21 protein-coding genes and 2 pseudogenes (1 of these 23 cut by a window edge) are annotated in these 42,331 nt (G+C 62.7%); 6 read left to right on the top strand and 17 right to left on the bottom strand.

The features are described 5' to 3' along the window. Both JFU58_RS18205 and JFU58_RS18200 read right to left on the bottom strand, forming a co-directional pair. A partial coding sequence (locus JFU58_RS18205; protein ID WP_201141490.1) for a non-ribosomal peptide synthetase occupies positions 1-11,050 on the bottom strand: 11,050 nt, incomplete at its 3' end. Positions 11,051-12,100: 1,050 nt separating this feature from the next. Beyond that, a pseudogene (locus JFU58_RS18200) lies at positions 12,101-18,372 on the bottom strand (amino acid adenylation domain-containing protein). 501 nt (positions 18,373-18,873) lie between these two features. Between JFU58_RS18200 and JFU58_RS18195 the strand changes: the two are divergent. Together JFU58_RS18195 and JFU58_RS18190 are read left to right on the top strand one after the other, a co-directional pair. Next, positions 18,874-19,668 (top strand): helix-turn-helix transcriptional regulator, encoded by a 795-nt coding sequence (locus tag JFU58_RS18195; protein WP_201141488.1) that lies wholly within the window; start codon positions 18,874-18,876, stop codon positions 19,666-19,668. After that, positions 19,668-21,096, top strand: a pseudogene (locus JFU58_RS18190) (efflux transporter outer membrane subunit). The gene JFU58_RS18195 and the pseudogene JFU58_RS18190 overlap by 1 nt, the downstream one beginning before the upstream one ends. Positions 21,097-21,927: 831 nt before the next feature. Here the strand turns inward: JFU58_RS18190 and JFU58_RS18185 are convergent. The 6 genes from JFU58_RS18185 to JFU58_RS18160 form a co-directional block, all read right to left on the bottom strand. After that, positions 21,928-23,268, bottom strand: coding sequence for a PQQ-dependent sugar dehydrogenase (locus tag JFU58_RS18185; protein ID WP_201141486.1), 1,341 nt, complete (start codon positions 23,266-23,268; stop codon positions 21,928-21,930). A 135-nt stretch (positions 23,269-23,403) separates the two neighbouring features. Next, complete coding sequence (locus JFU58_RS18180; protein ID WP_201141484.1) at positions 23,404-24,369, bottom strand: pyridoxamine 5'-phosphate oxidase family protein; 966 nt, start codon at positions 24,367-24,369, stop codon at positions 23,404-23,406. Positions 24,370-24,371: 2 nt separating this feature from the next. Then, positions 24,372-25,271, bottom strand: a complete 900-nt coding sequence (locus tag JFU58_RS18175) for a LysR family transcriptional regulator (RefSeq protein ID WP_201141482.1) — start codon at positions 25,269-25,271, stop codon at positions 24,372-24,374. Continuing rightward, positions 25,271-26,191, bottom strand: a complete 921-nt coding sequence (locus JFU58_RS18170; protein ID WP_201141480.1) for a LysR family transcriptional regulator — start codon at positions 26,189-26,191, stop codon at positions 25,271-25,273. The genes JFU58_RS18175 and JFU58_RS18170 overlap by 1 nt, the downstream gene beginning before the upstream one ends. An 86-nt stretch (positions 26,192-26,277) precedes the next feature. Beyond that, positions 26,278-26,898, bottom strand: a complete 621-nt coding sequence (locus JFU58_RS18165) for a glutathione S-transferase family protein (protein WP_093208178.1) — start codon at positions 26,896-26,898, stop codon at positions 26,278-26,280. Between the two features lie 125 nt (positions 26,899-27,023). After that, entirely contained in the window at positions 27,024-27,896 is an 873-nt protein-coding gene (locus tag JFU58_RS18160; RefSeq protein WP_063028785.1) for a LysR family transcriptional regulator, read from the bottom strand. Between the two features lie 190 nt (positions 27,897-28,086). Here JFU58_RS18160 and JFU58_RS18155 point away from each other — a divergent pair, with 190 nt between their 5' ends. Both JFU58_RS18155 and JFU58_RS18150 read left to right on the top strand, forming a co-directional pair. Continuing rightward, positions 28,087-28,860, top strand: coding sequence for a glucose 1-dehydrogenase (locus tag JFU58_RS18155; protein WP_201141478.1), 774 nt, complete (start codon positions 28,087-28,089; stop codon positions 28,858-28,860). Between the two features lie 13 nt (positions 28,861-28,873). Then, on the top strand, positions 28,874-29,920 hold the full coding sequence (locus tag JFU58_RS18150) for an L-idonate 5-dehydrogenase (protein ID WP_201141476.1): 1,047 nt from the start codon (positions 28,874-28,876) through the stop codon (positions 29,918-29,920). Between the two features lie 836 nt (positions 29,921-30,756). On the opposite strand, the gene JFU58_RS18145 is transcribed toward JFU58_RS18150, so the two are convergent. The 3 genes from JFU58_RS18145 to JFU58_RS18135 form a co-directional block, all read right to left on the bottom strand. Further along, positions 30,757-31,551 (bottom strand): ABC transporter permease, encoded by a 795-nt coding sequence (locus JFU58_RS18145; protein WP_201141474.1) that lies wholly within the window; start codon positions 31,549-31,551, stop codon positions 30,757-30,759. Continuing rightward, on the bottom strand, positions 31,548-32,225 hold the full coding sequence (locus JFU58_RS18140) for an ABC transporter ATP-binding protein (protein ID WP_201141472.1): 678 nt from the start codon (positions 32,223-32,225) through the stop codon (positions 31,548-31,550). The genes JFU58_RS18145 and JFU58_RS18140 overlap by 4 nt, the downstream gene beginning before the upstream one ends. A gap of 111 nt (positions 32,226-32,336) precedes the next feature. Then, positions 32,337-32,801: a metallophosphoesterase family protein gene (locus tag JFU58_RS18135; protein WP_093208161.1), complete on the bottom strand. Its 465-nt coding sequence runs from the start codon at positions 32,799-32,801 to the stop codon at positions 32,337-32,339. 192 nt (positions 32,802-32,993) lie between these two features. On the opposite strand from JFU58_RS18135, the gene JFU58_RS18130 reads away from it, so the two are divergent. Both JFU58_RS18130 and JFU58_RS18125 read left to right on the top strand, forming a co-directional pair. Beyond that, entirely contained in the window at positions 32,994-34,208 is a 1,215-nt protein-coding gene (locus JFU58_RS18130) for a DUF1835 domain-containing protein (RefSeq protein WP_201141470.1), read from the top strand. Between the two features lie 164 nt (positions 34,209-34,372). After that, positions 34,373-37,843, top strand: coding sequence for a hypothetical protein (locus tag JFU58_RS18125; protein ID WP_201141468.1), 3,471 nt, complete (start codon positions 34,373-34,375; stop codon positions 37,841-37,843). Between the two features lie 72 nt (positions 37,844-37,915). Here JFU58_RS18125 and JFU58_RS18120 read toward each other — a convergent pair whose 3' ends face one another. The 6 genes from JFU58_RS18120 to sctQ all read right to left on the bottom strand — a co-directional run. Next, positions 37,916-38,668 (bottom strand): hypothetical protein, encoded by a 753-nt coding sequence (locus JFU58_RS18120; protein WP_093208152.1) that lies wholly within the window; start codon positions 38,666-38,668, stop codon positions 37,916-37,918. 121 nt (positions 38,669-38,789) lie between these two features. Then, the gene (locus JFU58_RS18115) at positions 38,790-39,836 is read right to left on the bottom strand and encodes an EscU/YscU/HrcU family type III secretion system export apparatus switch protein (protein ID WP_177026131.1); all 1,047 of its coding nucleotides are present in this window, start codon (positions 39,834-39,836) and stop codon (positions 38,790-38,792) included. Positions 39,837-39,839: 3 nt separating this feature from the next. Beyond that, positions 39,840-40,652 carry a type III secretion system export apparatus subunit SctT gene (sctT, locus tag JFU58_RS18110; RefSeq protein ID WP_003208312.1) on the bottom strand — a complete coding sequence of 271 codons (813 nt, stop codon included), beginning with the start codon at positions 40,650-40,652 and terminating at the stop codon, positions 39,840-39,842. Between the two features lie 6 nt (positions 40,653-40,658). Next, positions 40,659-40,928, bottom strand: coding sequence for a type III secretion system export apparatus subunit SctS (sctS, locus tag JFU58_RS18105; protein WP_003208314.1), 270 nt, complete (start codon positions 40,926-40,928; stop codon positions 40,659-40,661). Between the two features lie 10 nt (positions 40,929-40,938). Next, positions 40,939-41,592, bottom strand: a complete 654-nt coding sequence (sctR, locus tag JFU58_RS18100; protein WP_003208316.1) for a type III secretion system export apparatus subunit SctR — start codon at positions 41,590-41,592, stop codon at positions 40,939-40,941. Further along, on the bottom strand, positions 41,589-42,331 hold the 3' portion of the coding sequence (gene sctQ / locus JFU58_RS18095; RefSeq protein ID WP_093208147.1) for a type III secretion system cytoplasmic ring protein SctQ. The gene runs 259 nt beyond the window's last position; the window shows 743 of its 1,002 coding nt (coding positions 260-1,002); its start codon lies beyond the right edge, outside the window; it ends in the stop codon at positions 41,589-41,591. The genes sctR and sctQ overlap by 4 nt, the downstream gene beginning before the upstream one ends.

The following is a 42,331-nucleotide window of genomic DNA, read 5'->3' as shown; positions in this document are numbered from 1 at the left end:
GCATGTAACCGCAAATACGCTGCGCGCCAATCTGCGCGGGGGTCATCGCGGTCAACCGGAATCCGTCGCCCTGGTCATCCACGTTCAAGGTCAGCGGGTAGTTGGTGCGCTCCTCGCTGGCCAGGGTTTCGATCCCCTGCCAGGCCGGGGACACCGCCGCTTGCTGGCTGTCGCTGTGGCGATAGTTGAGCATGGCGCTGAACAACGGCAACGGCGCCGCCACTCCACTGCAACGCTGGGCCAGCGCCAGCGAGGCATGCTCATGCCCCAACAGTGCCGTCAGCCGGGCATGGGTCGCCTTTACCGCCGCACGCGCACCGATGCCGACGACATCCACCCGCAACGGCAAGGTATTGATGAACATCCCCAACGCCCGGTCGCTGCCCTTGCCGCCCTGCATACGGCCCAGCAACACGGTGCCAAACACCACGGTGTCCTGGCTCGAGGTGCAGGCCAACACCTGCGCCCAGGCAAGGTGGAACATGCTGGCAGCGCTGACGCCCAGCAACCGCGCCTGAGTGCGCAGGCGCTGGGTCAAGGCCGGTGATAACGCTTCACAGGCTTCTTCGATGGCACTGCCATCGCCCTGCACATCCTGAAGGCCGAACGGCAGCGTAGGCTCATGAATATCCCCCAGCATCTCGCGGAAGAACGCTTCGTGCTCCTGCTCACTCACCCCCAGTCGGGCCTGGGCCACGTAATTGCGGTACGGCGTGGCTTCGTCGGTGATTTCGGGCAGGCCCAGCAAGCTGGCTTGCATCTCGTGACGCACGCCGTCCAGCGCCGTGTGGTCAAGGGCGATATGGTGGAACAGCAGAATCGCTACCACCCGTTGCTGGCGCGGATCTTCGGCATATACCAGGCGCACCAGCGGGGCCAGGGACATCGGCACACGGTAGTGACGAGGATCAAACTGGCGATGCAGCTGCGCCAGCACATCACCGGTGCCCACCTGCACCGCCTGCACCGACAGCTCAGCCTGGCGCCATACCACTTGCAGTGGCTGTTGCAAGCCTTCCCAGACCACGCCGGTGCGCAAGATATCGTGGCGGTTGATCACCGACTGCAACGCCCGGGCAAACGCCTGCAAACGCTCGACGCTGTCAAACGCCAGGTGCGATTGCAGCAGATACGGATCGCCCTGCTGCGCACTGATGTGGTGGTAGAAAATCCCTTCCTGCAACGGCGCCAGCGGATAAATGTCCTGCACATTGGCGGCGCCGCCCGGCACGCTGGCGACGATCTGGTCGATGGTCGTCTGATCCAGCTCCACCAGCGACAGCATCGAAGGCGTGATGCGCTGGCAATCGGCAGCAATGCCATTGACCGGCACCACCACTTCCCGGCCACTGCCCACCGCCGCCGCCAATGCGGCCAATGTCGGCTGACTGAACAGCACCCGCACATCGGCGCTCAGGCCGACCTGGCGCATGCGCTCGATCAGACTCACCGCCAGCAATGAATGGCCACCCAGCTCAAAGAAATGGTCATGGCGGCCCACTTGCTCCACCTGCAACACCTCGGCCCAGATCCGCGCCAGGGTGGTTTCGACCTCGCCTTGCGGCGCTTCGTATTCACGGCTGAGCATGGCGGCCTGATCCGGCGCCGGCAGGGCCTTGCGGTCGAGCTTGCCGTTGGCGGTCAGGGGCCAGCTGTCGAGCTTCACGTAGGCCACCGGCACCATGGCCTCGGGCAGTTGGCTGTGCAGCTCGGCGCGCAGGGTTTCGATATCCAGCGGTTTTTGTTCGGTGAACCAGGCGACCAAGCGGCCGTCGCGCACCAGCACCACGGCTTCCTTGACGCCATCGACGGCGGCCAGGCGGGTTTCGATTTCCCCCAGCTCGATGCGCACACCCCGGACTTTTACCTGGTCGTCGTTGCGGCCCAAATACTCAACATTGCCGTCCGGCAGCCAGCGCGCCAGGTCGCCGGTGCGGTACATGCGACCTGGGTTGAACGGGTCATCAAGGAAGCGTTCGGCAGTCAGGTCCGGACGATTCAAATACCCGCGGGCCACGCCGCTGCCGCCCACATACAGCTCGCCTGCCACACCCACCGGCACCGGACGCTGTTGGTCATCAAGCAGGTACACCGTGGCATTGGCCATCGGCTTGCCGATATGCAGCGGCTGACCGATGTGCACGCGGCCAGAAGTGGCGACCACCGTGGCTTCGGTCGGGCCATAGTTGTTGATCACCGCGAAACGGCGCTCCTGATTGAACTGGCGCAGGCGATCACCGCCGATCAACAGGGTGCGCAGGCTTGGGTGTTCAAGCTCCTGGCTGAAGGCGTACTCGGCCACGGGCGTCGGCAGGAAGCTCACCTCCAGCGGTTGCGCCAGCCACCAGGCTAGCAGTTCGTCGATGTTTTCATTGCCCACCTGGGCCGGTGGCAGGTGCAGGGTCGCCCCTACGCACAACGCCGGCCAGACTTCCCAGGCCATGGCATCAAAGCCGAACCCGGCCACGCTGCTGGTGTGGCTGTGGGCGTGCAGGTCAAAGGCTTCGCAGTGCCAGTGCACCAGGTTTTCCACAGTGCGGCGTTCCACCATCACCCCTTTGGGCTGGCCGGTGGAGCCGGAGGTGTAGATCACGTAGGCGAGGTTCGTCGGGGTCAGGCTGGCGATCTGGGGATTGCTCTCACCGGAATACGCGCCATGCAGGTCGACGATGGCCACCTCGCCGAGCACGCCACGGGTGCTTTCCTCGGCCAGTACCGCGACCGGGGCACTGTCTTGCAGCAGGTAAGCGATGCGCTCGGCCGGATAAGCCGGGTCTACCGGGACGTAGGCCGCACCCGACTTGAGAATCGCCAGCAGGCCCACCAGCATCTGCGGCCCGCGTCGGCAGCAGATCGCCACGCGGTCGTCGGGCTGCACGCCCAACGCCAGCAGGTGATGAGCCAGCTGATTGGCACGTTGGTTGAGCTGTTGGTACGTCAGGTGCTGGCCGTCCTGGCTCACCGCAATCGCCTGCGGCAGGCGCTCGGCCTGAGCTTCGAAGGCAGCGTGCAGGGTGTGTCCTTGTGGGTAATCGCGGGCGGTGGCGTTGAAGGTACGCAGGAGTTTTTCCCGCTCGGCAGCAGGCAGTACCGGCAACTGATTCAGCGGCGTTTCCGGTGTTTTTTCAAGGGCCTGCACCAGTTGCTCCAACGCACTGTGCATGTAGTCGCACAGGCGCTGCGCACCGATGGACTCCAGGGCCAGCACCGTCAGGCCGAAGCCTGTGCCCAGGTCGTCCACGCTCAAGGTCAGCGGGTAATTGCTGCGCTCTTCCCCGCCCAGCAACTGCACGCCCTCCCAGATGCCATGCCCGTCGCGGGCCATTTCGCCCGGGGTGCTGTGGCGGTAGTTGAGCAAGGCACTGAACAACGGCATCGAGGCCGGCACGCCACTGCAACGCTGGGCCAGCGCCAGGGATGCATGCTCATGGCCCAGCAAGGCACTGAGACGGGCGTGAGTCGCCTTGACCCCGGTGCGTACTGTACTGGCGCCCACCTCGACCCGCAGTGGCAAGGTGTTGATGAACATACCCAGCGCCCGGTCGGCGCCTTCGCCGGCTTGCATGCGGCCCATCAACACGGTGCCGAATACCACGTCCTGACGGCCGGACGCGAGGCCGAGTACCTGGCCCCAGGCCAAGTGCATCAGGCTCGCAGCGCTGACCCCCAGTTGCCGCGCCTGTTCACGAGTCCGCAGCGCCAACCCTGCATCGACGGGCAACTCGGCCTCTTCGATATCCCGGCCATCGCCCTGCACATCCTGCACGCCAAAGGGCAGCGTGGGCTCGTCGATGTCGGCGAGCATTTCACGGAAGAACTGCTCGTGCTCCTGGGCGCTGACACCCATGCAGGCCTGGGCCACGTAGTTACGGAACGGTGCCGCAACCGGCAAGTCATCGGCCTGGTTGAACAGGAACGCACGCATTTCCTGGCCAACCACTTCCATAGCGGTGTGGTCCAGCGCCAGGTGATGGAACAGCAGGATCGCCGCGACCCGTTGGTTGGTCGGGTCCTGCGCATACACCATGCGCAACAGCGGCGCCTGGGTGATGTCCAGGCGATAGTGGCGGGCATCGAAGCGTGCGTGCAGCTGTTCAATCACGTCGCCATCGGCCGGGTCCAGCGGGATGTGCTGTACGACCAACTCGGCATGACGCCACACCACTTGCACCGGGCTGTCCAAGCCTTCCCACACCACGCCGGTGCGCAGGATATCGTGGCGCGCCACGACCTTTTGCAGCGCGCCCATGAAGGCCTGCAACCGCTCGACGCTGTCAAACGCCATGCGCGATTGCAGCAGGTACGGGTCGCCCTGTTCGGCGCTGATGTGGTGATAGAGGATGCCTTCCTGCAACGGGGCCAGTGGGTAGATGTCCTGCACGTTGGCCGCACCGCCGGGCACCGTGGCCACAATACGGTCGGTGGCCGCTTGATCCAGCGTGACCAGGGTCAGCATCGACGGCGTGATGCGCTGGCAATCCTGCGCAATGCCGTTGGCCGGAACCACGATTTCCCGGCCACTGCCCACCGCGGCCGCCAGCGCCGCCAGGCTTGGCTGATTGAACAGCACCCGTACATCGGCGCTCAGGCCAGCCTGGCGCATGCGTTCGATCAGGCTTACCGCCAGCAATGAATGGCCGCCCAGTTCAAAGAAGTGATCGAAGCGTCCGACCCGTTCGACCTTCAATACGTCCTGCCAGATCTGCGCCATCAGGGTTTCCACCTCGCCCTCGGGGGCTTCGAAACCACGGCTGAGCAGCGACGCCTGATCCGGCGCCGGCAGGCCCTTGCGGTCCAGCTTGCCATTCGCGGTCAGCGGCAACAGTTCCAGCCAGACATAGGCCGACGGCACCATGTAGTCCGGCAGCCGGCTTTGCAGGTGCGCGCGCAACGCTTCAATGCTCAGCGGCGCCTGGGCGGTGTAGTAAGCCACCAGGCGCTTGTCGCCGGGTTCATCTTCACGGGCCAGCACCACCGTGTCTTTCACGCCGGAATAGCTGGCCAGGCAGCTTTCGATTTCACCGGGCTCGATACGGAAACCCCGTATTTTCAGCTGATGGTCGTTGCGGCCCTGGTACAGCAAGGTGCCGTCCGCCTGCCAACTCGCCAGGTCGCCGGTGCGGTACAGCAGGCCGTCGCCGAACGGATCGACGATAAACTTTTCGGCGGTCAGTTGCGGCTGGTTCAGATAACCCTTGGCCACGCCCGCGCCACCGATGTACAGCTCGCCGACGACGCCCAGCGGCACTGGTTGCTGCCGCGCATCCAGCACGTAGGCACGGCTGTTGCCAATGGGTCGGCCAATCGGAATACCGCCCTCACCCACTGACGTGATCTCGAAGGTGGTGGAAAACGTGGTGGCTTCGGTGGGGCCGTAGCCATTCAGCAGATGCTGCGGCGCGCCGTGCTCAAGCACCCGGCCGATCACCTGCGGGTCGAGCACATCGCCGCCGACGATCAGGTAGCGCAGCTGGCGGAACATCGGCATCAACCCATCGGCGTATTGGTGGAACAACCCGGCCGTCATCCACAACACGCTGACGGATTGCTCCTGCAACAGGGCGGCGAAAGCGGCCTGGGACAGCAAAGTGGCGTGTTCGACCACCACCACACAGCCGCCATTGAGCAGCGGCGCCCACACGTCGAGGGTGCTGGCGTCGAACGCCGGGTTCGAGGCGAAGGCCACCCGGTCACGGTGATTGAAGTCGGCGTAGCCGTTGTTGATCACCAATCGGGAGATGGCGCGATGGGGAACCTGTACCCCCTTGGGCGCCCCGGTGGAGCCGGAGGTGTACATGATGTACGCCACGCTTTCCGCCGACTGGGCGAGGTTCGGGTTATGCGCAGGCTGCGTCGCAAGGTTCAGCGCAGCGAGGTCATTCAGCACGTGTTTGGCATGGCTGTCCTGCACCATGAACGCCTGGCGCTCTTCAGGCGCGTTGACGTCCAGCGGCACATAGACCGCCGCACACTTGAGGATCGCCAACTGGCTGACCAACAGGTCGATGGAGCGTGGCAGCGCGATGACCACGCTGTCCCCCGGCTTTACGCCTTGATCGATCAAATAGTGGGCCAGGCGATTGGCCCGCAGGTTGAGATCGCGGTAACTCAGCGACGCATGGCCGTGCACCACCGCCACGGCTTCCGGGCTGGCCAGGGCCTGGGCTTCGAAGAGAGCGTGAACGGTTTTCCCGGCCGGGTAGTCGCGGGCGGTGGCGTTGAAACCCACCAACACTTGATGCCGCTCGGCAGGTGGCAGGATCGACACTTGATGCAGCGGCGTAGTCGGCGCCTGTTGCAGCGCCGTCACCAGGTTGCGCAAGGCACTGAGCATATAGTCGCCGACACGCTGCACATCCACTTCGGCTACGCCTTGCACCGTCAGCGCAAAGCCCACACCAAGATCGTCGACGTTCAGCACCAGCGGGTAGTTGCTGCGTTCCTCGGAGCTGAGGATTTCGATCCCGGCGTCGGCGAACGGGCTGGCGCCTGGCGCTTCGCCCGGGGCACTGTGGCGGTAGTTGAGCAAGGTGCTGAACAACGGCAGCGCACCGGACACGCCACTGCAACGCTGGGCCAGGGACAAGGACGCATGTTCATGCCCCAGCAACTGTGCGAGCCGCGCATGGGTGGCGCGCACGCCGCCCTGCACACTCACCGCGCCGACGCTGACCCGCAGCGGCAAGGTATTGATGAACATCCCCAGCGCCCGGTCGGCGCCCTCGCCGCCTTGCATACGGCCCAGCAATACCGTGCCGAATACCACCTCGTCCTGGCCCGATACCTGGCCGAGGACTTGCGCCCATGCCAGGTGCACCAGGCTGGCGGCGCTGACGCCGAGCTGCCGGGCTTGCTCCCGCAGACCGAGGCTGAGGGCCGGATCCACGGGCAAGTGCGCTTCCCGCACACCGCTGCCGTCGCGATTCACATCGTGCAAACCGAAGGCCAGGGTCGGCTCGTCGATATCGCCGAGCATCTCGCTGAAGAACGCTTCATGCTGCGCAGCGCTCACACCGAGGCGCGCCTGGGCCACGTAATTGCGGTATTGCACGGCGTCCGGCAGCAGGCCGGTTTCGCCTGCGAGGCTGGCGCTCATTTCTTCCACCAGCACCTGCAACGCGGTGTGATCCAGCAGGATGTGGTGCAGCAGCAGGATGCCGACATGACGGCCCTGATCCTCGGCGTAGGCAAAGCGCATCAGCGAGGCACGGGACAGGTCGAGACGATAGTGGCGTGGGTCGAAGCGTGCTTGCAGTTGTGCCAGAACGTCGCTGTGTGGATCCACGTCGACCTGCTCAACCACCAGCAGCGCCTGGCGCAAGACCACTTGCACCGGCTCGTCCAGGCCTTCCCACATGATGCCGGTGCGCAGGATATCGTTGCGCTCGATCACGCTTTGCAGCGCACGGATAAACGCCTCGACCGGCTCATGGCCGCTGAAGCTGAACTGCACCTGCAACACGTAGGGATCGCCTTCGGTGGTCGCCAGGTGGTGATAGAGGATGCCGGCCTGCAACGGGGCCAGGCCGTAGATGTCCTGCACGTTACCGATACCGCCGGGCACGCTGGCGACGATATGGTCGATGGCCTGCTGGTCGAGGTCTACCAGCGGCAGCATGTCGGGGGTGATGTGCCGGGTCGCTTCGCGGATCAGGTTGGCCGGAACCTGCACTTCCTGCTGGCCGCCCACCGCAGCGGCCAGCGCAGCCAACGTCGGCTGGCCGAACAGCACCCGCACATCGGCGCTCAGCTCCAGCTGGCGCATGCGCTCGATCAGCTTGACCGCCAGCAAGGAATGGCCACCCAGCTCGAAGAAGTTGTCCTGGCGCCCGACCCGGTCGATCTTCAGCAGGTCTTGCCAAAGGCTGGCAATCGCGGTTTCCACCGCGCCTTGGGGCGCTTCATAACCACGACGGGCCAGGGCGTCGGCATCGGGTGCCGGCAAGGCCTTGCGGTCGAGCTTGCCGTTGGTGGTGAGCGGAAACGAGTCCAGCAGTACAAAGGCGCTGGGCACCATGTATTCGGCCAGGGACAGCAGCAGGTGGTCCCGCAGCTCGGCGGCGGTGGGCACGTGGTCCGGCTGGGCAATCACGTAGGCCACCAGACGCTTGTCGCCCGGCTCGTCTTCGCGGGCCATCACCACGGCCTCACGCACGCCTTCACAGGTAGCCAGGCGTGCTTCGATTTCCCCCAGTTCGATACGAAAACCGCGAATCTTCACCTGGTCGTCGTTGCGCCCCAGGTACTCGACACTGCCGTCGGCCAGCAACCGGCCGAGGTCACCGGTCTTGTACAGGCGCAGGCCGGTGACGGGGTCCGCCAGAAAGCGTTCGGCGGTCAACTCATCACGGTTGAGATAACCCCGCGCCACGCCGGCGCCGCCGACGTACAACTCGCCGACCACACCGCTCGGCACCGGTTCGCGGCGGGCGTCCAGCACATACAGCTGCAAGTCGGGAATGCGCACGCCAATCGGGCTCACGCCCACCAGCTGCGCGTCCGCCGCCTCCAGGGCACGATAGGTCACGTGCACGGTGGTTTCGGTGATGCCGTACATGTTGACCAGCCGCGTACCCGAGTTGGTCACCCGGGCGTACCACGGTTTGAGAATGCCCGGCTCCAGGGCTTCACCGCCAAAGATCACTTGGCGCAGGGAATGCAGTTGCTGGCTGCGGCCCTGTGCCGCGATCAATTGGCGGAACGCGCTCGGCGTCTGGTTGAGGATGCTCACACCGGCTTCACACAACAGTGCATAACACTCGTCCGGTGAACGGCTGACCAGTTGTGGCACCACCAACAACTGCCCGCCGTGCATCAGCGCGCCCCAGATTTCCCACACGGAGAAGTCAAAGGCAAACGAGTGGAACAGCGCCCAGGTGTCATTGGCGTTGAACTTGAACCAGTGCTCGGTGGCACTGAACAACCGCGCGACGTTGCGGTGTTCGATCATCACCCCCTTGGGCAAGCCAGTGGAGCCGGAGGTGTAGATCACATAGGCGAGGCTGGACGGGCTGATCGCAACGTTGGGGTTAACGATGGGCTCGTGTTGCAGGCTGTTGAGGTCGATCGACGTGACATCGCCCACCAGATGACGGGTGTTGCCCTGCACCAGCACTGCCAGCGGCGCGCTGTCTTGCAGGGTGTAGGCGATGCGGTCCAGCGGGTAGGCCGGATCAATCGGCACATAGCCCGCCCCGGACTTGAGAATGCCCAGCAGGCCGATGATCATTTCCAGGCCGCGCTCCACGCAGATCGCCACCCGGTCGTCGGGGCGAATGCCATGCTTGAGCAGGCCGTGCGCGACCTGGTTGGCGCGTTCGTTCAGCTCGCGGTAGCTCAGATGTTGGTGTTCAAAGCGCAGCGCGATGGCCTCGGGATGGCTGGCGGCATGGGCTTCGACTTGCTGGTGGATCAGGGCTGAATCGGCGTAGTGCTGGGTGCTGGCGTTAAGGCCGTGCAGCAGATGTTGGCGTTCGGCGGCAGGCAGGATGCCCAGACTGTGCAACGGTGCATCTGGCGTTTGTTCCAGGGCCAGCACCAGGTTTTCCAGCGCGGTATGCAGGTAATCGGCAATGCGCGCCGCGCCGATGGAGGCGTCCACCATCACGGTAAAGGCAAAGCCCTCGCCCAGGTCATCAACGTTGACCGTCAGCGGGTAGTTGGTGCGCTCTTCGGCGCCCAGCACCTGGATGCCTTCGGCGATGTCGATCACCGCCTGGGTGTCCGAGGCATCGCTGTGACGGTAGTTGAGGATCGCACTGAACAACGGCGTGGGTGCGGCCACACCGCTGCAACGCTGGGCCAGGGCCAGGGAGGCGTGTTCGTGGTTGAGCAATTCGGTCAGGCGTTTGTGGGTGGTTTGCACCCCGTCGCGCACGCTTTGCTCGCCTACGTCCACCCGCAGTGGCAGGGTGTTGATGAACATGCCCAAGGCCTGGTCGGAGCCCTCGCCGGCCCCCATGCGGCCGAGCATCACGCTGCCAAATACCACGGATTCGCGGGCGGAGACCTTGCCCAGCACCTGGGCCAGTGCGAGGTGCATCACGCTGGCGGGGCTGACACCCAATGGTCTGGCCTGGGCCCTCAGGCGACGGCTCAAATCGTTGTCGACTGCGATCCGGGCTTCATCGATGCCATGGCCGTCACCCTGCACATCCTGGAGGCCGAACGGCAGGGTGGGTTCATCGATGTCGGCGAGCATTTCGCGGAAGAACGCTTCGTGAGCCTGTTCGCTGACGCCGTGGCGGACCTGGGCGATGTAGTTGCGAAACGGTACCGGAGCGCCGGCCTGTTCGGTCTGGCCGGCGAGGTGCAGCTGGATCTCACGGCGCACTACGTCGAGGGCGGTGTGGTCGAGGATGGTGTGGTGGAACAGCAGCATGGCGACCACGCGCTGATTGCGCGGGTCTTCGGCAAACACCAGGCGCAGCAGCGGTGCCTGGCCGAGGTCCATGCGGTAGTTGCGCGCATCGTAGAGGGCTTGCAGTTGGGTCATTGCATCGCCATCGAGGCGGGCTTCTTCGCAGACCAGGGAGGCTTTGCGCCAGACCACTTGCAGGGGTTCGTCGAGGCGTTCCCAGGCCATCGAGGTGCGCAGGATGTCGTGGCGGTCGATGACCCATTGCAGGGCCTGGGCGAACGTTTCAAGACGGGCGCGGCTGTCGAACACGAACTGGGCGTGCAGCACATAGGGGTCGCCCTGGTGGGCTGACAGGTGGTGGTAGAGCATGCCTTCCTGGAGTGGCGCCAGGGGGTAGATGTCTTGCACATTCGCCGCCCCGCCGGGGATGCTGGCGACGATGCGGTCGATGGCGGGTTGGTCGAGGTTGACCAGGGGCAGCATGTCCGGAGTGATGCGATAGGCCGGGCTGAGCCAGTCGCCGCCGTGTTGGGCGACGAGGTCGAGCAGTTGGGGTTTGTGGGCGATCAGTTGGTCCCATAGGGCGTCATCCAGCGCGTCGTCGTCACCCAGGATGATCAGGTCGCCTTCGTCCATTTGCAGGCGGATCGGGTGGGTGGAAAGAGCTGCCAGTAGTTTGCTGAACTGCATGGGGTAACCTGCTTTTTTGAGTCGGATACGGTTGAGGAGAAAGTCCGTTTTCAGCTGTCGCGTAAGTGCCTGGGAGGCCCGGGTTAAAGCGCGGGCGCGATCGAGGATCGGGTGGCTTCCCGCAGGGTTGGGAAATTAGAGGATTCGGGGGTGGGGGGTGACATGGGAAGCGGGGACAAAGCGGCTGGCGTGGGGGAACTTTCGTATTTGTTGGAGGGGGCATATCCGTTATTTGGGTGATGGCTTGTATTGGTTCCGCTCTTACAGCGGCTCACTTTTGAAAAGCGCAAAAGTAAGCAAAACGCTCTTGCCCCACCACTCGGCACCTCGCCTAGGCTCGGTGTGCCCTCACTCCGGCTTTGGACCGTGGGCCGCCGTCATGGGCCATCCTTGGCCCAGGACGGCTAACCCGGCGTCCTGCCGGGTTACCCACGCTCCAAAGCCTGCGTTCGGCCAGCGTGGTTTAACGGGGCGCCTAAGATCAAGATCAAGATCAAAAGCAAGGGCACAGCGGCCTACCGGCCGGCTTGAGTGTTGAAGAGCAAAAGCAAAAGCCAAATCAAAAGCGGGCACGGTCAAATGTGGGAGCTGGCTTGCCTGCGATGGCATCACCTCGGTGTGTCTGAAAAACCGAGTTGTCTGCGTCGCAGGCAAGCCAGCTCCCACAGAAAAGCAGAGTTGCATCAGCTTCAGATTTGGCTTTCGCTCTGGATCTCGCCTTTGCTTTTAACACTCAAGCCGGCCGGTAGGCCGCTGTGCTCTTGCTTTTGATTTTGATCTGACTGCCCCAATAAGCCCGAGGCCGAACGCAGGTATTGCGGAGCGGGTAAACCGGCAGGACGCCGGTTTAGCCGCGCCGGGCCATGGATGGCCCGTCGCGGCGGCCCGCGGAGCAATGCCGGAGTGAGGGAACGCCGAGCCCCAGCGAGGCGCCGACAGGCGGGGCAGAGCCCTTTGCTTACTTTGGGGCTTTTCCAAAGTGAGTCGCTGTAAGAGCGAAACCATAAGCCGCCGTTACCGAAGAAACGGATATGCACACCACACCACCACTCAAATCCTGCGTCTACGCCCCAACTGCGGAATCCCCAAAGCAGGCACCACCTCCACCCGCTCCACCCGCCTCCCAACCACCCCCGCCAACCCCACCACCGTCGGCTGACTGAACAACGAGCGGGCATCCACCTCCAACCCCGCCTTACGCATCCGCGCCACCACCCCCACGGCCAACAACGAATGCCCCCCCAACTCAAAAAAGTGATCCTGGCGCCCTACGCGGTCCAACTTCAACACCTCCGCCCAAACCCCCGCAATCACGGTCTCCACCTCCCCCGAGGCGGTTCATAGGCACGACTCAAAACCGCTTCCACCCCAGGCTCCGGCAACCCCTTGCGGTCCAGTTTCCCCGCCGGATTAAGCGGCCACGCCTCCATGTGCACAAACGCCGAAGGCACCATGTACTCAGGCAACCCCTCCACCATGTAACTGCGCAACGCCTCAAGCCCCGGCACCGCATCACGCACGGTGAAATACGCCACCAACCGCTCATCCCGGATCAACACCGCCACCTCCCGCAATGCAGGATGCGCCGCCAACCGCGCCTCAACCTCCCCCAGCTCCAGCCGCACCCCACGCAGCTTCACCTGAAAGTCATTACGCCCCAGAAACTCCAGATTCCCATCCGGCAAATACCGCACCAGATCCCCGGTGCGATACAACCGATCCCCCGCCACAAACGGACTATCGATAAACCGCTCCGCCGTCATCTGCGCCAACCCCAGATACCCGCGAGCCACGCCCACCCCACCGATATGCAACTGCCCACTGCACCCCAGCGGCACCGGCCGGTCATGCTCGTCCAGCACATACAACCGGGTATTGCTGATCGCCCGCCCAATCGACAACTGCAACGCAGGCACCGGCGCGCCCGGCTCCAGGGTCCAGGCGCTGCTGTCCACCGTCGCCTCGGTCGGCCCATAAACGTTGTGCAAACGCACCCCGGGCAACCGCGCCTGAACCCCACGAGCCAAGGCCTCGGTCAACTCGCCGCCGCCGCATAAGACGTCGGTAAGGCTGGTGCAGTAAGCGGACTCCTCCAGCTCCAGAAACTGCTGCAACATCGCCGGCACAAACTTGATCACGCTGATCTGTTGCTCACGAATCACCTGCGCCAGGTACGCCGGTTCACGGTGCCCATCGGGACGCGCCAGGACCAGGCGCATGCCATTGGTCAACGGCCAGAACAGCTCCCACACCGAACCGTCAAAACTGAACGGCGCCCGCTGCAACAACGCGCCACCCTCGGCATTCGGGCACAGTTGCGAACCCCAGTGCATCAAGTTACCCAGGCCGCGATGTTCGATCATCACGCCCTTGGGCGTGCCCGTGGAGCCGGAGGTGTACATCACGTACGCCAGGTTGCCGACGCTCAACCCCGGCACCAGCGGATTGCCTTCGGGCGCGTGCTGCCAGGCGCAGTGGTCGAAGTCGATCACCGGTATCGACACTTCACCCGGCAAATCGCGGGTCGCGCCGTGTACCAGCAACGCCACCGGCGCGCTGTCTTGCAGCATGTAGGCGAGACGCTCGCGGGGGTAGCCCGGGTCCAGCGGCACATAGGCGCCGCCTGCCTTGAGGATCGCCAACAAGCCCACCACCAGGTCCAACCCGCGCTCGACACACAGCGCCACCCGCGAATCCGGCTGCACCCCGCGCTCGCGCAGGTGATAGGCCAGACGGTTGGCGCGTTCGTTGAGCTGGCGATAGGTCAGTTGGTGCTCACCGGCCTGCACCGCCACTGCATGGGGGATGTGCCGGGCATGGGCTTCGAACAGGGCGTGGACGGTCTGGCCCGCGGGGTAGTCGGTTTCGCTGGCGTTGAAGTCCACCAGTTGCTGTTGCAGTTCGGTCGCGGGCAGCACCTGCACATCGAACAGCGGCGCTTCGGGCGTCTCCACCAATCCCGCGAGCACCGTGCCGAGGTAGTCCAACAGGCGCTGGGCACCGACCTTGCGGGGCGCCTTGGCCTTGAGCCGGAAACCGCTGGGCAGGTCGTCCACCGTGAGCATCAGCGGGTAGCTGAGGATGTCTTCGCTGCTGAGCAATTCGATGCCGGGCTGCAGCGCCTGGAGTTCCTCGGCCGAGACATGTCGGTAATTCAGCAGGCTGTTGAACAACGGCGTGACGCCGCTGCAACGCTGGGCCAACGCCAGCGAGGCTTGCTCATGGGCGAGCAAGGCGCTGAGTTGCTGCTGCGTGTCCTTGATCGCCTCACTCACCGTCAACCCGGCCAGGCGTACCCGCAGCGGCAAGGTGTTGATGAACATGCCCAGGGCACGGTCGGCGCCCTCACCGGCCTGCAAACGTCCCAGCAGCACCGTACCGAAGACCACATCGTCACGGCCCGAGACGCGCCCCAGCACCTGGGCCCACGCCAAGTGAAACAGGCTCGCCGCACTGACACCCAAGGTGCGCGCCTGCTCACGCAGCAACTGGCCGAGCGCGTCGGGGAGCAGCACACCGGCCTCCTCGGTCGCATGGCGATCCGCCTGGCGCTCCTGTAAACCGAAGGCCAGGGTCGGCTCATCGACATCCGCCAGCCGCTCGCGGAAGAACGCTTCGTGTGCGGCCTGACGCTGCGGTGAACGGGTCTGGGCGACCACATTGCGATAAGGCACCGGCTCCGGCAGTTGCTGTTGCTGTTGCTGGCCGAGCAGATGTGCCTGGATTTCCGCCATCAGTACCTGAGTTGATGTGGCGTCGTTGACCAGGTGATGGAAACGCAACATGCCCACCCAACGGCGGTTCTGCGGGTCTTCGGCGTAATCCAGGGCCATCAGCGGCGCCTTGCGCAAGTCCAGTGGGCGCTGGCGTTCGCGCAGCTGTTCGAGGATTGAACCTCCCTGAAGGGCCACCGGTTCCACGTCCAGAAGCGCCTTGCGCCACACCACCTGCATCGGTTGCTCGATGGCATCCCACGCCAGGCTGGTGCGCAGGATGTCATGGCGGTCGATCACCTGTTGCAGTGCCCGGGCGAAGGCATCCAGCTGTTCACGGCAAGCAAAGCTGAACATCGCGTGTTGCTGGTACGGATCGCGCTCGTCAGTGATGTGGTGATAGAGCAGGCCTTCCTGCAACGGCGCCAGCGGATAGATCTCCTGCACATTGGCGGCGCCGCCGGGGATGGCGGCGACAATGCGCTCGATCGTTGGCGGGTCCAGCTCGGCCAGTACCAGCAGGTCCGGGGTAATCAACGTGCAATCTGCAGGAACGCGGTTGGCCGGCACCTCAAGCTCGGTGCCCTGGCCGACCGCTGCCGCCAGCGCGGCCAATGTCGGTTGACCGAACAGCACCTGCACATCCGCCTGCAACCCGGCCTGACGCATGCGCTGTACCAGTTGCACCGCCAATAACGAATGGCCACCCAACTCAAAGAAGTGATCATGCCGCCCCACCTGCTCGACATGCAGCACCTCGGCCCAGATCTGCGCCAGAGTAATTTCCGTGGCGCCTTGGGGAGCTTCGTAGACGCGGCTGACAAACGCATCGGCACCGGGTGCCGGCAAGGCCTTGCGGTCGAGCTTGCCGTTGGCGGTCAGGGGCAACGCGTCGAGTTTTACGTAGGCCTGCGGCACCATGTAATCCGGCAAGCGTGATCTGAGATGGGCACGAAGCTGTTCAATCGCTACCGGCGCGTGCTCGGTGAACCAGGCCAATAACTGCCCCTCACGCACCAGGACCACCGCTTCAGTGACACCGTCATAACCCGCCAGGGCGGATTCGATTTCGCCGAGTTCGATACGCACGCCACGGATTTTTACCTGGTCATCGTTGCGCCCCAGGTATTCGAGATTGCCGTCCGGCAGCCAGCGCGCCAGGTCGCCGGTGCGGTACATGCGGCCCGGGTTGAAGGGATCATCAAGGAAACGCTCGGCAGTCATTTCCGGACGGTTCAAATAGCCGCGCGCCACACCTTTACCGCCGACGTACAACTCGCCCGCGATGCCGATGGGTACCGGCCGCTGCTGCTCATCCAGCAGGTAGACCGTGGCGTTCGCGATGGGCTTGCCGATGTGAAGCGGCTGCCCGACCTCAACCAGGCCAGAGGTGGCAACTACGGTGGCTTCAGTGGGACCGTAGTTGTTGATCACCGCGAAACTGCGCGCCATGTTGAACTGGCGCAGGCGGTCGCCACCAATCAGCAAGGTGCGCAAGGTCGGGTGTTCGAGGTTCTGGCTGAAGGCGTATTCGGCCACCGGCGTGGGCAGGAAGCACACGTCCAGTGGCTGTGTGCGCCACCACTCAAGCAGCGCGTCGATGTCTTCGGCACCGTCGTGGGCCGGCGGCAGGTGCAAGGTCGCCCCCACGCACAGCGCCGGCCAGACTTCCCAGGCCATGGCGTCAAACCCGAATCCGGCAACGCTGGCGGTATGGCTGCCCGCGTGCAAGTCGAAGGCCTGGCAATGCCAGTCCACCAGATTGGCCACGGTGTGGTGTTCCACCATCACGCCCTTGGGCAAGCCGGTGGAGCCCGAGGTGTAGATCACATAGGCGAGATTGGCGGGCGTCATCGCTACTTGTGGGTTGCTCGCCAACTGCGCCGTGGCGTGGTCTAGATTGATCACCGGCACGCTCAATATCGGCAAGCGCCCGAGCAAATCCGTCTGCGTCAGCACCGCCACCGGCGCGCTGTCATCGAGCAGGTAGTTCAGGCGCTCGGCAGGATGCGCCGGATCCACCGGCACATAACAAGCGCCGGACTTGAGAACCCCCAGCAACCCCACCAACGTCTCCAGGCCACGCCGGGCGACGATCGCCACACGGTCGTCAGGCTTTATCCCCAGCACCAACAGCTGATGCGCCAGGGCATTGGCCCGTTGATTCAACTCGGCGTAAGTCAGTCGCTGGCCCTGGTACACCGCAGCCACCGCATGCGGGGCCAACGCGGCCTGGGTTTCGATGCGCCCGTGCAGGGTTTGCGCGGCCGGGTACGCTTGGGCGGTGGCGTTCCAGCGTTGCAACTGCGCGGTTTCCTCAGGCGTTATCAATGAGAAATCAGCCAGGGGCCGCGCCGGACTTTCCAGACCTTGCTCCAGCAGATACACCAGGCGTTCGGCCAGGGCCTGCACCTCGTGCTGCTGGAAATACGCCTCGTTGTAGACGCAGTGCAAGCACGCCGTGTCGTGGTAGCGATTGCTGCGCAGGTGAATCGCAAGCGGCAATGGCTCATGGTGATTGGAGACTTTGATCGCCCGGGCCGATGCCTGGCCGTAGCGAAATTCATGGTCGTCCTGTTCATAGGACACCGACAGGTCGAACAGCTGGCCACGGTTGGCGCTCAGCAAACCCAACTCGCGATTCATCTCGCTCAGGGGGAAACGCTGATGCCGGAAATCCTGCTTGAGCTGATCCCGTACGCCACGCACTAACGCACTGAACGGCAGGTCGTCGCTGAACTGCAAGCGCACGGCACTGACCTGGGTAAACAGTCCCAGGGTCGAACGAAAGCGCGCATTGGAACGGTTGAGAATCGGCAGCCCAAGCACACACTCCTGACGCTGGGCGGTACGGCTGAAGTACAGGTAGATCGCGGCCAATAACACATGGAACGCCGACGCCTGGTAATGGTTCGCCACCCGCGCCATGCGGTTGAGCAACGTTGCCGGAAACGGTGCTACGCAGGTGTTGCTCGGTGCCTGGCCCTTGGCGTGGTAACGGGGCGTCAACAGCGGCTCGGGCAACGCCTGGTATTTGTCCAGCCAGTAGCTGCGGTCCCGGGCGTAACGGGCCGACTCGCGATAGCGTTCATCGTTGTCGATGAAGTCGACATAGGACGGCGCCGACAGGTCCGGTTGCCGGCCTTGCTCCAGGGCGCTGTAGATACCCGCGAGGGATTGCAGCATCTGGCCGAAGCCCCAGCCATCGAGAATCAGATGATGGGCCTGGGTGCCGAGGCGGTAATGCTGCTCATCGAGCTTGACCAGGAAAAAACGGAACAACGGCTCGTCGAGCAGCGCGTAGGCCCGGGCCATTTGCGCCTGCAGCAAAGCCTCGGCCGCCGCCTCGGGGTCCGGCTGCCGAGAGACGTCATGCTGCGGCACCGATACCACCATCGCCTCGGCAAATGCCTGCCGGGGCAAGCCATCGGCGGCCACCTGCAACACCGTACGAAACGCGTCGTGCTTGGCCACCAGTTGCTCAATGGCCCGCTGGATCAATGCGGGATTCATCGGGCCAGTAAGGTCGACATAGCCGCCGATGTTGTACAGCGGCGAGTCGCCGAGGCGCAGTTGGTCCAGCCAGATATCCCGCTGGGCGGCGGTCAGGGGAAAAACGTCATAAGATCCTTCTCATGTGAGGTGTCGATAAGGCGCACAACGCCCCATTGAGGTGAAATCAACGGGATTTAAGCATCGCCCCGGCGGACCGTATGTCACCCGAAACCCGGACAGCCAGCTACCGCGCCGGGGTTGGCTGATGGTTCAGTGCTGAATCGATTAAATGGGTGTAGGAAATTGGCTATCCCTGGCCGCTGCCTGACAGCTAAGCATTTTCATATAAATCAATAAAAACGTTTTATATCAACTAGTTAACAAACTCTAAAACACCCTTCCTGTGCGGCCCCACCTTATTTGTCCGTCAGAAATGACGAAATAATGGCGCGTTTTTTATGGCAGGTTGTGTCCCTCGTTTCCGCTACATACGTAGGACAAATCCCCGTGGCTAAATGAAGCCTCGAGCACCGACCCAGGTTCAAGGAGAACGGGAGGCCTGCAAACGGACGGGGGCAACCGTCGACGGTTTTCGACATCAAGGATGAGATGGCTATGAGTCTGACCAGCAGTATTCGAAATATGGAAAGTCCGCATTTTTATTTCGAGTTGGGGGAATTGATTTCCAGCACAGGCACTGAACACTTCGCAGCAAACATGCTGCAACTGGTCAACAAGCTGGTACCGGTTCACCTGGTGGACCTCAGTGAATGGACCCTCGACGAGCACCAGGCCTGCGTGCTCGATATCAAGTTACTCGGCAGCGATGGGTTGAAGCAGGACTTGCCTCCACCGCGCACCCTGCATCACCGCGACGACCATCCGTTGCTGAAAAAAATGCTCGGCATGAACGACCCGCTGTTGATCCAGATGAATGCCAAGGCCAACAGCACCCATGCCCGGGGCACGTCCCATCAGTGCAACCTGGTCTCGCGCCAGGCGAATCGGCGGTGCGTGATTTCGTTTTATCGGCCCCACACCCAACGCGCCTTCTCCCTGGCGGAGTTGTCGTTTCTCAAGAGCCTTTCGGAAACCTTGCTGCCGTTGATCGAGCGCCATGCGCAGATCAATCGACAGGTAGCGGTGGTGGCGCCCGAGCCCTCTAAAACCCTGTTGGAGCAGTCGCAATTGCAGCGCGAATTCTATAAACGCCTGTCACTCAGTGACATCACCTTATCGGCGCGGGAACAGGAAGTGTGCCTGGGATTGTTGACCGGCGGAACCGTGCCGCAGATGGCCGAGAAACTCAGCGTAAAAAACAGCTCCATCGAAACTTACCTCAAGCGCGCGGCGGCCAAACTGGGCGTGAGTGGCCGCCATGGCCTGGCCAAATGGATGGTTGGCGCGTGATGAAAAAACTGATGCTCGGCGTGGCGTGTGTGCTTGGCGGGTGTTCGCTGATCCCGGACTATCAGCGCCCCGAGGCGCCAACGCCGGCACAATACCCGGTGTACAACGCGGACAAGGTAGGCCCCTCGGCCGCCGGGCCTGACTGGCAACAGTTGTTCCGCGACCCGGTGATGCGGCAGTTGATTGGCCAGGCACTGGTGAATAACCGTGACCTGCGGGTAGCGGCGCTGAATGTCGAAGCGTTCCAGGCGCAATACCGCATCCAGCGCGCGGACCTGTTCCCGGCGGTGTCTGCCACGGGTGCCGAAAACCGGCAGAAAGTCTCACGGCGCGCCACGGGCACCGGCAAATCGGCGATCACCTCCACCTACTCCGCAACGCTGGGCGTGAGTGCCTATGAGCTGGATTTTTTTGGCCGCGTGCGCAGCCTCAGCGAACAGGCAATGCTGCAATACCTGGCCACCGAAGAAGCCCGGCGCAGTGCACAACTGAGCCTGGTGGCCAACGTGGCCAACGCCTACCTGACCTGGCGCGCCGATCAGGAACTGTTGGCCCTGGCTCAGCAGACTCTGGCTTCGGACGAACACAGCCTGCGCCTGACCTCCCGCAGCAAAACGGCGGGCAAGGCATCCTCGATCGATGTGATCCAGGCCCAGACCAGCGTCGAGAGCACGCGAGCAAGCATTGCCCGCTACCAGCGCCAGGTGGCCCAGGACCTCAACAGCCTGGCGTTGCTGGTGGGTGGCCCGGTGCCGGATTCTCTGCCGGCACAGCCGCTGTCCGCCGACCTGGTGGCGCGCGTGCCGGCCGGGTTGCCCTCGGACCTGCTGCAACGGCGGCCGGATATTGTTCAGGCCGAATATCAGTTGCAGGCGGCCAACGCCAATATTGGCGCGGCGCGGGCGGCGTTTTTTCCTTCGGTTACGCTGACGGCCAATGCGGGGACCTCCAGCAAGGATCTGTCGGGATTGTTCCAGGGGGTCGGGGAGTTGGGCGTTTCAGCCGCAGATCAATCTGCCGATCTTTAATGCGGGGAGTCTGAGGGCGAGTCTGGATTACGCGAAGATTCAGAAGAACATCTTTGTCGCGCAGTATGAGAAGTCGATTCAGACGGCGTTTCAGGAGGTCTCGAATGGGCTGGCGGCGCGCCAGACGTATAACGAGCAACTGGCGGCGCAGCGGGATTTTGTGCGGGCCAACCAGAAGTATTACGACTTGGCGCAGCACCGGTATCGCAGTGGGGTGGACAGTAATCTGGTGTTCCTGGATGCGCAGCGGTCGTTGTTCACTTCGCAGCAGGCGTTGATTGTGGATCGGTTGGCGCAGTTGGTGGCGGAGGTGAATTTGTATACGGCGTTGGGTGGGGGTGGGACTTGGGTTCCGCGGGGGTTGAGGTTGGGGTTGGGGGCATATCCGTTTCTTCGGTAACGGCCGCCTATGGTTCCGCTCTTACAGCGGGTCACTTTTGGCAAACGCCCCAAAAGTAACCAAAAGGTCTTTGCCCCACCACTCGGTGCCTCGCCTAGGCTCGGCATGCCCGCACTCCGGCACGCCTCCGCGGGTCGCCGCGATGGGCCATCCCTGGCCCAGCGCGGCTAAACCGGCGTCCTGCCGGTTTACCCGCTCCACCGTGCCTACTTGCGGCCATCGTGGTTAACGGGGCCCGCAGATCAAAATCAAAAGCAGATCAAAAGCCAGAGCACAGCGGCCTACCGGCCGGCTTGAGTGTTAAAAACCAGATCAAAAGCCAGAGAGAAAGCCAAATCTGAAGCTGATGCAGCTCTGCTTTTCTGTGGGAGCTGGCTTGCCTGCGATGCAGACACCTCGGTGCATCAGGTACACCCAGTTGATGCCATCGCAGGCAAGCCAGCTCCCACATTTGGACCGTGCCCGCTTTAGCTTTTGATTTTGCTGTTGCTTCACCACACTCAAGCCGGCCGGGAGGCCGCTGTGCCCTTGATCTGCTTTTGATCTTGATCTTAGGCGCCCCGTTAAACCACGCTGGCCGAACGCAGGCTTTGGAGCGTGGGTAACCCGGCAGGACGCCGGGTTAGCCGTCCTGGGCCAGGGATGGCCCATGACGGCGGCCCACGGTCCAAAGCCGGAGTGAGGGCACACCGAGCCTAGGCGAGGTGCCGAGTGGTGGGGCAAGAGCGTTTTGCTTACTTTTGCGCTTTTCAAAAGTGAGCCGCTGTAAGAGCGGAACCAATACAAGCCATCACCCAAATAACGGATATGCCCCCAACATCAGCAACCCCCTTAAGGCCTCACCCGCGCCACGCGCCACACCTTGTTCCCCACATCATCCGCCACCAGCAACGCCCCCTGCCCGTCCAGCGTCACACCCACCGGCCTACCCTGAGCCTCCCCATCGCCGTTCAAAAACCCAGTCAGAAAGTCAACAGGCTGACCCGAAGGCTTACCATCCCGGAACGGAACAAACACCACCTTGTACCCCGCCTGCGGATTACGATTCCAGGACCCATGCTCCCCCACAAACACCCCATCGGCGAACCCCGCCGGCATCCCCCGCGCATCAGAAAAGGTCAACCCCAACGGCGCCACATGAGTCCCCAGCGCGTAGTCTGGCGCAATAGCTTGGGCAACCTTGTCAGGACGCAACGGCTGCACCCGCGTATCAACATGAGCCCCGTAATAACTCCACGGCCAACCGTAAAATGCACCCTCCCGCACCGAAGTCAGGTAATCCGGCACCAGGTCACTGCCAATCTCATCGCGCTCATTAACCACCGTCCACAGTTGCGAGGAACCAGGCTTCCACGCCAGCCCATTGGGATTGCGCAACCCACTGGCAAACAGACGCTTCTGCCCACTGGCAAGATCCAACTCCCAGATCGCCGCACGCCCGTCCTCGGCTGCAAGCCCGTTCTCACCCACATTGCTGTTGGACCCGACCGTCACGTAAAGCTTGGTGCCCTCAGGATTGGCCAGAACGTTCTTGGTCCAGTGATGATTGATCCCGGCCGGCAGATCGGTGACCTTCACCGGCGTGGCATCGATGTGAGTCTGGCCCGGAACATAAGGCACCTTGACCACCGCATCGGCATTGCCGATATACAAGGCATCACCCACCAGAGCCATGCCAAACGGCGACGTCAGCCCACTGAGAAACACGCTCTTCACCTCGGCATGCCCATCACCATCGGCGTCCCGCAGCAGGGTAATACGGTCCGCGCTCGGCGTGTCGGCACCCACCCGCCCCATCACAAACCCCATCGCCGTACGACGCGCCCAGGCAAGCAAGCCGGTGCCGCCGTCCGTGGCGCCTTCGGGCATGGGCGGATGGTTACTCTCGGCGACCAGAACGTCGCCATTGGGCAAGGTGTACACCCAGCGTGGATGATCAAGGTTCTCGGCCAACGCCGTCACCGCAAACCCTTCCGGAGCCGTCGGTTGGGCATAGCCTGGCCAACCGACAGCCTTGGACACCTTGAGTGTCGGGATCAGCGAGGCCGTAGGTTCGGGCAGTTGCGGGCTCGGCCCAACACCGGCCTGAAACGGCAATTTGGAGGATTCACCACAGGCGCTCAGGGCAGCAGTGGCGGTGATCAGCAGCGCAAGGCGGCTTGGTGCATTCATTGGAAAACCTCGGGACAGCCCATCATTGGGCAGGCAAAATCCCGACGGAGTATTGCGTCATTCCCCGGCACCAAACACCGCCTCCCGCGCAATTGAGTTTTAACTCAGTCGCACGAGTGTGTTCGACAGCGTCCCTCAGACCCTCCATGGCCCCAATGACAGGCTGTAGGGAGAAAACGCTTCGAACTGCCAACGCAACGCCAGCGCCGCCTCCCGCCGAACCACATGCTCCACCGTCACCCGCCATAACCGCTCGGCGCCCTGGAACCCCGCCACCTCGGGCCCTTCAAGAATCACCTCGGCCCGCCCGACAACCTGCAACACATCACCCGTAGCAAAATCCACAAACAACAATCCCGCCACCGGGTTGAGCTGCAAATTGCCCAAGGTGTTGAAAAAAGAGTTGCCGGTAAAGTCGGGAATCGTCAGTACATCACCGTCCACCCGCACAAACCCACGGTCGCCACCCCGGTGCGAAACGTCCACCGAACGCTTGGCCACATCCCCCTCCAGGTCCACATAACTGGCGACGAAGAACGTATCCGCGCTACGAATCAGCGCCCGGGCAGACTCATCGAGCGAGTTGGCGCGCTGCACCGCGCCTTCACCAGAACGCTGCCCCCGAGCATCCGGGTCCACTGCACGCAACTGGATGTACTTCGGACAATTGCCAAAGGTGTGCACCACGTCCACCGCAAAACCATCAGCGCCAGTCGTACCCACAACTCCATTCATACGGTTGCGCCGCCGCGTATTCAGATCAATGCCCAACAGCCCCACCGCCGCACCTTTCTTCAGCCCCGCCCCGGCGGGATCGTCCACCGCAGGCAGGCTGTCGATACGCAAGCTGTAGGGATCGGGCGAATACACAAACCCCGGCGCCCCCTCCAGCAGCGTGGCCCACGGAAGCCCCTGATCATCCACGGCGCCCACCACCAGATAGGGCAATAACTCATAAAACGCCCGATGCTGCTCCGGCAAATGATCCCGTATGACCTTCGCGCCGATTACCTCCATGCGCTCAGCCACGCCGGCACTTTGCTGCAATTGCCGCTCGCCGGCATGCCATGGCGAAACGGGGGACGCGTCCTGGTGGTTCATGATCAAGCCCTCAGTGGATGAAACGCCGGATGTTCACGCAAAGCCGCCACCGTGAAATCAACAAAACTGCGCACCCGCATCGAAGCGTTGCGCCCCTCGCGGTAGACCACATGCACCGGCAGCGGCGGCGGTTCATGGGCCTGCAATACCCGACGCAATTGGCCGTTTGCCAAGTGCTCGTGGACCGGGTAACTCAGGCACCGGATCAACCCTGCGCCCTGCACTGCCGCATTGATCGCGCCCTGCACGGTGGTGCAACCGAGGCGCGCTCGGGCCTTGATGCTGGAGGCCAGGAAATCCCATTGCACCCCGTCCGAATAGGCCTGGCTGGCGACCAGTCGATGTCGCTTGAGCGCCTCGGGTTGCAGTGGCTCGCCATGGGTTTCCAGGTAGCCAGGGCTGGCGCACACGATGTTGCGCACATGGCCCACAGGCCGCGCAATCAGGGATGACCCGGGCAGTTCTCCCACCAGGACCGCCACGTCCAGGCCGTCTTCATTCAGGTTCGGATAATGATCGTGGTAATGGGCAAACATCCGGACGCCGGGATAGCGCTCCAGGTAGTCGGCCAACAGCGGCGCCATCACATACCGGCTGAACAGAAACGGAAAAAACACCCGCAGATTCCCCTCGGCCTGCGCATGCGCGCCCTGGGCAGATGCTTCGGCGGCGCTCACGCCATCAAAGATGCGTGAACAGTCCGCCAAAAACCTCGCCCCTGCTTCGGTGAGGCGAATGCCCCGGGTGTTGCGCTCCAGTAACTGCACGCGCAAGCGCGTCTCCAGCCGGTCAATCGCGCGGATCACAGTGGGCCCCGAGATGCCCAGGCAGCGGGCAGCCGCAGCCAGGCTCGGCTGCCGGGACAGCGTCCGGAAAATCTGCATGTCGCGATAGCGGTCCATCAGGCCGGCCGCTGCATCGACGGGTTGAGCGCAGCATCTTGCCCCAGCCGGCTGACCAAAAAATTCACGAACGTGTTGACCTTCGCCGGTACCCGGGCGCTGTTCTGGAACACCACATGGATCGGCAATGCCGGCGGCTCGAAGTCTTGCAGGATGATTTCCAGTGCGCCTGCACGCACGTCGCTGGCCACCTGATAAGACAACACCCGCGTGACGCCCCAGCCCAGGCGCGCCAGGTTGATTGCCGCGTTGTTGGCGGTGACCACCAGGCGTGGCTCAACGGCCACGCTCAATGGCTGGTTGCTCTCCCTGAACTGCCATTCGCTGACCAATTGGCTGGAGGACGACGTGACAATCTTCGCCTCCCGCAGTTGCCCGGGGTGCAGTGGCCGACCGTGCCGCTCAAGGTAAGCCGGCGCGGCGCATACCACGCGGCGCACTTCACCGACCTTGATCGCCTGCTGGCCGTTTTCCTGCAAATGCCCGATGCGCACGGCCACGTCGACGCCTTCGTCGGTCATATTGATCACACGGTCCACCAGCAAGGCGTTGATGCTGACCTGGGCAAATTGGTCCAGGTACTCCCCCAGGATCGGCGCGACGAACAATTCGCCGAACAACACAGGCGCGGTGACCGTCAAGTGCCCCCATGGGATCGAGAAGCTACCGGCTGCTGCTTCTTCGGCCTCAACCAGCTCCGCGAGAATGCGCCGGCAATCATCCAGATAACGCTGGCCAGCCTCGCTCAGGTGCAGGCTGCGGGTGGTGCGCGAGAGCAACTGCGTGCCGATACGCGCCTCCATCGCAGCAATCGCACGGGTCACGCTGGGGGGCGAGATTTTCAGGCGCCGGGCCGCCGCGGCAAAGCCCTGTTCTTCGGCGACTGCGAGGAAAATCTGCATTTCCTGGAAACGGTCCATGAGCCCCCTTAATCGAATGTAGTCCACCAAACCAGTGGCTTGGGAGCGGTTGTGGCGAGGGAGCAAGCTCCCTCGCCACAAAATCTTCAAGCCTTCGCCAGGCCCACGGCGGTGCGTTGCATACCGACAAAACCCGGCAGCGCCTCGATACTGCCCAGCCAGGCGCGAACCTGCGGATAGTCGCTCAACGAGACGTTACCTTCCGGGGCATGGGCGATGTAGGTGTAGTGCGCGATATCGGCAATCGTCGGCAGGTCACCGGAGAGAAAACGGCTCTGCCCCAACTGTTGCTCCACCACGCTGAGGAACCCATGGGAACGGCTGATGGTCGCCTCGGCATCCAGTGCGGCACCGAACACGGTGATCAATCGAGCCGCAGCCGGACCGGTGTGCAGCGGCCCCGCCGCTGCCGAGAGCCAACGCTGTACACGGGCCTGGGCCAAAGGCTCGGTCGGCAGCCACTGGGTGTTGCCATATTGGCCGGCGAGGTACACCAGGATTGCATTGGAGTCCGCCAGCACCACACCGTTGTCATCGATCACCGGCACCTGGCCGAAGCTGTTGAGGGTGGTCAGGAACTCGGAGGTTTTGTGGGCGCCTTGCTTCAGGTCCACCAGTACCAGCTCGGCGGGTACGCCCAGCAGCGACAGCATCAACTCGACCCGGTGGGAATGGCCAGACAAGGGGTAACGGTACAGTTTGATCATGACAAGCTCCGCGATGTGCCAGGGACTCGACCCGGTAATCGTGTCGATGGCACTTATCTTCCACCGCTACGGCACGCAGCAGAATAGCCAGTTTTTACAATCCAGCATTTCACCAGATGAAATAATCACTCGCCAAACAACTCGTCGATCAGGTTGAACACGGTGGTTTTCACTGCGCTGTCGAGTTCGGTCCAGGCCAGGCCGGTCCTGGCCCGGAACGCCCCCAACTCCAAGTGCCTGGATACACAATTGGCCGGCAACGCCCGAGCCGCCTGCTGCGGCAACACCCCCACACCCAACCCGGCCGAGACCAGCGCCAGCATGGTGGTGAACTCTCCGAGTTCAGAGGCGATCTCCAGGGGCGCGCCCACGGCCTGGACGAACTCGTCGTAGAACCCTGGGGCATACCGTCGGGCCAGGATGAACACCGGGACCTTAAGCAAGTCGGCCGGCTGAATGGCTGTCTGAGCCGCCAACGGATGATCAATGGGCAAGGCAACCACAAAGCTTTCCTGCAACACCGCGCGGGTCTGCACGCCGGGATAGGCCGCCGGCAAACGCATCAGGCCGAAATCCAACTGACCGTTTTTCAGCGCCGTCGCCTGATCCGGGCCGGGCATGTCCTTAAGTTCCAGTTCAATTCGCGGGTAGCGCTGATGCATCGCGCGAATCAATCCCGGCAGCAATTCAGGCAAGACTGACGAGACAAATCCCAGGCGCACCCGGCCGATTTCCCCACGGTTTGAAGCACGGGCGGCATCGGCGGCGCGAGTGGCCTGGTGCAGGGTGGCCTGGGCCTCGGGGAGAAACACCCGCCCGGCTTCAGTCAGCGTCACCGAGTGCCGGTTGCGGTCGAGCAAGCGCACGCCCAAGCCGCTTTCGAGCAGCTTGATCTGCATGCTCAGCGCCGGTTGCACGATCGACAGCTGCGCCGCCGCCCGGCCGAAATGCAGTTCCTGGGCTAGCACGACAAAGGCGCGCAGGTGTTTGAGTTCCATCATGAGGCTCCGGTTATCACCGTTTTTGATCACTGGATCACAAATGAAAATTGGACGCTGAACCCGGGCTGCGGTGAAGTTAGGTCCGTCATGCACGATATGACAGGGTTTGGCCTATAACAATAAGGACGGCACCTCGGACTCGGATTGTTAGTGTTGATCACCTGTTTCAGCCACGGGAAATCTCTCCATGCAAAGCGTTTTAGACAACTTCCGCCTCGATGGCCGCCTGGCCTTGATTACCGGTTCCAGCGCCGGTATCGGTCTGGCTATCGCCCGTGGCCTGGCCCAGGCCGGCGCGCGGGTGGTGCTCAACGGGCGTAATCGCAGCACCTTGCGTGACAGTGCCGCGTTGCTGGCGGCGGAAGGCCTGGAAGTCCATACCCAGGGGTTCGACGTCACCGATGGCGCAGCGGTGTTGGCCGCCGTGGCAGATATCGAAGAGCGCCTGGGCCCGCTGGACATCCTCGTGAACAACGCCGGCATGCAGCGGCGCGGACCACTTGAGGATTACAGCGAAACCCACTGGCGCGAATTGATGAGCACCAACCTCGACAGCGCCTTCCTTGTCGGCCAGGCCGTGGCCCGGGCGATGATCCCGCGCAAGCGTGGGCGCATCATCAATATCTGCTCGGTACAAAGTGAATTGGGCCGCCCGGGTATTGCGCCGTATGCCGCCAGCAAAGGCGCGCTGAAGATGCTCACCAAAGGCATGGCCATTGATTGGGGCCAACACGGCCTGACGGTCAATGGCATCGGCCCCGGCTACTTCAAGACCGAACTGAACGCCAACCTGGTGGCCAACCCCGAGTTCAGTGACTGGCTGGTGCAACGCACGCCGAGCCGGCGCTGGGGTGACGTCGCCGAACTGGCGGGCGCTGCGGTGTTCCTTGCCAGCGATGCGGCGAGTTTCGTCAACGGTCATATCCTGTACGTGGACGGTGGCATCACCGCCTCGTTGTAACCCGGAGAATTTCATGCACGCTATCGTCTGCCATGCCTCGAAGGACCTGCGGGTAGAACCGCAAACCGAACCTCACACCCTCGGCCCCGACCAGTTGCGGGTGCGCATTGCCCGGGGCGGAATTTGTGGCTCGGACCTGCACTACTACCAGCACGGCGGCTTCGGCACTGTGCGCCTGCGCGAGCCGATGGTGCTGGGCCATGAAGTGTCGGCGGTGATCGATGCCGTGGGCAGCGAGGGTGGCCCGTTCAAAGTCGGCCAACGCTTGTCGGTCTCGCCGTCGCGGCCTTGCGGGGGTTGCCGTTATTGCCATCAAGGGCTGCCGAACCATTGCCTGAACATGCGCTTCTACGGCAGTGCGATGCCCTTCCCCCACGTGCAAGGCGCGTTTCAACAGTCCCTGGTGATCGAAACGCACCAGGCGCACCTGCTGGCCGATCATGTCAGCCTCGCCGAAGGTGCGATGGCCGAACCCTTGTCTGTGGGTTTGCATGCGATCCAGCGCGCCGGAGCGATCTTCTGCAAGCGGGTGCTGGTGACCGGCTGCGGCCCTATCGGCAACCTGTTGATCGGCAGCCTGCGGGCCGCCGGTGCGGGGGAAATTGTCGCCGTGGACCTGGCCGCCGGGCCGTTGGCCTGCGCCGAGAAAATGGGCGCCAGCCGTACCCATAATCTGGCGGAAGACGCCGACGCGTTGAAGCCCTACATCGGCGAAAAAGGCTACTTCGACGTGATGTTCGAAGTCTCCGGCATCGCTCAGGCCCTGCGCAACGGCCTGGAGTGCATGGCCCCGCGCGGCGTACTGGTGACGGTCGGCCTGGGTGGCGAAGTCTCGCTGCCGCTTAACCTTTTGGTAAGCCGTGAAATCGACCTGCGAGGCACCTTCCGATTCCATTCGGAGTTCGCCCAGGCGGTGGATTTGCTGAATCGCCAGGTGATTGATGTGCGCCCGGTGATCTCCCACACCGTGCCGTTCAGCGAGGCGGTGAAGGCGTTTGAACTGGCGGCGGACAAGAGCCGGGCGATGAAGGTGATGCTGGATTTCGGTGTGGGTGATTGAACCGGGTGTATATCCGTTATTTGGGTATCGGCCGCTTATGGTTCCGCTCTTACAGCGGCTCACTTTTGAAAAGCGCAAAAGTAAGCAAAACGCTCTTGCCCCACCACTCGGCACCTCGCTTAGGCTCGGTGTGCCCTCACTCCGGCTTTGGAGCGTGGGTAACCCGGCGTCCTGCCGGGTTACCCACGCTCCAAAGCCTGCGTTCGGCCAGCGTGGTTTAACGGGGCGCCTAAGATCAAGATCAAGATCAAGATCAACAGCAAGAGCACAGCGGCCTCCCGGCCGGCTTGAGTGTTGAAGAGCAAAAGCCAAATCAAAAGCTAAAGCGGGCACGGTCAAATGTGGGAGCTGGCTTGCCTGCGATGGCATCAACTGGGTGTACCTGATGCACCGAGTTGTCTGCATCGCAGGCAAGCCAGCTCCCACAGAAAAGCAGAGCTGCATCAGCTTCAGATTTGGCTTTCGCTCTGGATCTTGCCTTTGCTTTTAACACTCAAGCCGGCCGGTAGGCCGCTGTGCTCTTGCTGTTGATCTTGATCTGACTGCCCCAATAAGCCCGAGGCCGAACGCAGGTATTGCGGAGCGGGTAAACCGGCAGGACGCCGGTTTAGCCGCGCCGGGCCATGGATGGCCCGTCGCGGCGGCCCGCGGAGCAATGCCGGAGTGAGGGAACGCCGAGCCCTAGCGAGGCGCCGACAGGCGGGGCAGAGCCCTTTGCTTACTTTGGGGCTTTTCCAAAGTGAGCCGCTGTAAGAGCGGAACCATAGGCGGCCGTTACCGAAGAAACGGATATGTACACAGTAGAGCCCCCCAAAAAAACCTACCCCCCCTCAGGGTCACACCCGCTCTTCAAGCCGGTAGCGCAAAAACCGATGCCCCGGAGAAAACAACCTCCGGTAGGTAAGCAACACCGCACCTACCGTGCCCAACGCCGACGACGCAGCGATCAAAAACATAATCACGATCTGATAACGCACCGCGTCCACCGGGCTTTCTCCCGCCAGCACCTGACCAGTCATCATCCCCGGCAGGCTGACTATCCCCACCACCGTCATCTGGTTCAGCGTCGGGATCATCCCCGCCCTGACCGCCTGGCGAATCGCATCCTGCGCCGCCTCCCAGCGTGAACCGCCGAGGGCCAGGACCATCTCGATGGTGTTGCGCCCCGAGGTCAGTTCCTGGGTCATGCGCTCAATCCCGAGGGACACACCAGTGAGGGTATTACCAAGAATCATGCCGAGGATCGGAATCGCATACTGCGGCTCGTACCACGGGTGAATCCGGATGATCGCGAACAAGCCGATAGCCGTCACCAACCACGAACTGCCCCACACCGACACAATGCTGTCAGCCCGCTGGCCGGCATAAGTCCGCTTGCCGCGCCCGGCGGCCGAGAGCCCGGCGATCAGGGTCATCAGGCACATCAGCGGCAACACCACGTACCAGTAGGCGAACTCGAACACCCAGCCCAGCAGGTAACCAATCGCCAGCAACTGCACCACCGTGCGTACGGCAGCCCAGAACAGCTGACGTTCCAGGCCCAAACGCAACAGCAGTGACAGCGCGCCGTTGATCAGGATCAGCGAGGCGGCGATGGCCATGTCCAGTGCCGTGAGGTCGTGATAATTCATGGCTGCACGGCCTCCGTCAGCACGCCGGCGTCCATATGCAGGCGGGTGGTGCTCATGCGTTGTGCCTGCTCAAGGTCGTGGGACACCCAGATATAGGCGTGGTCGTGATCCGCTTCGACCCAGGCGTTGATCAGCGCCTCGACTTCCCGGGATGACGCCGGGTCGAGAGCGGCGGTGGGTTCGTCCAGCAGCAACACATCGGGATTGAGTTGCAGGGTACGGATCAGCGAAACCACCTGGGACTCACCGCCGGACAAGTCCCCGGCGTTTTTTGCCAGGAAGCCCGATTCTTTCCCCGCGTGGGCCAGCAGTGCCTTGACGGCCTCCGCATCGAAACTGAGGTGGTGCAAGGCCTTGAGGCTGTAGGGGAAACGCAGGTTGTCTTCCACGGTGCCCTCGATCAGCGCCGGGCGTTGGGCGAGATAGCTGATATAGCTGCGGTACTGGGGGATTTGCGCGTTGGCGATGGGTTGGCCGTGCCAGAGGATTTCCCCTGAGCTGGGCGCGTCGAGCAAGGCAAGTGCCCGCAGGAATACGCTTTTGCCGGAGCCGGATGAGCCGGTGATGGAGATACGGTCGGCGCGGTGCAACTGGAAATCCGTAGGGTGCAGCAGTTGAAGCTGACGGCGCTCGTCCATACGCGTGAGCGCCCGGGTTTCTACTAATACGCTCATGGACTTGATGATCCCTGTTCCTGATTTAGACGCAATGGTAAGACAGGGCACGTCCCCCGTGGCGAGGGAGCAAGCTCCCTCGCCACAACAAGCCCCCTCGCCACAGATGCTTCAGCGCTTGGGCTCAAGCGACACCAGCCGCGGCTTGAGCGATTTCTCCTGCACCTCAAGCAGCGCCAGGGTCACCGGCAATTTGAAGCGGCGCCGCCCTGCACTGCCGGGGTTGAGAAACAGCCGGTCGCCGCGCCACTCAATCAGTGGCTTGTGAGAGTGTCCGGTAATCACCAGCCGGATGCCCGGATCCAGCGCCTTCGGCACATCGGCGATGTCATGCACCAGCAGCGCCCGCCAGCCATTCAGCTCGAAATCCAGGCGGTCAGCCAGGTGCTCTGCCCAGGCCGCGTCCAAATCGTTATTGCCCCGCACCACATGCAACGGCGCGATCGAGGCCAGCAACTCAAGAATTTCCGGGCTGCCAATATCCCCGGCGTGAACAATCTGCTCGCAGCCTTCCAGGGCCGCCAGGGCCTCGGCGCGGAGCAAGCCGTGGGTATCGGAAATCACACCAACTTTCATGAACGTCTCCTGTGCAAACACCGGCGCTCAACGCCGGGCGGCTTGCAATCAATCATTGCACTGCCTATATTTCCCGCCTGGCGCCATCTACGCCACCATCCGCGGAAAGGGCTGCGCCCAAGACCTTGACTGAATATCACATTTCTACGACTCCCAACCTTAAAGCGGACAAGGTTTGTGCAAGGAGATCGTATGTCGCAATCATTCTCGTCCGCTAACGGCCGTATCAACCTTGAGCAGCAACGCAAGCGCGCCAAGGAGCTTTTGCTGCGCCTGAAAAGCGCCGATGCCGCTGCTACGCCCATCTTGTCCGAGGCTCAATGGCTGATCGCCAAGGAACTCGGGTTCCCCAGCTGGCCCAAGCTTAAAGCCCACGTTGATGCAGTGGATTTTGCCGCCCGCCATCCGGGTTTCGAAGCGAGCGATGAAGCCCGCACCACCCACTGGCGCTGCGGCAGTGACATTGCCCACAGCCTGGGCGTGGCGGGGTTCAAGGGGCACTTTCGGATGCTGATTGATCCGCTGTGCATGGGCCCGGTCCAGGACCTGCCAGCCGAGCAATACCAGGTCGTTCGCAGCCGCTATATCAGCCAGGTTTTTGCAATGGACGAGCCCGAAGTGTCCCGCCGGCATGCAGACGAATACAAGCATCTTGAGCAACTGGGCAACGCCGGTCATAGCGTGTTGTGGTGTGAGGCGGATGCTTACGATCAGTTGTTCCTGATTCGTGCACTGGCGGGGCTTGAGCAATTGCCTGAAAAGCTCGAGCTGATCGAGGTCGACCGTATCCCCGGCGTGCAACGCTTTATCGGCATTGGCCAACTGGCGCCTGAAGTGCTGGCGTGGCTGTGGCCACAACGTCGGCGGGTCGATGAGGACATGCTGAATCTGGCGCGGCAGGCCTGGCTGGCGTACTGCGACAGTTCGCCGGTCAAGCTGGCGGAACTGGCCCAGGGCAACCACACAGCCCTGCCCTTCCTGGCCCCGGCGTTGCGTCGGCAGTTGCAGGAGTTACCGGGTGTGCGGGACGGTTTGTCACTGACCGAGCGCCTGTCCCTGCACTACGTGGATGAGGCTGGGCCTGTGGCGTTTGGCAGGGTGTTTGCCGAGTTGATGGGCAAGCGCGAACCGCTGCCGTACCTGGGGGACATGATGTTCCATGCGCTGATGCGGCCACTGATTGACGGTGCTAATCCGTTGCTGATCGAGTCCGAGACTCAACTGCCGTGGCCTCAACGTTTGTTGGCGCTGACTGCGTTGGGTCGTCAGGTTCTAAGCGGTACGGCTTACTGGCCGGACCATGCCACCCAGGAACGCTGGATCGGCGGTGTTTGCATCCGGCCTGGCGAGGATCACTGGACGATTGACGAGGATCTCGTTCCCGCCTACAAGCTCCGGCCTCTCTAACGAAAGCCGGGGATATCCGTTGCCTCGGTAACGGATATCCACCCGGCAGGTCCAGTGAATTTCACACCCGTGAAAGCTTGTGACTTGTTGCCAACAAACCCGTTTTCACTCGCTTGCAGCCCCTACTATCGAGTCCTCGTGCGCCCCTCACATGGACTGAACCGATGATCACCCGCCCCGAAAAACCCGCGTCGCCCCGCGTCGATCAACCCAACACTCCCGAGCGGGTTTTCGACGCCGTCCTGAACAAAGCCAAAGTCCTGGCCAGCACCGGGCCGGGCGACAAAACCCTTAAGCCCGAGGACTACAAGGAAGTCACCGCCCTCCCGGCCAAGCTCGACATCGACAAGCTCAAGGTCATCTCCCAGGACAAAGACGCCGGGGTGATCTACTTCGAACAGGACGGCGCCAAATACAAGATCAGTGCCGAGGGTGCAGCCAACGCCCAGGACGGTTTCGACGTATTGAAAAACCTGCGCTTCGGCCATGCCGTGGCCCCGGTCAACCAAGGCGGGCCCGACGAAGGCACGCCGCTGTATACCTTCCTCCAGACCCTGGCCGAAATCCAGGGCACCCCGGCCGGCAAGGCCATCGTCGAAAGCCTGAAGAATCCCGACCAGCAACTGCTGCGCGAGGACGACGACGGCGTACGCCTGGCCAATATCAAATCCGTGGGCAAGGCCGAAGACGGCATCCTCAAGGTGACCCTGGAAAACGGCCAGACCCTGGTCATCTCCGAATTGCTCACGCCGCAAGCCTTCAGCACCTACACCCAGGCCGGGGTGACCAAGGAGGCGCTGAATGACGGCAAGGCCAAGGGTTATGAAGCAGTCACCAGCCTGCCGGGAGACCTCGATTTCAGTCAGTTGAAAGTGGTGTCCGAAGACAGCAGCGCCGGGGTGATCCTGTTTGAACACCAGGGCCACAAGTACATGATCAGCAAGTCCGAAGCCGACCTGCCGCAACCCGGCGCCGACCTCAGTAACCCCAACCCCAATGCCGGCGGGCCGTTCTACAACTTCCTCCACGCCGTGCGCGCCAGCGAGGGCTCGCAGGCCTTCGACTACATCAAGAACGCCCAGTCCCTGCCCGGCCAGGCACTGCTGCGCAAGGACGAAGCCAGCCTGAAACTGGGGGACATCAGCAAGGTCGACAGGCCCATGGACGGCATTCTCGTGGTCAACCAGGCCGACGGCAAATTGCTGGTGGTGTCCAAGGACATCACCCCCGAAGCCTTCGCCGCCTACACCACCAAGGGCCAAACCCTGGCCGGCATCGAGAAGGCCAAGGGCGACGGCTACACCCTCGCCGCTCCGGACGCGTACCTGCCCTCCACCGAAGACATCATGAGCGTCGGCGGCGCCGGTGATTATGGCCCCGGCCTGATCGCCTTCACCCAGCACAAGCCGGGGGGCAGCGAAGAGAAAATCGTGGTGTCGGAAGACAGCAACCCACAGCTGTTCGAGCAGATTTCCAGCTACCGCAGCGACATCGCCGCGCAGACCACCGACGTCGACAAACTGCGCACCGACAACGGCCTGCCGCCCCTCAAGGATGTGTCCGTCGACAACCTGACCACCACCGAGAAAGACGAAAGCGGCAACCCGCTGTCGGTGCAGGACCTGTCGATGAAAACCCTGGTGGACAGCTACCGCGCCGGGGTCAAGGACGGCAGCATCGGCAAGGACGACCCACGCGCCAAGTTTCTGCGGGCGGTGGAAGCCCGAAGCATGGCCGACAATGGCATGTCGATCATCCCCGAGCACGGCTTCGGCAACCAGGGCATCGCCACCACGCCCATCGACGTGACCTCGCGGGACGTACGCGACAACATCTTCGACACCAAGGCCATCGACCAGACCATCAACGACCTGCTGGGCGACCCGACCATCCAGCACGACATCAAGGCCAACCACGACGCGGCGCTGGGTAAGGTCGACGGCGGCCAGCCGAAAGTCGACGAGACCAGGCAGCGCCTGATCGACAGCACCTCCTCGGAGAACTTCACCCAATACATCAAGTCCCTGCAAGACAGTGGCAAGACCGAACTGGCCACCCAGGAAATCCAGACCGCCTACACCGCCCTGGCCGATATCGACCCGGCCAAGGCCGACAATTTCCTGCAAAACCTGCAAATCGACGGCTACACCGACGCCGTTGAAAAGCTGATGGACGACCCGACCAAAATCTCCGACGACAACACCGCCCTGGCCACCACCGACAACACGATGGCGATCCTGTCGATGCTCAAGGGCGGCGCCGACGGGCTGCCGCGCCAGGCGCTGGGGGTGTATTCGAAGTTCGTCGACCAGTTGCTCAAGGACAAAAACGCCGCCGCCGACTTCGGCAAGGCGATGATTTCCCTCGGCGATACCTGGCAGAAAAACGGCGTGATCAGCTTCAGCGACATCGACAAGGCGGTGAGCAAGGAAATCATGCCGGGCCTCAGCGAAGAGAACCGCAGTGCCTTCGTGAAGAACCTCAACTTCCTCAAGGACAACGGCGTACTCGGCTCGGTGGGCGGCGCGATCGGGATGGGCCGCATCGTCTATCAACTCGCAGGCCAGGGCGGCAAGCTCGCCGACACGCCGATGAAGCGCCTGGGCATCGCCAACGACTTCCTTGGCTTCCTCGGCACCGGCTCACACTTCGCCACGCTGGGCTTGAAGGTCTACGACAAGCTGCGCGGCACCAACGCCTACAAACTGATGGGCTTCGACCGTTCCCTGCCCGACCTGTGGGCCAAGCCCGGCGAGGGTTACCACGCGCTGCCCAAGGACGCCGAGGCGGTGCAGAAGAAGTACTTCGACATCGTCGACCAGGCCATGGACGACGGCAAGGACGTGGGCAAGGCCCTCAACAGCGGCGGCTGGAGCGACGAAGGTGCGAAGAAGGTCCAGGAAGGGATCGAAAAAGGCATCGCCAGCCGCGGTGGCGTGGCCGGTGCAGGCTTTGGCGCGAAGTTCGCCAGCAGCGCGATCAAGGTGATCGGCATGGCCACCGACGTGGCGGGCGGTGTGATCAGTGTGGTCCAGGCGGCGTTTACCTTGCGTGATGGCGTGCGCGAGAAAGACCCGGTAAAAATCGCCTCCGGCTCACTGTCCATGGCCGGCGGCGTCAGCAGCCTGGTGGCGGCTGGCGGCGGCGTACTCACCACGCTGGGGGTGACCGGGCGAATCATTCCGTTCCTGGGTCCGGTGGGCTTTTTGATCTCCGGCGCGTTGTCGTTTGTCGGGGCGATCCTGAGCACGGTGCAGTCCCACAAGCTGCACAAGATTTCGATGCAGAACTGGAACCAGATCCAGGACTTCAAGCAGGACGGATTGCTCAAGCCCAACGGGGATGAGGCATATGTGTGGTTGCAGACGTATCTGTCCGACTGGGGCCAGCGGGATGCGCCGCAGGACCAGAGTATTTTTGATTTCCGCAAGGAAGAGTGGGATGCCCGCTCCAGTATTCGTGGTGGCGACCATCGGCGGGACCATCCGGACTTTATCGGCGACGGGAATAACCGTAACTCAGAGGACTACAAGTACTCGCTGAAACCGTCGGAATGGACCAATGAAAACCACGACATCGTCTGGCGGGTGGGAGATGGATATGGCGGTGAGTATCACGATGTAGACAAGCCCTGAGTGCCCCGCCCCCCCGTAGAAACCCTGTGTGGCCGACCGGCTCCCACAGGGTTCAGGATCGGGGGGGTGTGCTTAGCGGCGCGCCAGGTGAGCGGATGCCAGCTGTGCGTTGCGATAACCGATAATGCCGTCCTGCCTGCCGTTGTCATCGATGGAATCCAATGCGTGGCTCACATGAGGCCGCTTGACGATTTCTCGGGCAAGCAACGTCATGTTGTCCTGCGCCCAGTTGCCGCTCATCTCGCGCCCCGCCATTTTGAAGATCTGCCCAAGGTCTGCCACACCATTTCTTTGCGGGTTGCCGAACTCCTTGTAGTTATTGCCAAACGCCAGCGCCACGCTGGAGTCCGACATACTGCGATAAATATTGAGCGGCGAAGAACCGTATGGGTTTGGCCTGCCAGGTTGCGGGCGGCAGGGTTGTGAGTAGCAAGGGTCAGGCGGCGGGCAGTCCGATAACTTGTTGGCCGCGTTCTTCGGATTATTCCGGCCAATAATGCCGTCCCGATGACCGCCGTGGTCCACCGAGTCCAGCTCATTCATCACGTTATCGCGCTTGAGTACCTCCCTGGCCAGCATCGTCAGGTTGTCCCGCTGCGGGTATCCCGTCAGTGGCCGCTCGGCAACCTCGCGAATTTTTCCTTGTGTCGCATTGCTTGAACCCGACGGCCTGAAGGCATCGAAGTTCTTGTCAAACGCCAGGGCCAGGGCCGCGTCTGAATGCCGGGCATAGGCGTTGCCAGAGGGGCGATGCGCGTGCTGGGAGTGACCGTTGAGATACGAGTGCTGTGTGTGAGGTGCACTGAATGAATGGGTTAGCGTCATGATTGAATTTTCCTGGTCTGTTCGACATACCTGCCCTGCATGCCGTCGGAAAACGGAGTAGCGGCAGACTGTTGCTCTGTGGCGCAGCGGTCGGCATCGGTTCCAGCGCTGCCCGCCGGCCTCAGATCAACCGTGCCGCCACCAACCAGTCCGCCACCGCCTGGAACGACGCATCCGGTACCGGATCTCCCGGCACGGTCTTCCTGGCAATCGCCTGCGCCAGGTTGTTGTCCGGTGCCTGCGGGATGCCCAGGTCAAACGCCTCCTGCAACATCCCCAACGCCTCCTCCGGCGACGCCCGGCACACCACCACCGGCACCGGCGTTTCTCCACGCACATAGCGCACGCCAATCACCCAGCCGTCGGTGGTGCCGATCATCATCGACGCCCGGCCCAGCCCCAGCTTGGTGGCCAGCGCCTGCATCTCCTGGCGCTGACGCCGGCGCTCGCTCTTGATCAGCGGGTCACCATCAATGTCCTTGCGCTCGCGCTTGGTCTCGCTGCGGGTCATTTTCATGTCCCGGCCAAACAGCCAGCGTTGCATCAACACATCCACCCCGCCCACCAGGATAAAAGCCGCCAGTACGGTAAACACCAGCGGCTTGAGCACCAGGAAAAACGTCGACTCAATACACCCCGCGCCACACCGCGACGACTCCATCAATGCCTGCAACGCGTGCCGCCCCACCACGTAGAACGCCACGGCCAGCACGTGCACCTTGATCAGGCCCTTGATGAATTCCACAAAATTGCGCAAGGCGAACAACTTCTTGAAGCCTTCCGCCGGGTTGATGCGCTTGAACTCCGGCTTGATCGGCTCCACGGAAAACACAAAGCCGCGCATGGTGATGATATTGGTCAGGATCACCACCCCGGTGGTCACCGCCATCACCGGCAGGGTGATGCCGATCACCAGTTGCTCGGCATGGTCCAGCACCCGTGGCCACACCGTGGCGAAGGGTTCGATGTAGATCTGCGCGGTCAGGTCGATCAGCGCGGTGACCTGGGCCTGGGCCCGGGGTGCGAGGATGGAAATGCACAGGGTGCAAAACAGGATGACCATGCCCGAGACCAGGTCCTGGCTCTTGGCGACCTGACCCTTCTTGCGTGCGTCCTTGAGCTTTTTGTCCGTGGCCGGCTGGGATTTTTCTTCGCTGGTATCGCCCATGCGCTACTCCATGCCCGCCAGGGTTTTCAGCAGCTCCACGGTGCCGCGAAACTCTGCCAGTTGGTCCAGCATCAGCGGAATCAGGAAGCCGATGTAGATCACCATCAGGATCGAGAAAAACAGGTTTTTCACCGGCAGCGACAAGTCAAAAATGTGCAGGTTCGGCGCCATCCGCGACAGGTACGCCAGCATCAGGTCAGTGACCAGCAGCGAGATGATCAGCGGTGAGACCATCAGCACCCCGACGCGCATGATCTGGTCAAGGATCGACAGCACCGCCAGCAACGCCGAGCTGGCAAACACCGGGGTGAACGCGGTCACTGGCCACAATTGGTAGCTGTGGTAATAGCCGTCGACCATCAGGATAAAACCGCCGGACATGAAGAACAGCGTGATCAACATCACCGTCAGCAAGGTCGACATCACACTCGACTCCCCGGTGGACAACGGGTCCACCAGTTGCGCCATGGTCGAACCGCGCTGCAGGTCGATCAACTCCCCCGCCACTTCCGCCGCCCAGAACGGGATGCCGAACAACAGGCCGATCAGGATGCCGATCAGGAATTCCTTGATCAGCAACCCGGCGATAAACAGGCTGCCGTGGTTCGGCATCGAGGTCATGGCGTCGAACACCGGCATGAACATCGGGATCGAAATCGCCACGGCCACGCAGCCGCGAATCATCCCGGTGAGCCCGAGGCGGTTGAACGCCGGGGTGATCACCACCACGCCCATGGCCCGGCAGGCCGCCAGCGAGGCCGAGCTGATCACCGGGTAGGCGACTTCGAGAAACTGTGCGGTAAGGCTGGCATCCATGGGGGGTCAGCGCGTCCACAGCGGGAAGTTATCCAGCACCTGGCTGCCGAGTTCCGCCACTTGCCCGGCCAGCACCGGCCCCAGGAACACGATGGTCAGCAGCACCGCCACCAGCTTCACTACCTGGGGCAAGGTCTGGTCCTGGATCTGGGTCAGCGCCTGGAACAGGCCCACGCTCAAGCCGACGATAATCGCTACCCCCAGCGCCGGCGCAGAGAGCATCAGCACGGTCATCAGTGCCTGTTTCATCAATGACAGGAAAACGTCCTGGCCCATGGGTCGTGCCTCAGCCGTAACTCAGAATCAAACCGTGCATCAGGCGCGACCAGCCGCTCAACGACACGAACAGGAAGATTTTCAGCGGGATCGAAATCAGGTTAGGTGAGACCATCGACATGCCCATCGCCATCAGCACGTTGGACACCAGCAAGTCCACCACCAGGAACGGGATGTACAGCAGGAACCCGATCTCGAAGGCCCGGGTCAGTTCCGAGCTTACGAACGCTGGGATCAGCACCACCAGGTCGTCATCCCGCAGGTCGGCACGGGCTTCCGGCGACCAGATGGTCTCGGTGGCCTGCACGAAAAAGCCGCGCTCGGACTCATTGGCAAACCGCGCCAGGTGCGCCTGTAGAGGCGGGCGCAAGGCGTCGCCGAGGTCCTTGAGTTGCTCGACGTGCTCGATGTTCAGGTCGCGCCCTTCCACCTGGCGGTACATGTCGCCAATCAACGGCGTGGTGACGTACACCGAGAGAATCAGCGCGATGCCGTACAGCACCAGGTTCGGCGGCGTTTGCTGCACCCCCAGGGCGTTGCGGATCAGGAACAGCACCACCGAGATTTTCATGAAGCCGGTGAGGGTCACCACCGCCAGCGGGATCAACCCGATGGTGGCAACCACCAGGATGATCTCGATCAGGTTCGGCTGATAACCGGTCATGGGGTGGCGAAACTCAGCAGGCGTACGCCCAGGCCATCACCGATCTTCACCAGTTGGCCCTGGCCGACGCGGCGGCCGTTGACCATCAGGTCCACGCCATCCACCGTCGGCGTATTCAGTTGCAGCAGGCTGCCCGCCCCCAGCTCCCGCAACTGCGCCAGGGTCAGTTCCAGGCTGCCGACCTGGCACACCAGCTTGAGGGGTAAATCGTCCAGGGCCGCAGCGGCATCGACATCAGTCATTGTGTTCTCCATGTCCAAAAGGGGCGATTTCAAAGGTTCCTGCAGCTGCAGCGATGAGCCGTCGCGCTGGCAGCGAGCTTGCAGACGGCCCTCAAGGTCCAGCAGCAGGCCGCTGCCGGGCTCGAGCATCAACACGTCGCCGGGCCGCAGGCTGCGCAACTCGCCGAGGCTCAGCCATTGCTGTCCCGTGAGCACCGAGAGTGTCTGGCGCAACGCGGGTAATGGGTCGGCTTGGACCCGGCCGTGTTGCTCCAACAACTGCGCCACCAGGAGCGCGGCGCTTTCACTCAGGTCCAGTTGGGCGGCCATTGGCGGGGTGTTGCCGAAGGTCAATGTGAGCGCCAGGTGCACGGGGTAAGACCGCGCATCGTCACTGGCTTCGAGCAACTGCACGGGGTGGCCGAGCAACGGTTCGAGGCGCTCAATCAGATCCAGCACGGCCAGTTCCAGCAGCAGCGAACGCGGCAATGACGGCAGCACCTGCGCATCGAACTGCA

Origin of the sequence: Pseudomonas sp. TH34 (assembly GCF_016650865.1) — a bacterium.
GTDB classification, from domain to species: domain Bacteria; phylum Pseudomonadota; class Gammaproteobacteria; order Pseudomonadales; family Pseudomonadaceae; genus Aquipseudomonas; species Aquipseudomonas yamanorum.
This window is presented reverse-complemented; position numbering and strand designations above follow the sequence as displayed.

Coding starts and splice junctions, on each gene's coding strand:
- JFU58_RS18195 (WP_201141488.1), top strand. CDS start 18,874: ATGAGTCTGACCAGCAGTATTCGAAATATGGAAAGTCCGCATTTTTAT.
- JFU58_RS18185 (WP_201141486.1), bottom strand. CDS start 23,268: ATGAATGCACCAAGCCGCCTTGCGCTGCTGATCACCGCCACTGCTGCC.
- JFU58_RS18180 (WP_201141484.1), bottom strand. CDS start 24,369: ATGAACCACCAGGACGCGTCCCCCGTTTCGCCATGGCATGCCGGCGAG.
- JFU58_RS18175 (WP_201141482.1), bottom strand. CDS start 25,271: ATGGACCGCTATCGCGACATGCAGATTTTCCGGACGCTGTCCCGGCAG.
- JFU58_RS18170 (WP_201141480.1), bottom strand. CDS start 26,191: ATGGACCGTTTCCAGGAAATGCAGATTTTCCTCGCAGTCGCCGAAGAA.
- JFU58_RS18165 (WP_093208178.1), bottom strand. CDS start 26,898: ATGATCAAACTGTACCGTTACCCCTTGTCTGGCCATTCCCACCGGGTC.
- JFU58_RS18160 (WP_063028785.1), bottom strand. CDS start 27,896: ATGGAACTCAAACACCTGCGCGCCTTTGTCGTGCTAGCCCAGGAACTG.
- JFU58_RS18155 (WP_201141478.1), top strand. CDS start 28,087: ATGCAAAGCGTTTTAGACAACTTCCGCCTCGATGGCCGCCTGGCCTTG.
- JFU58_RS18150 (WP_201141476.1), top strand. CDS start 28,874: ATGCACGCTATCGTCTGCCATGCCTCGAAGGACCTGCGGGTAGAACCG.
- JFU58_RS18145 (WP_201141474.1), bottom strand. CDS start 31,551: ATGAATTATCACGACCTCACGGCACTGGACATGGCCATCGCCGCCTCG.
- JFU58_RS18140 (WP_201141472.1), bottom strand. CDS start 32,225: ATGAGCGTATTAGTAGAAACCCGGGCGCTCACGCGTATGGACGAGCGC.
- JFU58_RS18135 (WP_093208161.1), bottom strand. CDS start 32,801: ATGAAAGTTGGTGTGATTTCCGATACCCACGGCTTGCTCCGCGCCGAG.
- JFU58_RS18130 (WP_201141470.1), top strand. CDS start 32,994: ATGTCGCAATCATTCTCGTCCGCTAACGGCCGTATCAACCTTGAGCAG.
- JFU58_RS18125 (WP_201141468.1), top strand. CDS start 34,373: ATGATCACCCGCCCCGAAAAACCCGCGTCGCCCCGCGTCGATCAACCC.
- JFU58_RS18120 (WP_093208152.1), bottom strand. CDS start 38,668: ATGACGCTAACCCATTCATTCAGTGCACCTCACACACAGCACTCGTAT.
- JFU58_RS18115 (WP_177026131.1), bottom strand. CDS start 39,836: ATGGGCGATACCAGCGAAGAAAAATCCCAGCCGGCCACGGACAAAAAG.
- sctT (WP_003208312.1), bottom strand. CDS start 40,652: ATGGATGCCAGCCTTACCGCACAGTTTCTCGAAGTCGCCTACCCGGTG.
- sctS (WP_003208314.1), bottom strand. CDS start 40,928: ATGGGCCAGGACGTTTTCCTGTCATTGATGAAACAGGCACTGATGACC.
- sctR (WP_003208316.1), bottom strand. CDS start 41,592: ATGACCGGTTATCAGCCGAACCTGATCGAGATCATCCTGGTGGTTGCC.